The following is a 55237-nucleotide window of genomic DNA, read 5'->3' as shown; positions in this document are numbered from 1 at the left end:
CCCCGGGTAACCCTGGATCAATGGCGAACCCTGCAAGCGGTGGTCGACCACGGTGGTTTCGCCCAGGCGGCCGAGGCGCTGCACCGTTCGCAATCGTCGGTGAGTTACACCGTGGCGCGCATGCAGGAGCAGCTCGGTGTACCGCTGCTGCGCATCGATGGGCGCAAGGCCGTGCTGACCGAAGCCGGCGATGTGCTGCTGCGCCGCTCGCGGCAACTGGTGAAAAACGCCAGCCAGCTGGAAGACCTTGCCCACCATATGGAACAGGGCTGGGAAGCCGAGGTGCGTTTGGTTGTCGATGCCGCCTACCCCAACGCCCGCCTGGTGCGCGCCCTCACCGCTTTTATGCCGCAGAGCCGTGGCTGCCGGGTGCGCTTGCGTGAGGAGGTGCTGTCCGGGGTCGAAGAAGTGCTCAAGGACGGCATTGCCGACCTGGCCATCAGTGGCTTCAATATTCCCGGCTTTCTCGGTTCGGAAATGAGCGCGGTGGAGTTCGTCGCCGTCGCCCACCCTGAACATGCCCTGCACCGTTTGCAGCGGGAAATCAGCTTCCAGGATCTGGAATCGCAAATGCAGGTGGTGATTCGCGACTCCGGGCGTCAACAGCCCCGTGATGTCGGTTGGCTGGGTGCCGAGCAGCGCTGGACCGTCGGCAGCCTGGCCACCGCCGCCACCTTTGTCGCCAGTGGCCTGGGCTTCGCCTGGCTGCCCCGCCACCTGATCGAGCGCGAGCTGCGTGAAGGCTTGCTCAAGGAATTGCCCCTGGACCGCGGCGGCAGTCGTCACCCGACCTTCTTCCTCTATACCAACAAGGACAAACCCCTGGGCCCGGCCACCCAGATACTGATCGAGTTGATCCGCAACTTCGACGCCGCGCCCTTGGACGCACCGTTTGCCTCACCCGCCATGCACAGCTGACCACACCCTTGCCAGGAGGCACCCATGCCGTATTTCGATCACGATGAATGCCAACTGCACTACGAAGAGTACGGCACCGGCAAGCCCCTGATTCTGGTGCACGGCCTGGGTTCCAGCACCCTGGATTGGGAGTATCAGATTCCGCAGCTGAGCAAGCACTACCGGGTGATCAGCCTGGATGTGCGCGGTCACGGCCGCTCGGACAAACCGCGGGAGAAATACAGCATCGCCGGCTTTGCCGAGGACGTCGCGGCGCTGATCGAACACCTGAATCTGCCGCCGGTGCATCTGGTGGGCATCTCCATGGGCGGCATGATCGGCTTTCAGCTGGCGGTGGACTATCCGCAACTGCTGAAGAGCCTGACCATCGTCAACAGCGGCCCGGAAGTGAAGATCAAACGCCCCCGGGATGCCCTGATGGTGGCGCAGCGCTGGACGCTGTCGCGCCTGCTCAGCCTAAACGTAATCGGCAAGAAACTCGGTCGGCTGCTGTTTCCCAAGGCCGAACAGGTGGAACTGCGCCTGAAGGTGGAACGGCGCTGGCCGATGAACGACAAGCGCGCCTACCTGGCCAGCCTCGACGCCATCATCGGCTGGGGCGTGCGGGAACGACTGGCGCGCATCATCTGTCCTACGCTGGTGGTTACGGCCGACCATGACTACACCCCGGTGGCAGTCAAACAGGCCTATGTCGATGAGCTGCCCAACGCCCGCCTGCTGGTGGTCGAAGACTCCCGACATGCCACCCCCATGGATCAACCCGAGTTCTTCAATGCCCAGCTGTTGGCATTCCTGGCCGAAGTGGACGGTTAAACTCCACGGCCTTTAAACGATGCGCTGTACCCAACACCCCATACCCATAACAGGTCTACCTCCATGTTGAAAAAAGCCACCCTCTTCGCCTGCTCCGTACTCTTTGCTGGCCACTTGTTCGCTGCCGAGAACACCCATGTACTGATCACCACCAGCCTCGGCGATATCGAAGTCGAACTGGAAGATGGCAAGGCGCCGATCAGCACCGCCAACTTCCTTGCCTATGTCGATAAAGGCTTCTACAGCAAAACCATTTTTCACCGGGTAATCCCCGGCTTCATGATTCAGGGCGGCGGTTTTGATACCGACATGCGCCAGAAAAACACCCAATCGCCGATCAAGAACGAAGCCGACAACGGCCTGCACAACGTGCGTGGCACCCTGGCCATGGCCCGGACCGGCGTGGTGGATTCGGCCACCAGCCAGTTCTTTATCAACCAGAAAGACAACGCCTTCCTCGACCACGGTGGCCGCGACTTCGGCTACGCGGTATTCGGCAAGGTGGTAAAGGGCATGGATATCGTCGACAAGATTTCCCAGGTGCCCACCGGCAGCTATGCCGGCATGAGCGACGTGCCGAATACGCCGGTGCTGATTCTGGCCGCCAAGCGTCTGTAAACCAGACGGCCCATGGATGGGCCGTCGCGGTGTAAAGAGAGAGGACCGAGATGTTTCGCCGTTTTGAACAACTGATCGACATCTTCCGCCCCGCTCCCAGCGAAGCGCCACCCACCGATGTTTGGCGCTTCTACCTGTACTTTCTTCGCCAGGCCTGGCCCAGCTTCCTTGCCCTGATGGTGGTTGGTCTGATCGTCGCGCTGATCGAAGTGGCGCTGTTCAGTTTTCTCGGCGATATCGTCGATTGGGCGCAAAGCACGCCCTCTGCCGAATTCTTCCGCCAGCATGGCACCGCCCTGCTGTGGATGGGCGCTGTCACCCTGCTGCTGCGGCCACTGTTCAACGGTCTGCATGGCCTGTTGGTGCACCAGACCATCAGCCCCAGCCTGACCAACCTGATTCGCTGGCAAAACCACAGCTACGTGCTCAAGCAGAGCCTGGGGTTTTTCCAGAACGACTTCGCCGGGCGTATCGCCCAACGCATCATGCAAACCGGCAATTCCCTGCGCGACTCCGCCGTGCAAGCCGTGGACGCACTCTGGCATGTGCTTATCTACGCCATCAGCAGCCTGGTGCTGTTCGCCGAGGCCGATTGGCGTCTGATGCTGCCGCTGTTGGCATGGATCCTCTGCTATATCGGCTCGCTGGTGTACTTCGTGCCGCGGGTGAAGGAACGTTCGGTGATCGCCTCCGAATCGCGCTCGAAACTGATGGGGCGGATCGTCGACGGCTACACCAATATCGCCACCCTCAAGCTGTTCGCCCACACCAACTTCGAACAGAACTACGCCCGCGAGGCGCTCAAGGAACAGAACGAAACCACGCAGATGGCCGGCCGCGTCGTCACCTTGATGGACGTGGTGATCACCTCCATGAACGGCGCGCTGATCGCCGGCACCACGGGCCTGGCGCTATGGCTATGGAGTCAGGGCCTGATTACGGTCGGTGCCATTGCCCTGGCCACTGGCCTGGTGATCCGCCTGATCAATATGTCCGGCTGGATCATGTGGGTGGTCACCGGCATTTTCGAAAATATCGGCACCGTGCAGGACGGCATGCAGACCATCGCCCAGCCACGCAACGTGCTCGATATCGCCCAGGCCCCGCGCCTGCAGGTGCCGCAGGGCGCGGTGAGCATGCGCAATGTCAGCTTCCACTATGGCAAAGGCCGCGGAATCATCAGCGGCCTGGACTTGGAGATTCGCGCCGGCGAGAAGATCGGTCTGATCGGGCCATCGGGCGCGGGCAAGTCCACCCTGGTCAATCTGCTGCTACGCCTGTACGACCTGGAAGGCGGCGAGATTCTGATTGATGGCCAGAACATTGCCGAGGTCGCTCAGGAAACATTGCGCGAACGCATCGGCATGGTGACCCAGGACACTTCCCTGCTGCACCGCTCGATCCGCGACAACCTGCGCTATGGCAAACCCGACGCCAGCGACCAGGAGCTCTGGGAAGCACTGCGCAAGGCGCGGGCCAGCGAGTTTGTTCCCGACCTCTCCGATGCTCAGGGGCGCTTTGGTTTCGATGCCCATGTGGGCGAACGCGGGGTGAAGCTCTCCGGCGGCCAACGTCAGCGCATCGCCATTGCCCGGGTGTTGCTCAAGAACGCGCCGATTCTGATCCTCGACGAAGCCACTTCGGCGCTGGACTCGGAAGTGGAAGCGGCCATTCAGGAAAGCCTGGAAACCCTGATGCAAGGTAAAACGGTAATTGCCATCGCCCACCGCCTGTCCACCATCGCCCGCATGGATCGCCTGGTGGTGCTGGATAAAGGGCGGATTGCCGAAAGCGGCACACATGCCGAACTGCTGGCGCAAAAGGGCTTGTATGCGCGGCTGTGGCATCACCAGACGGGTGGGTTTGTCGGTATTGATTAAAGGCATCGCGGCTGAAGCCGCTTTTACAGCTCGCACACACCTGTAGGAGCGGCTTCAGCCGCGATGCTTTTTATTTGATCCAATCCACCGCAAAATTAGATAGCCTGCTAACAATATCAATATCAGTGATCTGCACTACAACCAGCATCGATTTCTCCCGCAACGCCGCAACTGGTCAGATAGCCACAGCAACCCGCTATCGAGGACCACCATCATGAAAACCGCTGCAATTGCCGCGTTTGCTCTGATCGCTACCGCGCCCTTCGCGTTTGCCCAGAGTGTCCAAGCCACCAATTCCAAAGCCGGCGCCGATATTCCTACCGTGCAATACGAATACGGGATGGAGCTGGATGTGAAAAAAGTCCTGTCGCTCACCGACGTATCCAACGTGGCCGGTGTAGTCCCCGTCACCATGGTTTACCAAGACAGCCAGGGCCGCGTGCAGAAAGTGAAATACCTGGAACTGGGCGGTGCCGATGACCACAGCTGATTGCCTCGCCACTGCTGGTCTTTGCCACTAAGCAAGACCAGCAGCGACAAGCAGCAGCTCAAGCACGGGTATTTCCGACGAAAGATAGCTTGCTTCCTATTGTAATTAACCATAGTCTCAAAGCGCGACAACTTGTCGCACCCCAAGCCGCAAGAGTGAAGAAAGCCCCAATCCAAGCCTTCAACGCCGTACGGAAGGTTTCAGTTGCCGCTTTCATTCGACCCCCCACCGTTGAGGAAAGACCATCATGAAAATTGCGTCACTGGTTACCGCCGTTCTCTCCGGGTTTGCCCCGAGCGTATTTGCCGACGACCTGAACCCCACTCCAGGTGCTGGCCTGCCCACTGAGAAGTACCACTACGGTATGAAGGTCGACGTGGCCAAGGTGCTGCACCGTACCGATAACTCCGGCAAAACCGGCGTCGTTCCCGTCATCGTGGTTTACGAAGATAGCCTGGGCGAAGTACACAAACTGAAGTACCAGGAATGGGGCGGCCGCGCGCAGAACAGCTGAGCGCTCGCCCCCGAAACGATGGGTGGAGGCAAAACCGAAACCCATCATTACAAGCCAGTATTCTCCTGCCTGAATGGCAAGAGGCTTCTCGCCTCCTCGGCATACGCCCGAATCCCCTCCCGCTCATCCTGCAGAAAATTCGCCACGGCCTCCCGTAGCCCCGGGTGACAGAGGTAATGCCAGGACTGAGTAATCACCGGTTCAAAACCACGAATCAGCTTGTGTTCGCCCTGGGCACCGGCATCAAAACGCTGCAACCCCTGGCTGATCGCATAGTCCATGCCCTGGTAAAAACAGGTCTCGAAATGCAGGCGATCAAACTCCGCCAGGCAACCCCAATAGCGCCCATACAAACTGTCGCCGCCCACCAGACTGAAGGCCATGGCCACTGGCCGTGAACCTTGAACGGCAAATACCACGCGAATCGCCTCGGGCATCCGTTCAGCCAGCAGGCTGAAAAAGCTGCGAGTGAGATAAGGCGCTTGCCCACGCACCGCATAGGTATTGGCGTAGCAGGCATAGACAAAATCCCACTCGACCTCGCTCAACTGCCCGCCTTCGCGCCAGTCGAAACCGATGCCCTGCCCCGCCACCTGCTCGCGCTCCTTGCGCATCTGCTTGCGTTTGCGTGAGGCCAATACATCGAGGAAGTCGGCAAAATCGCGGTAAGCGCGGTTGCGCCAATGGAACTGGCAGCCCAAACGTTGCAGCCAGTTTTCCCGGCCATCGAGCAGGGCATTAGCCAACTCGTCGGTGAAATTGATATGCAGGCTGGACAGCCCTTGAGCCGGCAAATCTTCGGTCAACTGATTGAGCAATTGCGACGCGCTGTCGGGTAAGCCCAACAGTCGCGGTCCGGTCACCGGCGAGAACGGCACAGCACCGAGCAGCTTGGGGTAATAACGGATGCCGGCACGCTGACAGGCGTCGGCCCAGCCATGGTCGAACACGTATTCGCCGTAGGAATGGCTCTTCAGATAGGCCGGCAACGCCGCCTGCAACTCGCCCTGCTCGCTCAGCCAGACCCGATGGGAAGCCCGCCAGCCGCTGCGGCCGCCGATGCTGCCGCTGTCTTCCAATGCAGACAGAAACGCGTGGCGCAGAAACGGCTGAGACTCCGGCAGCAGTGCATCCCAGGCCTGGGCAGAGATGGCGGACAAGGAGTCGAGAATTTGCACAGGCATTGGCGGGTCCACGGCGGGTTAGACGGCCGGGACATCATAACGGCAGGATCAAAAAGACGTCTGCCTCCCTTGCATTGATCCCACGCCATTCGAGATCGAGCGAGGCAAGGCAAAAACCGGTTTTCAAGCGCAGTGGGCTGGTGCCCATGAGCATTGAAAATCGGTTTTTAACGCCGCATCGCCGACGCGCAGCCGATCGATGCCGAACGAAATAAAAAAGCCCCGCACTGGGCGGGGCTAAGAAGGAGCAGAACCTTTGTTGCGTATTGCGTAGAGCTACAACTTAGAACGCGTACTGAGCGCGGACTACGAAGCCATCACCATCGTCATCACCGGTGCGCGAGGCAGCAGTGGTACCGGTGGCGTTGGTCACGCCATCAACCGACGCTTTCACGTAGGTGGCGCTGATTTTTACCGCTTCGTTGGCGTACCAGTTCACACCCAGGTTATGGACCTTGGCATCACGGTCGCCGGAGTCCAGGGTGACGGTTTGAGCAGGAGTACGGGTGCTGTCGTCGTCAACCGAGATGCTGTCGAAGCGGTAGAACACTTCCCATGCGCCGATCTGGTTGTTGGAAGGCTTGAGGGCGTCGAACTTGCCGAGTTTGTAGCCGCGGGCTTCACCGGTCAGGGTGTACGCCACTTGTACGTAGCCACCTTTGGCTTCGATGTCCTGGTACAGGACGTTGTTGGTGTCAGCTTTCAACTCACGGGTCATGTATTCACCCTGCAGGGAGAACGGACCCATTGCCCAGGCAGCTTCCAGACCCAGTGCGGTGTCGTTGTCGTACAGGCCAGTAGTGGTGTTGCTTTGGCCAGCGAACACTACGCGGTTGCCGTTAGTACCCGCATCGTTACCACCAGTAGTGGCTACGCCACGCATGCCCAGACGGCTGCGGAATTGTGCGTCAACAGCCGAATCGGAAACGTCACGGCGAGCGGCGCTGAAACCGAAGTGCAGCACGTTGCCAGCGTCGTGCAGCGGAGCGAACACGGCACGCAGGTTAGCCTGCTTGTTGCTGTCGCCATCGGTGTCGTTGTTGTCTTTGGCGAAGGCACCGGCAGACACATAGAACGAGTCGCTGAAGGTACTGGAAACCTGAGCGCCCATGCCGTTCTGATGGCTGTTGGCCCAATCGATGATGTCGTAGAAGGCGTTGCGCTCAGGAGCGGTTACCCACTTGGAGCTGGTGGCTTTTTCCAGACCGAACTCCGGGTCGAAACGACCTACCTTGATTACAGCCGGGTTGAAGCCGATGTAGCTGATGGAGGCTTCGTCGAAGTAGCCATCGTCTGCAGAACCGGAGTTGTGCGAGAAGTCATAGTTGATGTTGTACAGCCAGTCGCTGAACGCGATACCGGAGAACTCCAGGAATGCGCGACGGAAGTAAGCAGCGTCAGCGCTGTCGCCGTTCTTGGTGTAGATGCCATCGAACTGGCTGTAGTCAGCTTGCAGACGGCCGCCGATTTTGAAACCGAACGACTTGTCAGTAGTAGCCACTTCAAGGCCACCTTTAGTTTTTACAACGATGTCAGCGCCGTCAGTAGTAACGGTACCGGCGAAAGCCTGGGCGGAAATGGCCAGGGCCAGGGCGCTGGCGGCAATACCGGCGAAGTGCTTACGGATCATCGAAGAATTCCCCTATTGGTCTTTGAAATACACCCGAGCGGCTGGCTCGTTTGTGCTGGGGGGAATACTGGCGGGGGGTTATTTCAGCTCAGTTGCTTTTATATAAATGTTTTATGACAAAGGAACTTTTTTGCTCCGAATAAGAATAAGGCTGCAGACGCTCTAGCACGCTGATTACAGGCACTTTTCTGGCTCAAGGCCAGCACCCTGAATTTAGGTATTTTGCAAATCAGCGCTGTCACAAAGCGGGAACATGACAGCCGTAGGTCTGCCGGAAACCGGTCGAATTCAAGCCAATCGCTTACATGCTTGCGCGCAGATCGGGCTATCCATACGAGGAAAAAACGACAAAAAGCCGCGCCCTCAACCAATCTAATTATTCGATCTTGCAGCTGCACTTTTTGCGCTATTAACCGAAAACAAATCGATAGATCATGGCGTCCAACACCAGCGGCATCCCCCGCCTGGCTGGCGCTTCACCGCGTCGAACAGGCCCAACGAGCGCCATCTGGCTAACCTACGGAGGACACAAATCATGATCGAACGTCGACCTTTTGAGCAGATGGGTGGGGCCAACCACGGCTGGCTGAATGCTCGCCACCACTTCTCGTTTGCCGAGTACTACGACCCGAAACGGATGAACTGGGGCCCACTGCGGGTGTGGAACGATGACGAAATCGCGCCACAAAGCGGCTTCCCCCGTCACCCGCATCGGGATATGGAAATCATCACCTATGTCCGTGAAGGGGCTATTACCCACCAGGACAACTTGGGCAACCAGGGCCGCACCGAAGCCGGTGATGTGCAGGTGATGAGCGCCGGTACCGGGATCGCCCACAGCGAGTACAACCTCGAGGATGAAACCACCAAGATCTTCCAGATCTGGATTCAGCCCACCGAGTTCAACTCGCCACCGTCCTGGGGTGCCAAGCCGTTCCCGAAAGGCGAACGCGCCGGTGCCTTTGTGACCCTGGCCAGCGGTGATAAAGCCGATAGCGACGCCCTGCATATCCGTGCCGACGCCCGCTTGAGTGCTGCCACCCTGAAGGCCGGTCAGCAGACCGAGTACCGTCTGGGTAGCGACCGCAAGGCGTACTTGGTAGCGGCCAGCGGCGTGATCAGCGTCAATGGCGTGCAAGCCAATGCCCGTGATGGTGTGGCGGTCAGCGGTGAAGATGTGCTGGTCTTCAACGCCGTTGAAGATGCGGAAATCATCCTGGTGGATGTCGCTTGATTGCCAGTACCGCGCAGTACAAAAGCAGCCTTCGGGCTGCTTTTTTTTGCTTGAAAAAATCGCGGCTGAAGCCGCTCCTACAGAGTGTGCAAGTCTGTAGAAACGGCTTCAGCCGCGATCCCTGAAAATGACAAAAGCCATGTGCAGCCAGGCCATCTCAGGCTAGGCTACGGCTCTTTTTCCGCCGGAGCTGCCGCCATGAGCCAAGACATCGAAGCACGCCAGGAAACGGGCGACACCGCCCCCGCCGTAGAGCCCCTCACCAGTAGCGAAGCGCGGGTGCTGGGCTGTCTGGTGGAGAAACAGGCCACCACCCCGGAAAGCTACCCTCTGACCCTCAACGCCCTGGTGCTGGCCTGCAACCAGAAAACCAGCCGCGAGCCGGTGATGAACCTCACCCAGGGCCAGGTTGCCCAGGCCCTGCGCGCCCTGGAAGGGCGCAGCATGGCCCGCCTGGTGATGGGCAGCCGCGCCGATCGCTGGGAACAGCGCGTCGACAAAGCGCTGGAGCTGGTGCCAGCGCAAGTGATCCTGCTCAGTCTGCTGCTGTTACGCGGCCCGCAAACCCTCAACGAACTGCTAACCCGCAGCAGCCGCATGCACGATTTCGACGATACCGCGCAGTTGCAGCACCAACTGGAACGTTTGGCCAGCCGCGGCCTGGCGATCCAGATCCCGCGCCAGGCGGGGCAACGTGAAGACCGTTATATGCATCTGCTGGCCAGCCCCGAAGAACTGGCCGCCGCCGTTGCCAGCAGCGGTCGTAGCGAGCGCAACGACGCGAGCGCGCCGTCGCAAGCACGTATCGATGAACTGGAAGAGCGCGTGGCGCAATTGGAAGCGCGACTGGCCAAGCTGGAACAAGACCACGGCTGATTTTCCGGCCCGTAAAAGCATCGCGGCTGACCGGAGCGCCGGTCAGCCGCGATGGGCCAAGCCTGAAAACGAAAGCGCTGAGGTCAGTTTTCGTCTTTGTCCGGCATGCCATCCACTACGCCAGCGGTGTTATCCAGCAGGCTCTTGGTAGCGGTTTGCAGGAAAGCTTCCAGCTGTTTCTTCAGCTGCGGATCGATATCGCCCGGTACGCGGGTGGCGCTGGCCTTGGCACCCAGGGTGTAGTCGTACAGACGCGGCTCGAAGCCCTTGGGCTGAATCAGAATGCGCTCAGGCGTGACGATGGCCACGGTCTGCTCGCCACCCGACGGCTTGAACACGCCAATGCCATGGTCGCCTTCCGGCAGGGTCAGCAGGTCGCGGCCCCAGCACTGGTGACGCACCTGGCCACCCAGGCGACCCATGATGGTCGGCACGATATCGATCTGCGTACCGACGGTATGGCGCACCGCCCCGAACTTCTCCTGAATGCCCGGGCCGATCAGTAACAGCGGCACGTTGAAACGGAACAGGTCCATTTCGGTCAGCTGTTCGTCGCTGCCAAAGCCGTGGTCGCCGACTATGACAAACAGGGTGTCTTTGAAGTACGGCGCTTTGCGCGCTTTTTCGAAGAACTGGCCCAGCGCCCAATCCGAATAACGCATGGCGGTGAGGTGTTCGTCCGAGCTGCCCTGGCCGGTTACGCGCTGCACCGGCAAGTCGGCTGGCAAGGCATACGGGGTGTGGTTGGACAGGGTTTGCAGCAAGGCATAGAACGGCTTCTTGCCGAAGTTGGTTTCCAGCTCCTTGGCACCGCGGTCGAACATGTCCTGGTCGGACACACCCCAGGTCGGGTCCATAAAGACCGGATTGACGAAGTCTTCCCGGCCGATGAAGTTGGTCATGCCCTGGTTGCTGAAGAACCCGGACTGGTTGTCCCACTGGAAGTTGCCGTTGTAGACATACAGGTTGTCGAAGTCACGGGCATCGAGCAGCTGTGGCAAGCCGGAGAACTTGTGGTTGCCCTCGGGCATACGCATCAGGTACTCGAAGCTTGGCAGGTTAGGGAAGCACGCCATGGTGGCGAACATGCCCTGGTGGGTGTGGGTGCCGTTGGAGAAGAAGCGGTCAAACAGCACGCCTTCTTTGGCCAGTTTGTCGAACTCCGGGGTGATATTCAGCGGGCTGCCGAGGGCACCGACAAAGTGACCGGCAAAGCTTTCCATCAGAATCACCACCACGTTCTTCACACCCGGCAAGGTGCCGTCTTCTGGCGGCGTGAAGTCACGGCGGATGGCGGCCTTGTCGGCGTCGACCAATACGTCGTGCGGGGTGAGGATCATCTTGCGCACAATCTCCTGGGCATCGGCATCCGGCATGGTGGATTTCCAGGCGTTCTTGCGATGGGAGGAGAAGCTGGCGCTGGCCGCCGACACCAGGGTCAAGGTGCCATTGAGGCCCAACTGGTTGGCGAACATCGATTCGGTGGTGTAGGCATCGCCCCAGCGCAGGGGTGGGCCCTGGGTAAAGGTGCCACGGGCGGCCAGCACGGCCAGCACCAGGCAGACCACGAAGGCCACGCCACGCATCGGCCAGGAGGCACGGCTACGCGGGCTGGCACTGAACATCGCGGCTTCGCCACGGGAACGGCTGAGGCCATCGAGGCCCTTGAACAGTTTCCACAGCAACCAGGTGGCCACGGCCCAGGCCAGCAGGTAACGCCCCACCGGGAAACCGTTCCAGAGCATGCTCAGTACGGTTTTCGGATCTTCCTGGAAGTACTGGAACACCAGGCTGTTCAGGCGCTGGTGGAATTCACGGTAGAAATCCAGCTCGGTCAGGCCGAGGAACAGGGTGACGCTGGCAAAGAACGTCAGCCACACGCGCATCCAGCCGCGACGGGCCATGGCGGCGGGAATCAGGATCGTGACCAGCAGCGGCGCACAGGCATACACCACCACGCGCAGGTCGAAGCGCATGCCATTGAAAAAGGCTTCGGCAAAGGTGGCGAAGGTGTCCTCACCAATCAGCTCGCGGTTGTACACCAGCAGCGCCACACGCAACAGCGTGTACATCACCAGGAAGGTGACGGCGGTCAGGAAGGTGAAGACCAAGTGGCTTTTCAGCGTGGGCGTGCCACGCGGTGATGCGGAGGAACTGCTCAGGGCGTCCGATAGTGCCATGTTGTCCAAGACTCACTGGTTGGGCGTGCGAGAAAAATGGGTGACGAAGAATACTCCGCCGTCCCGCCAGAAGCGAAGCGCGGAATACTCAGCGAGCGAATGTGAAAATTTCGTTGAGAAAACCGGCTGTCTGGATCCGTAGGAACGGCTTCAGCCGCGATGCTTTTCAATCAAGAGCATCGCGGCTAAAGCCGCTCCTACAGGTCAGGCAAAGGAGACTCAGTCGTTGCTGGGCTTGCCGATGGCCTTGAGCACGTACTGCGGCAGAGCGAAGGCACCCAGGTGGACCTCGGGGTTGTAATAGCGGGTGACAATTCCACTGCCGGCGAAGCGCTGACGCAGGGTGTCCAGGGGGATAGTCCGCAGGCCGGCGTTGGTGGCACCCCAGGCGAAGGTCATGGCACCCCCGATATAGGTCGGCACCGCCGCCATATAGAAATGCCAGTCGGCGAACAGGCCATTCATGCGTCCGGCAGTGTTCTGAACACCATCGAGCTGCATAAACGGCGTGCCGTTCTGGGTCACCAGAATCCCGCCTTCATTCAGGCAGCGGCGGCAGGCCTGGTAGAAGTTTTCCGAGAACAGCACTTCCCCCGGCCCGATCGGGTCGGTGGAGTCGGAAATGATCACATCGAATTTTTCCTCGGTGCTGGCGACAAAACGCATGCCGTCATCAATCACCAGGTTCAGGCGCGGGTCGTCGTAGGCCCCCTTGGAGTGCTCAGGGAGGAACTCCTTGCACATGTCCACCACCGTGCCATCGATCTCGACCATGGTGATCTGCTCGACGCTGCGGTGTTTGCTCACTTCACGCAGCATGCCGCCGTCGCCGCCACCGATGATCAGCACCTTGCGCGCCGCGCCGTGGGCCAGGATCGGCACATGGGTGAGCATCTCGTGGTAGATGAACTCGTCGGCTTCGGTGGTTTGAATCACGCCGTCCAGGGCCATCACCCGGCCCATGCGCGGGTTCTCGAAAATCACCAGATGCTGGTGCTCGGTGCGCACTTCGTGCAGCAGTTTGTCCATGCGAAAACGTTGGCCATAGCCTTCGTAGAGGGTTTCCTGATAGTCGCTCATGGCGTTGCTCCTCTGCGCCGCGCCAGGGTACGGCGCGGAAAAAACGGTGGCTGGAACCCATCGGCCCCAGGCGAGGCGCGCATTCTACGTGGCCAACCATGACAGGTCGAACCTCGCAATTGCACAGCAAGTTTCGGCAAGACAGGCAGCCGCCCAAGTCGCTATCGTGACGCCCATGAACAACACCGCCCGCACTCGCCTCCTGCCCTATGTACCGCCGTGGAACTGGCAACAGTTTCATGACTACTTCGCCCTGCGCCGCCTGGCGGATATCGAGCGGGTGAGCCACGAGGGTTATCAACGCACCTTCCGTATCGGTGCCACCCAGGGCTGGTTCAGCCTGCGCCATCTGCCGCAGCTGGCGGCGCTGGAGCTGACGGTCAGCCCCGGGGCCATTGCGCGGCTGCCGCAGCTGGCAGCCCGCGTGGAGCGGATGTTCGATCTCAACACCGACACCACCGAGATCGCCCGACACCTTAGCCAGGACAGCCAACTGACGGCGCTGGTCGCCCGCTACCCGGGGCTGCGCATTCCCACCGCTTTCGATCCCTTCGAGCAGGCGGTGCGCGCCATCGTTGGCCAGCAAGTGACGGTAAAAGCCGCAGTAACCATTGTCGGGCGTCTGGTCACCCGCCTGGGTGAAGACTTGCTCGACGCCCCTGCAGATGGCCCCGGCAAACTCTTCCCTACCCCGCAGGCCATTGCCGAGGCCACTCTCGATGGCATCGGCATGCCCGGCAAACGCGTCGCGACCTTGCAGGGTTTCGCCCGTGCCTTTGCCGATGGCCGCCTGGCGCTGCATGCCGATGCCGGGGTGGAGGATCTGATCGAGCGCCTCTGCGCCCTGCCCGGTATCGGCCCGTGGACCGCGCAATATATTGCCCTGCGCGCCTTTGGCGTGGCCGACGCCTTTCCGGCCAGCGACCTGGGCCTGCTCAAAGCCAGACTCTGGGGCAGCGCCGGCATCAGCGCCCGCGCCCTCACCGCCCAGGCCGAAGCCTGGCGCCCGTGGCGCGCCTATGCCGCCATGTACCTGTGGCAAAGCTACGCCGAACCCGAGGAGTGACCAGATGCATTACCGCTACCACGACAGCCCCATCGGCCCGCTGCTGCTGGCCGGCGACGAGCAAGGTCTGCGCCTGCTGCATATGGATGGCGCGCAGCCCTGGCAACTGAACGAAAACTGGCAGGCGGCGGATGCCGAGCTGGATCAGGTGTGTCGGCAACTGGATGAATACTTCGCCGGCCAACGCCAGCACTTCGAGCTACGCCTGGCACCATTGGGCACGCCGTTTCAGCAGCAGGTGTGGCACGCGTTGCAGCAGATTCCGTTTGGTCGCACCTGCAGCTATGCCGAACTGGCCCAGCGCATCGAACGGCCCAAGGCGGTGCGCGCCGTGGGTACCGCCAATGGCGCCAATCCGCTTGCAGTGGTGATTCCTTGTCACCGGGTGATCGGCAGCAATGGCACCCTCACCGGTTATGCCGGCGGCCTGGAACGCAAGCAGCTGTTGCTGCAGCTGGAGGGTGCCTGGCTGCTTTAGGCAGCGCTAAAAAGGCTAGATCCGCACATTGCCGCGCGGCCCGGCGATGGCCCAGATGATCAAGCCCACGACTGGCAGCAACACAATCAGCAGTATCCACAGCACTTGCTTGCCGGTTTCCGCGCCGCTTTTCAGCACGTTGATGATCGCCCAGATATCCAGCGCCAGAATGATCAGGCCAATCAGGCCGTTGTAGCCGTAACCCATGGTGGAACTCCTCAGAATGGGATTGCCCTTCTAGGATAGTCGGCCGCTGCGTTGGTTCAGGGATCTTGTTCCGGCCCACGAGGTTACGAACACTGTTGCGCGCCGGGCCAGCCTATCGCTATCATGAGAACAGTTCTCACTTGAGAGCCAGCACTATTCACTGGCAGTGATCCGGGCATGTCTGCGGCCGAACCTCCTTTTCAACAAGCCATCCACGAGCTGTACAGCAACCATCATGGCTGGCTGTTCGGCTGGCTGCGAAAAAAGCTCGGCTGCTCGCACAATGCCGCCGACCTGGCGCATGACACCTTCGCCCGCATCCTCGCCTCCCGCGATGTGGTGGCCAGCATGCGCGAGCCTCGCGCCTATCTGAGTACCACGGCGCGGCGCCTGGTGATCGACAGGGCACGGCGCAAACAGATCGAAGATGCCTATCTGCAGGAGCTGGCGCTGACCGCCGAGACCCTGGCCGGTTTCCAGTCGCCGGAACAGATTCTTACCACCCTGGAAGCCCTGGAACAGATCGCCTTTGTCCTCGAAGAGCTGAGTGCCAACACGCGCCAGGCGTTTCTGCTGTATTTCCTCGACGGTCTGACCCAGGTGGAGATCGCTGCCCGCCTGGGCATTTCCGAACGTATGGTGCGCAAGTATTTGCTCAATGCCCTGCTGCATTGCGGCAATGCGCTGGACCTGTAGGCCGCGATGCCCGCCTCTATCAACGAACAGGCCGCCGACTGGCTGCTGCAACTCAACGAGGCCGATGCCAGCGAGCAATTGCGCGCCGATTTCGCGGCGTGGAAACACCAGGACCCCCGCCATGCCGCGGCAGCCGAACGGCTGCAGGGGTTTATTGGCCAAATGGCCGCCCTGCGCCCGCAGAAAGCCTCGGTGCACGCGGCGCTGGGAGCGGCCTATGCCAGTCGGCCGAAAACCTACCGCAACAAACGCGGTGCCAGTGCGCTGCTGTTGTTGCTGGCCGTATTGCCTGCCTGGCTGCTCTGGCGCAGCGGCACACCGGCCTATTGGCTGGCCGACCTGCACACTGCCCCCGGCCACTGGCAAACCCAGACCCTGGCCGATCAATCCGAGCTGACCCTGAACGGCAACAGCGCGGTGAATATCGCCTTCGACGGCGAGCGTCGGCATATCCAGTTGCTGCGCGGCGAAGTGCTGGTGGAGGTTGCCCATGATCCGGCGCGGCCGTTTATCGTCGAAACCGCACAGGGCCAGGTACGCGCCCTCGGCACCCGTTTTGTGGTCAAGCTGGAAAACCGCAGCACCCTGCTGACCATGCTCGAGTCGCGCACCGCCGTGAGCGCCAGCCAGTCGCCGGACAGCAAAGTGGTCGATGCCGGCCAACAGGCACGCATCGCCACCGGCCAGGTGCAACTGCTGGGCAAGGTCGATAGCGCAGGCTTCAACGATGCCTGGCAGCGTCACCAACTGCTGGTGGAAGACCGGCCGCTGAGCGAGGTGCTGGAGCAACTGGCCAACCAGCGCAGTGGTTTCCTCTACTACGACGCCAAGGCCCTGGGCGAGCTGCGGGTGTCCGCCGTACTGCCGCTGGATGACAGCGACCGTGCGCTGCAACTGATTGCCGAGGCCTTGCCGGTGACCATCAAACGCATCACCCCGTGGCTCGTGGTGGTGAAGCCGAAACCGTAGGGCGAATATCCGCATGGGGATATCCGCCCTACGGGTGCCCATCTCCAATATTTTCAAAACCCGGGTTCCGCATTGCCGTTCCTGCCCGTCAAGGAAGAAACCAACATGACAACAGGAACTGTCTTCGCCATGCCCATGAAGTCCCCCCGCTACGCGCTCGCACTGGCCGTGCACCTGGCCCTTGGCAGCACACTGCTCGCCGGTCTTGCGCAAAGCGCCAGCGCCGCCACCACCAGCCAGCACTACGCCATTGCCGCCGGCCCCTTGGGCACCGCGCTGAACCGCTTTGCCCAGCAGGCCGGGGTAGCGATTGTGTTTGATGCGCAACGCGTAGCGGGCCTAAGCAGTCCGGGCCTGAATGGCGACTACGGGGTTAACGAAGGCTTTGCCGCCTTGCTGCGCAATACCGGCTATGTGGCCCGCCAGAGCAGCAACGGTTTTGTGCTTGAGCCGGCACCGGCAGCGGGTGCCGCCCTGGAGCTGCAACCCACCTCGATCACGGGCGAAAGCCTGGGGGCCATCACCGAAGGCAGCGGTTCCTACACCACCGGTTCGACCACTACCGCCACCAAGCTGCCGCTGTCGATCCGCGAAACCCCACAGTCGGTCAGCGTGATTACCGAGCAACGCATGCGCGACCAGAACATGGTCAGCCTGGAAAATGTGATCGCCCAGGCACCGGGGGTGGAGTTCAAAAAGAAGGGCAACTCGTCCGACGATGAAGTGGGCATTTTTTCCCGTGGGCTGAAGATCGAGAACTTTCAGGTCGACGGCATTCCCACCGTGTTCGAGCCGGAAATGAAAAGCCAGGACAACGATATGGCGGTGTATGACCATGTCGAAATCGTCCGTGGTTCCACCGGCCTGCTCAGCGGCACCGGCAACCCGTCGGCCACCATCAATATGGTGCGCAAGCGCCCTACCCGCGACTTTCAGGCCTCGATCCAGGGCAGCGCCGGCTCCTGGGATAACTACCGCACCGAGATGGATGTATCCGGTCCACTCACCGAAACCGGCAATGTGCGCGGTCGCCTGGTGGGTGCCTACCAGACCGCCGACTCTTTTACCGACCGCCTGAGCACCGAACGCCAGGTGGCCTACGGCATCATCGAGGCCGACCTGAGCGAGCGCGACACGGTCAGCTTTGGCGTCGACTACCAGGTGAAAAAATGCGACGCCTGCGGCTACTTCGGTTTCCCGGCATTTTTCAGCAACGGCAACCGCACCGACTTCGAACGCTCCTATAACTCGGCGGCCGATTGGAGCTACGCCGACCGCCAGCGCACCTCGGTATTCACCACCTACGAACACCGCTTCGATAACGACTGGCTGGCCAAGGTGGCCTACACCAACACCCGCGACAAGAATGATGTGGAATACGGCTGGTTCAGCAGCGTGAACTACCCCAACCAGCAAACCGGTGCCGGCGCTTCGCTGTTTTTCGCCAAGTGGCCGAGCCGACCGGAACAGAACGCCATCGACGCCTATGCCACCGGCCCGTTCAGCCTGTTCGGCCGCGAGCATGAATTGATGGTGGGTGTGAGTGCCAACAAGTACACCGCCAACGTCGGCGCGTATCCGCTATGGAACGACTGGAGCGGCAGCGGCTGGAACCCGGCGATCCCGAACGTCTACAAGTGGCACGGCGACATTGCCCGGCCGCCCATGGCGCAAGAAGGCGATATCAAATACCAGCAGCGCAACACCGCGGCCTACTCCGCTGTGCGCCTGAAGCCGGTGGATGATCTGGCGGTGATCCTCGGCACCCGCCTGAGCTATTTCAAGCTCGACAAATCGGTGCAGTACGACTGGGACCCTGGCGTCGAATACGCACCTGAGGGCGGCCACCGCAAAGAAACCGGCGAAGTCACGCCTTACGCCGGGGTGGTCTACGACCTCGATGAGCACTACTCGGTGTACGCCAGCTACACCAAGATCTTCAAACCGCAGACCGCGCAGACCCTGGAAGGCAAGTTCGCCGACCCGGCCGAAGGCGACAGCTATGAAATCGGCAGCAAGGCTGCGTACTACGAAGGCAGGCTGAACCTCACCGCCGCGCTGTTTGAAACCAAGCTGGACAATTACCCGGCCGGCACCGATATCAACGACAACCTCGGCAACGAGTACGTCAACCCGACGAACATCAAGATCAAGGGTGCCGAACTGGAAGTGGCGGGCGAGATTCTGCCGGGTTGGCAGATGCAGGCCGGCTATAGCCATATCAACACCTACTACCCGCAAAATATGGACGTCAACGTCGGCTTCCCGAAAAACAGCGTGAAGCTGTTCAGCACCTACAACTTCCAGGGCGACCTCAATCGCCTGACCCTGGGCGGCGGTTTGCGTTGGGAAAGCGCCACCAGCTACGACAACAGCCAGGTAATCCCCGGCCGCACCCTAACGGCCAAGCAGGAAAGCTACGCGCTGGTGGATCTGCTGGCCCGCTACAAATTCGACGAACACTTCACCGGCACGCTCAACGTCGACAACATTTTCGACAAGGAGTACTACGCCAGCACCAGCGTTTACAGCGATCTGTATGGCGAGCCAAGAAGTGTGACGGCGACGTTGCGCTGGGAGTACTAAAAGCATCGCGGCTAAAGCCGCTCCTACGGAATGTGTAGGAGCGGCTTTAGCCGCGATTCCTGCAAAGCACAATCACGAAAGCTGCCGGCGCGGCCCCATCACGTACCAATTGAAAAAGCCCAACAGCGGGAAGAACAGCAAAAAGGTAAGCCACAAGCCCTTTATCTGCCGCCTGATCGGGCTGCCGACCACTTGGTACGCGGCCCACAGATGCAGCAGCACCAGCACCGCCAGGCCGGCATAGGCCCAGTAGCGGTAGCTGTCGTATTCAAGGTGCAGAAACATGGCGTTGCTCGATGCAGCGGGGACTCCTTAAAGAGCCCCGCAGGCGCGCAGTGGTTCCACTTTCTTGCTTTGCCGCCGGTCAGTAGGCGTTCAGGTCAATCAAGGCAAAACTGGCCAGGGTCTGATGCCCCGGCAATTCGCCGCCTTCCCGCGCCAGCCCGCAGGTCTGCAAACCAGCCTGCTGCGCTGCGTCCAGTTCTTCGACGATATCCGAGAGAAACAGCACTTCATGCGCCGCCACGCCAATGCTGGCAATGATGGTGCGGTAGGACTGCGCCTCGCGCTTGGGCCCGGAGGTGGTGTCGAAATAGCCGGAGAACAGCGGCGACAGATCACCGGCCACCGAGCAGCCGAAGATCAGCTGCTGCGCCTGGATCGAGCCGGAGGAATACACATACAGCGCGTAGCCCTCCTGTTTCCAGCGTTGCAACGCCTCCACCGCATCCGGGTAGACATGGCCCTTGAGCAACCCAGCCTTGTAACCCTCGGCCCAGACCATGCCCTGCAGCGCCTTGAGCGGGGTGGCCTTGCGGTCTTCGGCAATCCAGGCCAGAAGAATCTCGATCACTCGCAACACATCGGCCTGCGGCTCACCACTTTGCTCGCGCACGGCCGCTAACTGCTCGGCTACCTGGGGCTGCTGGGCATTGAGCAAAACGAACTCGGGCAGGTGCTCGGCGGCGAACGGGAACAACACATCGAAGACAAAGCTCACCGCGCTGGTGGTGCCTTCGATATCGGTGAGAATGGCTTTGATGGGCATAAATGGGTCCTTTCAAATTCGAAACAAATTTCGTCAGCCAACCCACCGTCATCCCAGCGCAGGCTGGGTTCCAGAGTGTGAGCGTCTACGAGAGAGATGGTGCATTCGCTGACCTCTTCGTCCCATTCACTATTCTGGGTCCCAGCCTTCGCGGCGGTCCGCCGATGCGGGATGACGGCGGCAAAGAACAAGATCGTGAAGGGTTCAATCTTCTAAACGAGGAAACTGGCTGGCGATATCTTCGCCGGTGAAATTCGCCACCCACCCTTCAGGGTTGTTGAACAGGCGAATGGCGATGAAGTGTGGGTGCTCGCCCATGTCGAACCAGTGGCGCGTGCCGGCGGGCACCGAGATCAGGTCGTTCTTTTCACAGAGCACGGCATACACGTAGTCATCGATATGCAGGGTGAACAAGCCACGGCCAGCCACAAAAAAACGCACCTCGTCCTCACCATGGCGGTGCTCGTCGAGGAACTTGGCGCGCAGTTCGGCTTTTTGCGGGTGGTCGGCGCTGAGACTGACGACGTCCACGGTCACGTAGCCACGCTCGGCCATCAGCTTGTCGATCTGCGGTTGGTAGGCGGCGATCACTTCGTCCTGGCTGGCACCCGGCGCAATCGGCGCCACGGCCTGCCAGCGCTCGAAACGCACGCCGACGGCGGCCAGGGTGCTGGTGATGTCTTCAAGGTGGTTAAGCACCTTGTTGGGGATCTCCGGGGTGGATACGGAAAAGACGCTGAGGCTGCTCATACAGTGGGTCTCCCTAGGGCGCGCATTTTCAGCTCGCACTCGAACAGAAATTCAAAGGCTTCGACCTGACGCAGGGCATCGCTCATCTGCGCGCCCCAGGTGTACAGGCCATGACCGCGAATCAGGTAACCGACGCAGTCGGGGTGCTGCTCGAGCCAGGGCTGGACCTTGGCAGCCAGGCGGGCGATGTCCTGATCATTGTCGAAAATCGGCACACACACCTGCGACTCATGGGTAGCGATACCGCTAAAGGCTTTCTGCAACTCGTAGTCTTCGAACACCAACTGGTTGGCAGCGGTGGCCCGCGACAACACCGTGGCATTCACCGAGTGGGTGTGCAGTACCGCACCGATATCGGCGCGCCATTGGTACAGCTGGGTATGCAGCAGGGTTTCCGCCGAGGGCTTTTTGCCCGCTTCCAGGCTGTTGCCGTTGAGGTCGGTGGCCAGCACATCGTCGCGACCCAGTTGGCCCTTGTGCTTGCCGGACACAGTCAGCAGCGCCTCGCTGGCCGATAGTCGCGCCGAATAGTTACTGCTGGTGGCCGGCGACCAGCCCCGGCCATAAAGAAAACGCCCTGCCGCGATGATCTCGTCGGCCAATTGTTCGCGGCTCATGCCCGCTCCTCGTTCAGATCTGCATGGTGCAACGGTGGCAATGCGTGGCTGCGGGCGTTGTCGCTTGGCAAACGCATAGCGATGATAACTGCTGCCGCCGTCGCCGCGATGCTGGCGATGGCGAAGGTCCAGGCCGGGCCCAGGCTGTTCCAGCTATAGCCGGCATACAGCGCGCCCAGGGCACCACCAATACCGGCCAGGGCGGCATACAACGCCTGGCCCTGGCCTTGTTGATTGGCACCGAAACTGCGCTGCACAAAATGGATGGCAGCGGCGTGAAAACTGCCGAAGGTGGCGGCGTGTAGCACCTGGGCCAGCACCAGCACCGGCAGGTGCTCGGCAAAATTGCCCAGCAACAGCCAACGCAGCGCCGCCAGGACAAAGCTGGCGGTCAGCACCTGGCGCAGGGAGAAGCGCTGCAGAATCCGCACCATCAGCAGAAACATCAGCACCTCGGCCACCACGCCGATGGCCCAGAGCTGGCCGATAAAATCACGGGCGTATCCAAGATCTTCCAGGTGCAGTGTCAGAAAGGTGTAGTACGGACCGTGGCTGAGCTGCATCAGGCCGACACACAGATAGAACGCCAACACCCCCGGCTGGCGCAGCTGCGCTAGAAAACCAGCACCAGCCACGTGGCTTTCGCGCATATAGGGCTGAGCATTGGGCACCCAGCAGCTACTGACGACGATGCCGGCCATGATCGCGATCAACGCCCAGGGATAGATATCCAGGCTCAACCATTCGAACAGCTTGCCCAGCCCCACCACGCAGACGATAAACCCGATGCTGCCCCACAGCCGGACCTGGCTGTAACGCGCCGCCTGCTCGCGCAGATGGGCCAGGGTGATCACCTCGAACTGCGGCAGCACCGCATGCCAGAAAAACGCATGCAGAGCCATGATCAACGCAAGCCACGCATAGCTCTGGCTGATAAAGATCAGGCTGAAACACAACAGGGTCGAGGCCGCACCAAAGCGCACGATGGCCAGGCGCTTGCCACTGCGATCGCCGAGCCAGCCCCACAGATTCGGGGCGACGCAACGCATCAGCATGGGAATCGCCACCAGCTCGCCGATGCGTGCCGGGGAAAAACCCAGGTGATGGAAGTACAGGCCGAGGAACGGTGCCGTCGCCCCGAGCAGGGCGAAGTAAAAGAAGTAAAAGCTGGATAAACGCCAGTACGGCAATGCGCTGGCCATGGCCTATCCGCCCCTGGCCACGCCGCGTGCGCCCCCGCTGGACGCTACGGCGAGGGGCAGGATCACAACTGGCCCAGTACCGGGGTGCTGACCTGCACGTCGGCATTCTGCGCGCGGTTGCGCAGCAGGTGGTCGAGCAACACGATGGCCATCATCGCCTCGGCGATTGGCGTGGCGCGAATGCCCACGCAGGGGTCGTGGCGGCCCTTGGTGATCACATCCTGCGGCTGCCCGGCGACGTCGATGGAACGGCCCGGGGTGGTGATGCTTGAGGTTGGCTTCAACGCCAGGTGAGCAATGATCGGCTGGCCGGAAGAAATGCCACCGAGAATGCCGCCAGCGTTATTGCTGAGGAAACCTGCCGGGGTCAGCTCGTCACGGTGCTCGGTGCCACGCTGGGCCACGCAGGCAAAGCCGGCACCGATTTCCACGCCTTTCACCGCGTTGATGCTCATCAACGCGTGGGCCAATTCGGCGTCCAGGCGGTCGAAGATCGGCTCGCCCAGACCCGGCATCACGCCGTCGGCCACCACGGTGATCTTCGCGCCGACCGAATCCTGATCGCGGCGCAGCTGGTCCATATAGGCTTCCAGCTCGGGCACCTTGCTCGGGTCGGGGCAGAAGAAGGCGTTGTCTTCGACGCTATCCCAGGTTTTGAACGGAATTTCGATCGGGCCCAGTTGGCTCATATAACCGCGTACCTGAATGCCGAAACCGCCCAGCACTTTCTTGGCGATGGCACCGGCTGCCACACGCATGGCGGTTTCACGCGCCGAGCTGCGGCCTCCGCCACGGTAGTCGCGGGTGCCGTATTTATGGTGATAGGTGTAGTCGGCATGGGCCGGGCGGAACAGATCCTTGATCGCCGAGTAGTCCTTGGACTTCTGGTCGGTGTTGCGGATCAGCAGGCCGATGGGGGTGCCGGTGGTCTTGCCTTCGAACACGCCGGAGAGAATTTCGACTTCGTCGGCTTCCTGGCGTTGGGTGGTATGGCGGCTGGTGCCGGGCTTGCGGCGATCCAGGTCGATCTGCAGGTCGGCTTCACTCAGTTCCAGGCCGGGTGGGCAACCGTCGACAATGGCTACCAGGGCCGGGCCATGGCTTTCGCCAGCGGTGGTGACAGTGAACAGCTTGCCGTAGGTATTGCCAGACATGCAGGGCGCTCCGCGAAAATCAGCCACGAACCGTCAATACAAAAAGACGGTTCCAAAACAGGGCGAGGAGTATACCTGCGCCACCCAGCCAGTTCATCCTCGAACCTTATTCCATCTACTGCGTCCAAACGCCTACCTCCTTATAAGTAGCCACCTTGATGCCGCGCGCGTTTGTCTTGCTGCTGTTCTGCCTGCTGCCTACCTTTGGCCAGGCGAAATCCTTCACCGTACTGCACCGGCCGATCAGCCTGGGCACCGCCAGCGGCGAGCTGTTCGGCACCCTGCTGCTGCCCAAAAGCGCCAGCCCGGTGCCGGTGGTATTGCTGATTGCCGGCTCCGGCCCCACCGACCGCAATGGCAACAACCCCGAAGGCGGCAATAACGACAGCCTCAAACTCGTGGCGCAAAGCCTGGCCAATCAGGGCATCGCCAGCCTGCGCTATGACAAACGCGGTATCGCCGCCAGCCGTCCCGCCACGCCTGATGAGCGCGACCTGAGCGTCGAAGGTTACGTACAGGACGCCGTCGACTGGAGCCGCAAGCTCAGGGCCGACCCGCGCTTTTCCACCCTGACTCTGGTCGGCCACAGCGAAGGCGCGCTGATCGCTACCCTGGCCGCGCCCACTGCCGGTGCCGATGCCGTGGTGTCGATTGCCGGCAGCGGGCGACCAATTGATCAGGTGTTGAAGGAGCAACTGCGCGAACGTCTGCCAGCGCCCCTGCTGCCGCAAAGCCTGTGGACCATCGACCAGCTCAAGGCTGGTCAGCCGGTGCCCCATGTGCCGGATGATCTGCAGGTGCTGTTTCGCCCCAGCGTGCAGCCGTACCTGATCTCGCTGTTTCGCCAGGACCCGGCCGCCGCCTTTGCCCAATTGCGGGTACCGGCGCTGATCGTCCAGGGCAGCAACGATATGCAGGTGACCCCGAGGGATGCTCAGGCCCTCAAGGCGGCCAAGCCGGATGCCGAGTTGCTGATGATCGAGGGCATGAACCATGTGCTGCGCATCGTCGCCAACGATGCCAAGTCGCAGCTGGCTTCCTACAATGATCCGCAGCGGCCGCTGGCCCGCGAGCTGAGCAGCCGCCTTGGAGCTTTTGTCCTGGCGGTAAAACGGCAATAAGTGATAGCACGGCGCCAGCCTAAAGCGCAGCGACAGATAGCCGATAGAAGCCATGACTAGTACGCTCGTACGCAAATGGCCCCGGACTACCTGCATGACCGACACCGAACCCACCGAACAGACTGCGCCGCCCGCCGAGGAAACCGCCCTCAGCGAAGTCAGCGAGGCCCTGCCCCATCCCTGGATTGCCTTGCCAGATGAGCAGTTTCGCCTGCTGCGTCTGGCACCGCTGCCCACCGACAGCTACACCGGCACCCGTCCTCTGCGTTTTGTGCAGATGGGCCGCCTGACCCGGCACAGTCCGGACCAGAGCTTTCTGCGCCTGAGCATCAGCCTGCCGGGGATCATGACCCGCAAAGGCGACAACGCGCTGGAAGTGTGGATCGACCACCGCCGCAAGGAAGTGCGCTTCGGCCCGGACAAGGGCCTGCATCTGGAACCGATCAACCGTGGCCTGGGCCGTTTTCTGTTGGCCCAGGGCATTGCCTGGGCGCAGCAGCGTTGCGCGCATTACACCGTGGAAGGTGGCGCGTTGGCGCTCAAGGATGTGCTTAGCGAAGACGCCCGCCTGCGCCGCGACCACTTCCTCAAGGCCCAGGGCTTCGACATCGACTACACCGACCCGCAGCAGGCCAAGGCTACCTACTCGGCACCGCGGGTCAGCGCCTTGCGCAGCGATTGGAACAAGGAAAAAGTGCAGAGCATCGAACTGCTGGACGCCGCCGCGATGCTCGAACAGGCCGACCACAACCTGCGCGAACAGGACAGCAAGATTCTCAAACAGCAGCAGCGCATCGACAGCCTGCGCCGCGAAGACGGCACGCAGCGCTTCACCATCGCCTGCCTGGTGGCGTTCTGCGTGTTTCAGGCGGGATTGTTTATCTGGATGGCGTCGCGGTAGCACTTACTCCCGGTAGGAGCGGCTTCAGCCGCTCCTACCGGGAGGCGTCAGACCTTCGAAGCAAACAACGCCTGATGCTCCCGGCACTGCGCTGCCGTCAGCAAGAACACGCCATGCCCGCCGTTCACAAAATTCAGCCAGGTGAAATCGACCTCCGGGTACAGCGCCTCGACGTGCACCTGGCTATTGCCCACTTCCACCACCAGCACGCCCCGCTCGCTCAAATGGTCGGCCGCTTCGGCCAGCATGCGCCGCACCAGGTCCAGACCATCGTCGCCGCAGGCCAGACCGAGCTCCGGTTCGTGGTGGTACTCGGCCGGCATATCGGCGAAGTCTTCGGCATCGACATAGGGCGGGTTGGACACGATCAGATCGAAGCGCTGGCCCGGCAGCCCGCTGAAACCGTCGCCCTGCACGGTAAATACGCGATCTTCCAGACTGTGCCGTTCGATATTCTGATTGGCCACCTCCAGCGCCTCGAACGACAGATCGGCGAGCAGCACTTCGGCTCCGTCGAATTCGTAGGCGCAGGCAATACCGATACAGCCCGACCCCGTGCACAGATCGAGGATGCGTGTAGGCGTGTTTGCCAACCAGGGGCTGAAACGTTGCTGAATCAACTCGGCAATCGGCGAGCGGGGAATCAGTACGCGCTCATCGACAATAAACGGCAGGCCACAGAACCAGGCTTCGCCCAGCAGATATGCGGTGGGAACGCGTTCTTCGATGCGCTGTTTAAGCAGGGTGTGCAGGTACTCGCGCTCGTCGTCTTCGAGACGGCAATCGAGGTAGGCATCGGCGATTTCCCAGGGCAAGTGCACTGCCCCCAGCACCAGCTGCCGCGCTTCGTCCCAGGCGTTGTCGGTGCCATGGCCGAAGAACAATTCTTCGGCATGAAAACGGCTGACGGCCCAGCGAATGTGGTCACGCAGGGTACGCAAACGAGAGGTCGAAACGGTCACAGCGGCATCTCCAAAGTCGAGGCCGGCAGTTTAGCCGAAGGTGCCCGGCGCTCGGTTGGTTTATTGCGCCCGGCTGCAGGCAGCGCAATTCGTGGCGTAGCACACGCGTACAAGTAAAAAGATTCACAGCCATCGTTTGTGGGGTGACAATGGCGCCATTCGCGTCTGTCAGGAGCCAAGACATGTCCCAACCGCAAACCTTACTCCAGCTCACCGGCCGCAGTTATGCGCCGGCCAGTTTGGGTAATGCCTGCCTGCTGATCATCGATGCGCAAGAGGAATACCGCAGTGGCGCCATGCCCCTGCCCGGCCTGGACGCCGCCATCGGCGAAATCGCCGCCCTGCTGGAAACCGCCCGCGCCAATGGCTCACCAATTGTCCACGTCAAACACCTGGGCGTACCGGGTGGTTTCCTCGACCCCCAGGGCCCGCGCGGTCGTTTCATGCCTGAGCTGGCACCGCTGCCAGGCGAAACCGTAGTGGAAAAACGCCTGCCCAATGCGTTCTCCGGTACCGACCTGCATGCCCGTCTGGAGGCCATCGGCCGCCTCGACCTGATCATCTGCGGCTTTATGACCCACTCCAGCATCAGCACCACAGTGCGGGCCTGCAAAGACTATGGTTACCGTTGCACCCTGGTGGACAGCGCCTGCGCCACCCGCGACCTGCCCTACGGCAATGGCGTGATCAGCGCCGCCGAAGTGCACCGCACCGAAATGGCCATCCTGGCGGACAACTTTGCCGCGCTGGTAAGCCATGCCAAGGCCTTGATCTGAAGCGCACATCGCATCATCAGCGGACCAATTGCCCGCCTCATATGCGGGCACGACTGAACCTCGGTGTTGAGCACCGGTCATACCGCCGACACCCTGAAAGGAAAGCGGAATGAAATTGTCAGATGGTTTCGATGCCCGACGCCTTCGCCCACGCGGTCCCGGGAGCTGGCGCTGGCGCTTCGCCGCCGCGCTTTCGGCGCTGTTCGCCATGCTCGGGATTCTGCTCGCCATGGCCGGTGCCGCTACCTTGTTCGGGCACCCGCCAGCCCTTGGCGGGCTGAATGACACCCCCACCAATGCCACGGTGATTCTGCTCTTCGGCCTGTTCCTGCTATGGCTCGGGGTGATCGCCTGGCGCCGCTGCCGTCGTCGTCTGCGCCGCCCCAGCGACCTGGCCCTGGCCCCGCATCTGATGAAGAAACACGACTAATCCCACCGTGAATGGCCACCGCTGAATGGGTAAACTAGGCCCCATTCGCGGAGACCTTCTTATGCAAGACGACGATTTTTCCCTATTCAAAGCCGAGTTGCGCGGCGTCAAACCCATCCAGCAGAACGACCGTGCCGACACCGGCAAACCCAAGACCGACCGCGCGCGCCTGCAGGCCTTGCGCCAGTCCGCGACCATTTCCGAAGGTGTGACCCGCGTCGACGGCCTGTCCGACCAGTTCGTTATCGATGTCGGTGCCGAAGATCCGCTGTACTGGGCCCGGGACGGTGTGCAGGAAGGCCAGATGCGCAAGCTCAAGCTCGGCCAGGTGAGTTTCGAAGGCAGCCTGGACCTGCACGGCATGAGCGTGGAAAAAGCCCGCGATACCCTGTGGGAGTTCTTGGCCGAAGCCAACAAGCTGGAAATCCGCTGCGTCCGCGTCACCCATGGCAAGGCCGTGCGCATGGACGGCAAGCGACCGATGATCAAAAGCCACGTCAACACCTGGTTGCGCCAGCATCAGGGCGTGCTCGGTTTCACCTCGTGCCTGGCCAAACACGGCGGCACTGGTGCCATTTATGTCCTGCTCAAACGCACCATGATGGATGGCCGCGACGAGTAACTGGCTTTATCCCTGAGCTTTCCTGGCGCGTTCCGCGCTTGCCAGCCGAGGTTTGCCGCCCTACCCTGCGTCTCTGCTTAATTTCCAAAGCCTTACAGGTAGATCCATGTCCCTGGAACAGAACTACACTGCGATCCTCAGCCAACTGGGTGAGGACGTATCCCGCGAAGGCCTGCTCGACACGCCCAAACGTGCCGCCAAAGCCATGCAGTACCTTTGCCGCGGTTATCAACAGACCCTGGAAGAAGTCACTAACGGCGCGCTGTTCAGCTCAGAAAGCAGCGAAATGGTGCTGGTCAAGAACATCGAGCTGTACTCGCTGTGCGAACACCACCTGCTGCCGTTTATTGGTAAAGCCCATGTGGCCTACATTCCAAGTGGCAAAGTGCTGGGCCTGTCGAAGGTCGCACGGATTGTCGACATGTACGCCCGCCGCCTGCAGATTCAAGAGAACCTCAGCCGCCAGATTGCCGAAGCCGTGCAACAGGTGACCGGTGCCCTGGGTGTTGCCGTGGTGATCGAAGCCCAGCATATGTGCATGATGATGCGCGGCGTCGAGAAGCAGAACTCATCGATGGTGACCTCGGTGATGCTCGGCGAATTCCGCGAAAACGCCGCCACCCGCAGCGAGTTTCTCAGCCTGATCAATTGATTGCTGCTGAACGAAAAAAACCGGCCTTTTGCCGGTTTTTTTTGTGCTTGGTAAAAGCATCGCGGCTAAAGCCGCTCCTACAGGATGGCGAAATCCGTAGAAGCGGCTTTAGCCGCGATGCTTTTCAGCTTAGGTCACAGATACCGACGATTTTTCCTACAAGAAGATTTGCCGTTGATCCAGGTCAGCCCCCGCCCCAGAGCCTCTCACTAGCCTTGGCCATCGTTCGTTCGCATTCGAGCAAGACGCTAAGGAAGCAGCATCATGGCCTATCTAGTCTGGCAGGAAGACCTCAACACCGGCATCCCGATCATCGACGACCAGCACAAGCGCATCGTCGCCATGATCAATCTGCTGATCCACGCCAACGAGAACAACCACAGCCGCGAGGAAGTCGGTGAAGTGCTCGGGGAACTGGTGGATTACACCCTGTCCCACTTCGCGTTCGAGGAAGCGCTGCTGGAGGAAGCCGGGTATGCCTTTACCCGTCCGCACAAGCGCGTGCATGAGATCTTCACCGTGCGCGTCAGCGAGTTCAACATGCGCTTCCAGGCGGGTGAGGACGTGACCCAGGAGCTGATCAACCTGCTGTCACGCTGGCTGTTCAACCATATTCGCAACGACGACAAGGCCTACGCGCAAACGGTGAAAAACAACATCAAGGCACTGGTGGACAACCAACAGGCCGGCGGCTGGTTTTCCCGTTCGTTCAAACGCTTTTTCGGCGAAGCCCACGCCTGACCGACGGTTGCGGCAAATGCGCCCAGGCCGAGGTCAGGGCGCACGCATTCAGGTAAGCTGCCGCCCTCGAATTTTCAGCCGCAGAGGGTGTTCCGGTGCTTATCAAAGCGTTGCGGGTTGGCTTGGGCCAGCTCATCGTGTTTATCGACTTCCTTACCCGCCCGCGCAAACAAAAGCGCGCCCCCGAGGCCCAGGCCCAAGTGGCACAAGCCACCACCAGCATGGCCCTGTACCAGTTCCACGCCTGCCCGTTCTGCGTACGCACCCGCCGCACCATGCACCGCCTGAACCTGCCCATCGCCCTGCGCGATGCCAAGAACAACGAAGAACATCGTCAGGCCCTGCTAAACCAGGGTGGCGCGATCAAGGTGCCGTGCCTGCGTATCGATGAAAACGGCGGCAGCACCTGGATGTATGAATCCAAGGCGATCATGCAGTACCTGGAAGACCGTTTCGCCAGCGTCTAAAACGCATCGCGGCTGAAGCCTCCCACAGCTTGTGCTTACCCGTAGGAGCAGCTTCAGCCGCGATGCATTTCAGCCAGCCGCTTAGCCAGGCTGTCCAGTTCGGGAATGGGCGTTTCAGGCAATGTGCGCAACACCGCCTGAGTCACACGCATCTGGCGGATAAACCGCCGGCAGTTGCTGCAGCTGGCCAGGTGCAGACGCACGGCGATGCGTTGACGCAAACGCAATTGCCCGTCGAGAAAATCACTGGAATTGGCCACCAGCTCCTTGCAACTCAGCAATGCCCTGTCTCCTCGAAATGCTCCAGGGTGGCAAACACCTTGAGCCGTGCGCGATGTAGTAAAACTCTGGCGTTAGAGAGCGAGATATCGAGAAGATTACAGATCTCCTCCAGCTCCAGCCCCTGCCGTTCGCGCAGGTTTAGCACGCTGCCTTGCAGCTCCGACAGACTGGCCAGAGTCTTTTCCAGGCACTCGCGCAGTTCCTCTTCCGTCAGCAAGGCGTCCGGCGAGTCCTGGTGCCAGGCGTGGGGTGCCAGCAGCCAGTGGCCGTCTTCGGCAAAACGTTGATCATCGATGCTGCCGTGGGGCGACGGGATATCGTCCAGTAGCACTTCGCGGCGGTTTTGCTTGAGGCGGCTTTTCGCGGTGTTGGCGGTGATGGTCAGCAGCCAGGTCTTCAGGCTTGAACGGCCCTGAAACCCAGCCAGGTTGCGCACCACCGCCAGCCAGGCGTCCTGCACCACTTCATCGGCATTGCGGCTGCCGACAATCGCATAGGCCACCGCGCGCATCGCCCCCTGATAGGTAACGACCAGCTCGCGGTAGGCCTGCTGCTCGCCGACCAGCAGGCGCGGCAGCAGCTCGCTGTCAGACGCGGGGCTCACCTGTCAGTGCTTGCGCAGAATCACGCTACCGATGGAGTAACCGGCGCCGAACGAGCTGAGTACACCCAGCGCGCCACTTGGCAGGTCGTCCTGGTTTTTGTGGAAGGCGATTACCGAGCCGGCGGAGCTGGTGTTGGCGTAGGTGTCGAGAATCACCGGGGCTTCGTCCGGCAGCGCGTCGCGGCCCAGCAGCTTTTTGGTGATCAGCAGATTCATGCTCAGGTTGGCCTGGTGCAGCCAGAAGCGCTTCACGTCCGAGACCTGAATGTCGTTGGCGGCCAGGTGCTCACCGACCAGCTCGGCCACCATTGGGCAGACATCGCGGAACACCTTGCGGCCTTCCTGCACAAACAGTTTGTCGCGGGCACCAACGCCCTCTTCCGCGGCGCGGTTGAGGAAGCCGAAGTTGTTGCGGATGTTGTTCGAGAACGAGGTCAGCAGCTTGGTGCCGACGATATCGAACTGATACTGGGAGGTGGCCAGATCGGCACGTTCCACCAACACGGCGGTAGCGGCGTCACCGAAGATAAAGTGGCTGTCGCGGTCGCGGAAGTTCAGGTGGCCGGTGCAGATTTCCGGGCTAATTACCAGAATCGCGCGGGCCTGGCCGAGCTGAATATTCTGGGTGGCAGCCTGAATGCCGAAGGTCGCTGAGGAACAGGCAACGTTCATGTCGTAAGCGAAACCGCTGATGCCCAGGGCTGCCTGAACTTCGATGGCCACCGCCGGGTAGGCGCGTTCCAGGTTGGAGCAGGCGACGATCACGCCATCGACATCCGCCGCCGTCTTGCCAGCGCGTTGCAGGGCCTGTTCGGCCGCCGCTACGCCCATCTGGCAAAGAATGCCCCACTCTTCGTTGGAGCGCTCTGGCAGGCGCGGGGTCATGCGTTGTGGATCGAGGATGCCTTCTTTGTTCATCACAAAGCGGCTTTTGATCCCGGAGGCTTTTTCGATAAAGGCGCTGCTGGATTCATTCAGCGCTTCGACCTCACCCTTCTCGATGGCAGCGGCATTGTCGGCGTTGAATTGCCGCACATAAGAATTGAAGGACTCCACCAGCTCATCGTTCGAAATGCTGTTTGCCGGGGTATACAGGCCGGTACCGCTGATGACGACGTTATACACGGTCGATCCTCTTGGAAGCTTAATTGATCGGAATGGCGGCTATTGTGCCCGAAAAGGGTGACAAATCCCCAGCGATACTGGCTGACGTTCGTCAGCGGCCAGAAGGCACGCACGTACCGATAGAATTCTCCCGACAGCGCCGCACGGAAAAAACCGGGCCACGGATTCACTCGAGCTGTTCACCATCGTCGAGAAAAACAGCCAAGAACCCCCTCTAGCACGCGAATTATTACCAAATCCGCAATAGATATTTACCCGCGTAAAACCTGCAACATTTGGTCACACCCCCTACTCTAAAAAGGCGCGTGGACTAGACGAACGCTGATAACGCCTTGCCGTTAATCCGCCCCAGGGGCCGCCACAGGCCACCTCTCGCAACCCGCTCAGCCCGTTTGGCCGTTGGCCGAACCCGCTCACAACCGTGAACTGACTACGCCCGGTGCCCGCTTTGTCGTAGCGGCGTATCTGGCATCAGGAGCCCTGCATGACCGAGCAATCCAAAGGCCTCACCCGGCGGCAACTGTTGAAAACCTCCGCCACCACCCTGGCTGCCGGTGCCGCCGCCAGCGCCCAGGCCGCCACCGTAATCGGCACGCCCAAGTGGCTACCCTTCGACCACAACGGCCCCCTGCACTACGACAGCCCCGGCTGGCAATTCTTCACCGCTGAGGAAGCCCTCGAGGTGGAAGCCATTGTCGAGCAACTGATTCCCGCCGATGAACTGAGCGTCAGCGGCAAAGACGCCGGTTGTGCAGTATTTATCGACCGTCAGCTGGTCAGCGACTACGGCGACTTCGGCCGCCTGTATATGCAAGGCCCCTTCACCCCCGGCACCCCGGCGCAAGCCGACCAGTCGCCGCTGGTACCCCGCGAGCGCTACCGCATCGGCCTGGCGGCGCTGAGCAAATATTGCCAGGCGAGCTTCCAGAAAAACTTCAGCGCCCTGCCACCCGAACAGCGCGACAAGGTGCTCACCGACCTGGAAAAAGGTGCCATCAGTCTGGAAGGCATCGAGGCCAAAGCCTTCTTCCAGCAGGTGCTGGACAACACCATGGAAGGTTTCTTCGCCGACCCCATCTACGGCGGCAACCGCGACATGGTGTCGTGGAAAATGATCGGCTTCCCCGGGGCCCGCTACGACTACCGCGATTACATCGGGCTGCATAACCAGAAGCTGAACCTGACGCCGATTTCCATCATCGGCAGCTCCGCCTGGAACAAGAAGGGTTAAACACACCATGGCTAAAAAATTACCTTCCACCGACGTCGTGGTTGTCGGGCTAGGCTGGGCTGGCTCGATCATCGCCAACGAACTGGCTGACACCGGTCTCAGCGTAATCGGCTTCGAACGCGGCCCCTGGCGCGACACCGCCACCGACTTCAACCTGGCTTCGGCCACCGACGAGCTGCGCTACAACCGCCGTCAGGAACTGATGCTGCGGACCAAACAGAACACCTGCACGATGCGCAATAAAGAGTCGGAAACCGCACTGCCAATGCGCGTGTGGGGTTCGTTCCACCCCGGTAATGGCACCGGCGGTGCCGGCAACCACTGGGCCGGTATCACCTTCCGCTTCCAGCCCACCGAATTTCGTCTGCACAGCTACCTGACCGAGCGCTACGGCAAGGAACTGCCAGCCGAGCTGACCCTGCAGGACTGGGGCACCACTTGGGAAGAAATGGAACCGCACTACGATGCCTTCGAGCGTCTGGCCGGCGTTTCCGGCAAGGCCGGTAACCTCAACGGCACCATCGTCGAGGGCGGCAACCCCTTCGAAGGCGCGCGTTCCAAGGAATACCCGAACCCGCCAACCGCACAAACCTACGCGCCGACGCTGTTTGCTGAAGCCGCGAAAAACCTCGGCTACAAGCCCTTCCCGGTGCCCTCGGCGCTGGCCTCCCAGGCCTATACCAACCAGCTTGGCGTGACCATGGGGCCCTGCACCTTCTGCGGTTTCTGCACCAACTACGGCTGCGGCAACTATTCCAAGGCCAGCGCCATCGTCAACGTGCTGCCGGCGCTGATCCGCAAGCCCAACTTCACCGCCAAGACCAACTCCGAAGTGCTCAAAGTCACCATGGACAGCACCGGCACCCGCGCCACCGGCATCATTTATGTCGACTCCAGCGGCCAGGAATGGGAACAACCGGCAGAGATCGTGGTGGTGGCCGCGTTCATCTTCGAGAACGTGCGGTTGATGCTGCTCTCCGGCGTCGGCGAGCCCTACAACCCGATCACCAACACCGGCACCACCGGGCGCAACTACGCGTACCAGACCGCCAACAGCGTGAAGATGTTTTTCAACGACAAGAACTTCAACCCCTTTATCGGTGGCGGTGCCATCGGCATGGGTATCGACGAGTTCAACAATGACAACTTCGACCACTCCGGTTTGGGCTTTGTCGGGGGCGGCAGCACCCGGGTAACGCCGATTGGCGCGGCACCCATCGACTCGCGCTCGACCCCGCCGGGCACCCCGGCCTGGGGTGCGAAGTGGAAAAAAGCCACGGTGGACAACTACCTTTCCACCATGTCCATCGGCTGCGAAGCCAGCAGCTACTCCACGCGCAACAACTACCTGTCGCTGGACCCCAACTACACAGACCCCCACGGCCGTCCGCTACTGCGCATCACCTTCGACTTCCCCGAGAACGATCTGAAGATGGCGCAGTACGTCACCAATAAAGTGGTGGAAATCGCCAAGACCATGAATCCGCGCGAGATGGTCCCGGCACCGCGCAAAGGCCCGTGGGCGAACACCTCGTACCAGTCCTCGCACATCGTCGGCGGTTTCATCATGGGTGCCGATCCGAAGAACAGCTCGGTGAACAAACACCTGCAGGTGTGGGGCGTGCCCAATCTGTTTGTGGTCGGCTCTTCGGCCTTCCCGCAAAACCCCGGCTACAACCCCACGGGCACCGTCGGTGCGCTGGCGTTCAAGGCGGCGGATGCGATTAAACGGCTTTATCTGCAGCGCCCAGGGGAGATGATCAGCGTATGAAAACTCTCCTCTCGATAAGTGCCTGTGCCCTGTTCGGTCTGACCCTTCAGGCCGCCCATGCCGGCACCGGTGCCGACTCCTACAACCTGGTGGAAAAAGGCCGCTACCTGGCCATGGTCGGCGACTGCACTGCCTGCCATACCGTCCCCGGCAAAGCGCCGTTTTCCGGAGGCGTGGCGATTGAAACGCCGTTCGGCAAACTGGTCGGTGCAAATATCACCCCCGACCCGGATACCGGCCTTGGACACTGGACCTTCGATGACTTCCAGAAGGTCATGTCCGAAGGCCACAGCAAGGGTGGCAAGCGCCTGTATGGCGCCATGCCTTTTACCGCCTACACCAAGGTGCGCCGCGAGGACAACCTGGCGATCTGGGCTTATCTGCAAACCCTGGAGCCGGTCAACAACCCGGTGGAAACCAACCAGCTGCCCTTCCCCTTCAACGTGCGCACCAGCCTGATCGGCTGGAACATGCTGAATTTCAGCCAGGGCGAATTCGTAGCCAATGCCGAGAAAAGCCCGCAATGGAACCGTGGCGCTTATCTGGTGGAAGGTCTGGGTCACTGCGGCACCTGCCACACCCCGAAAAACCTGATTGGCGGCGACAAAAACGGCAACTTCCTCGCCGGTGCCAACCTGCAAGGCTGGAGCGCGCCGGATATCACGGCCAACGCCCATAGCGGCATCGGCCAGTGGAGCAATGAGGACATCGTGCAATACCTGAAAACCGGCACCAACCGCTTCGACATCGCCTCCGGACCGATGGCCGAAGCCGTGGAAAACTCCACCCAGCACTGGAAAGACGAAGACCTGCTGGCGGTTGCCGTGTACCTCAAGGATGGCCAGGCACCGGCGCAAGCCCCACAACCCCTGGCGGTCGATACGCCAGCGATGGTGGCTGGCAAAGCGATCTACGCCGACCGCTGTTCCGCCTGCCATGTCGGTAACGGTGAGGGGGTGAAAACCCTGTTCCCGAAACTGGCTGCTGCACCGCTGGTGAACAGCACCGACCCGACCTCGCTGATTCGCGTGGTACTGGCCGGCAGCCGCGCCGGTGGCACCGAAGCGGCACCTACCGCGCCGGCCATGCCATCGTTCGCCTGGAACCTCAGCGACGAAAACATTGCCGACGTACTCACCTATGTGCGCAACACCTGGGGCAATGCGGCACCGGCGGTGACGGCGGGGGAAGTCAGCAATTTGCGTGAGGATCTGCGCCCGTAAAGCCACCACGGTCGCCGTGGGAGGGGCTTCAGCCGCGAGCTTTTGGTCTTAAAGCATCGCGGCTAAAGCCCCTCCCACAGGGTTCCGTGCAGGGGTCTATAAGCTTCATCACGCTGCTGGATAGTGCTTGAGCCGCCCCTCACCCCGCGCCACCCTCCTGACACCCCTCAGGAGAGCACCATGAGCGACTACCACACCCTCACCCGCCACGACAGCAACGGCGTGGCCACCATCGAGTTCGACCACCCGCCCATCAACCTGATGGACCGCGAGGTGATAGTCGACCTGCTGAAACTGGCCAAGAGTCTGGAAGCCGACACCACCACCCGCGTGGTGCTGTTTCGCAGTGCCAACCCAGCCTTTTTCATCGCCCACTTCGACCTCGGCAGCCAATTAAACCAGCCTGCACCGCCGCCCTTGCCGGAAGGTCAGGCCAGCCTGCTCAGCGCGCTGTTCACCCGTTTGAGCAAACTGCCGCAAGTGACCATTGGCGAGCTGCGTGGCCGCGCCCGTGGCGCTGGCAGCGAGTTCCTGCTGGCCCTGGATATGCGTTTTGCCTCAAAGGAAAACGCCGTGCTCGGCCAGCCGGAAGTGGCCGTCGGCTTGCTGCCCGGTGCCGGCGGCACCGTGCGCCTGGCGCAAATGGTTGGCCGCGGGCGGGCGTTGGAAATCTGTCTGGGTGGGGCCGACTTCGACGCCGACACGGCCGAGCGTTATGGCTGGATCAACCGAGCTATCCCGGACGCCGACCTCAGCGCCCATTGCCAAGCCCTGGCCCAGCGGATTGCCAGCTTTCCAGCAGCGGGCATTGCCCATATCAAGGCAGTGGTCGATCAGGTGTCTGCTGCGCCTGCTGGTGCACTCGTGGAGGAGTCGCAGCGTTTTGTCGGCGATATGAACGCCCCTGCCACCCTGGAGCGGGTGCAGTGGCTGATGGATAACGGCGGGCAAGTGGATGGCGAGATGGAGCGGGCGCTGGGGGCGAACCTGGCGAAGTTTCCAGCGCCGTTGTAAGCCTGAACAGCGATCCAGGCTAAAGCCTCTCCCATGGGACGCTGACTCTCTGTGGGAGGGGCTTGAGCCGCGAGCTTTCAAGATCAAAAAGCAGCGCGGCTAAAGCCCCCCAACAAAAAGCAAAGTCAGCCTTTCAGGCGCTTGAGCAACCGCGCCTGCAACTGCTCCAGCTCTGCCGGATCGGCCTTTTTGCTGGCATGCACCCCCAGCCCCTCGCCAGCAAAGCGCGGCACGATATGCATATGGAGATGGAAGACCGTCTGTCCGGCCGGCGCGCCATTGAACTGGGCGACCTGCACGCCGGCCGGCTCCAACTCGTCGACTATCACCCGGGTAAGTTTCTGCACCACCGCCATCACCTTGGCCAGGGCATCGGTATCCACTTCCAGGATATTGCGCGCCGCCGAGCGTTTCGGGATCACCAGACTATGGCCGAAGGACTGCGGAAACACGTCGAGAAAGGCCAGTACGTCATCGTCTTCATAGAGCTTGTAGCAAGGAGCCTCGCCACGAATGATCTGGGCAAAAATATTCTGGCTGTCGTAGTCGCCGTGCAGGCTCATCGGGGTTCTCCTTAGCGCTGGAATGGAGGTTGAACCATACCGGCTATGCCCATCCGATGAAAACCCCGACTAATTTGCAAAATTGCGAGCCGCTGGGCATACCGCCGGTTGCGCCGCGGCAAGCTTTACGGAAGAATCCCGGCCCTTCGCAAACCTGGCGGTCCTACCCTGGCCCACCAGTCATGGCGGCCCTACCAATAATAAACAGCACCGCGACCCGCACTTGCCCCGGCAAGTGACAATGCCTGTCGCCCATCGCTGAACACATTCCAGACACACGCGTCTCCCGCTCCGGCCACAAGCCTGAGGCGGGTTCTTTGGCTTGGCAGAATTTAAGGAAAAAAGCATGTTCAAGTATTTGTCCCTGGCCCTTGCAGCCCTGATGCTGGCGGCCAGCTCGTCCATGGCGGCGGCCGAGGATGCTCCCATCGTCATCAAGTTTTCCCACGTATCGGCGGAAAGCACCCCCAAGGGCCAGGGTGCCCTGCTGTTCAAGAAGCTGGTGGAAGAGCGTCTGGCCGGCAAGGTGAAGGTTGAGGTGTACGCCAACTCGGCACTCTTTGGCGACGGCGAAGAACTGGCCGCCCTGGCCGATGGCCGCGTGCAGATGCTGGCACCGTCGCTGTCCAAGTTCGACAAATACACCAAGCGCCTGCAAGTGTTCGACCTGCCGTTCCTGTTCAACGACCAGGCCGCTGTCGACCGTTTCCTCAAGCGCGAAAAAAGCCGTGAACTGCTGCGCTCGATGAACAGCAGCAATATCTACGGCCTGGGCTTCTGGACCAACGGCATGAAGCAGCTGTCGGCCAACAAGCCTCTGCGTACCCCGGAAGATGCCAAGGGCCTGGCCTTCCGTATTCAGGCCTCCAGCGTGCTGGAAGCGCAGTTCGCCGCACTGGGCGCGACCACGGTGAAACTGCCGTTTGCGGAAACCTACAAGGCGCTGGAAAGCGGCACCGTACAGGGCACGGAAAACCCCTGGTCGAACTTTGTTTCGCAGAAATTCGAGAAGGTGCAGCCGTACGTGACCATCACCAACCATGGCGTGCTCAGCTATATGGTGGTGACCAACAGTAAATTCTGGACCAGCATCCCGTTCCAGATCCGCACCGAGCTGGAATCTATTCTGGACGAAGTGACCCTGTCGGTTAACCAGACCGCCGAGGCCAACAACCAGCGTGATTACGAGCAGCTGGTAGCCGGCGGCAAAGCCAAGATCATCACCCTCACCCCGGCCGAACAAGCCGCCTGGCGCGAAGCGATGCTGCCGGTGTGGAAGCAGTTTGAAGGTGAGATTGGTGCCGACGTGTTGCATGCGGCGCGCGCGGTAAACCGCAAGTAACCACGCTCCATAGCCAATCAACGCCGCCCGTAGGAGCGGCTTTAGCCGCGATTGCAGTGTTAAGCCCTACACCGAAATCGCGGCTGAAGCCGCTCCTACAAGGCAGGGTCGCCGTTAGCCGTCTACGGCGCTCCACTGCTTGTTCAGACGCTTATCGGAAACCGCCATCCGGGTGCCGAGTTGCTGGGCGAACAGCGACACGCGGTACTCTTCCAGCATCCAGCGATACAGCACCAGCTCTGGGTCACGCTTGCCTTCCTGGGCATGTTTGCTGGCACGGGCCTGGTACTGCGCCCAGAGTCCGGCCAACTCGCCACTCCATACCCGGTCCTTCTGCAGCTGCGCGCCAAGCTTGTCGAAGCGCTGCTCGATGGCCTTGAGGTAACGCGGCACTTCCTTTAGCCATTCGGCTGGCGTTTCCCGCACAAACCCTGGGTAGACCAGGTTGCCCAGCTGCGCCTTGATGTCATTGAGGGCCACGGCCTGGGCCAGGTCGATCTTGCCCTTGAAGCGTTTTTGCAGGCCGTGCCAGAGCTTGAGAATTTCCAGGGTCAGGCGCGCCAGGCGCTCGGCATGTTCGGTCCAGGCACCGCGCTTTTTCTCGGCCAGGGCCAGCAGGCCGACACCGTCGCGCGGCAGCGGGTCTTCGCCTTCCAGAATGCAGCTATCCAGGCTGGCCAGCAGAATATCTTCTACCAGCGCCTCGACCCGCCCCAGGTCGCGGTGCAGCAGGCCGAGATCGGTCAGGCCCGGCAGTTTGCCCCGCAGGAATTTGGCTGGCTCGTTCAGCTGTTGCAACAGCAAGCGTTGCAAAGCGCGACGGTGCTGGAACTCAGCCTCGGCAGCGGTGGCGAAGCGACCTTCCTTGACCGTACCGCTCTCTTCCACCAGCGCCGGGTATACCGTCATCGACAGGCCTGCGATGTTTTGCTGGGTGGTCTGCGCCACTGGCGCGAACACTTTGGCTTCCACCGGTTTCTGTTGCTTGTCGGTTTTCACCATGGCCAGGGCAGCCTGGCTGGCTTCGGCAAAACGTGCGGTCTGCTCGGCCAGGTCACGGCCTTCACCGAGCAGTTTGCCCTCGGCGTCGACCACTTCCAGGTTCATCTTCAGGTGGTTTTCCACCTGCTGTTCGGCCTCAGCCCAGGCTTCTTCGCTCACCCGCACGCCGGTCATGCGCTGCAACTCACTGCCCAGCGCCTGCACCAGCGAGCCTTGGCCGAAGGCAATCCGCGCCAGGGCGGCTTTGACAAAGTCCGGCACCGGCACAAAGTTCTTGCGCAGGGCCTTGGGCAGTTCGCGAACCAGGGCGATGCACTTGGCCTCCAGCAAGCCGGGCACAAGCCATTGCAGGCGCTCGGCCGGAATCTGCGGCAGCAGCGGTGCCGGTACCCGCAAGGTAACGCCGTCACGGGGATGGTTGGGTTCGAAATGGTAGGTCAGCGGCAGACGCAGATCGCCCAATTGCAGCTGGTCCGGGTACTGCGCTTTGGTCACTTCCGTGGCATCGCGGGCCAGGATGTCTTCCTCGCGCATGATCAGCAGTTGGGGGTTTTTCGCGCTTTCGGTTTTGTACCAGCTGTCGAAGGTGGCGGTCTGGTAGATGTCCGCCGGCAGGCGCGCATCGTAGAAGCCGAACAGGGTTTCTTCATCAGCCAGGATGTCGCGGCGGCGGGCCTTGGCTTCCAGTTCGTCGAACAGTTCCAGCAGCTCGGCGTTGGCCTTCAAGCACTTGGCTCGTGACTGAATTTCACCGCGCACCAGGCCTTCGCGGATAAACAGTTCGCGCGCCACCGCCGGTTCAATCGGGCCGAAATGCACCGGGCGGCGGCCGACCACGATCATGCCGTACAGGGTGATCTGCTCAAAGGCCACCACTTGCCCGCGCTTCTTTTCCCAGTGCGGTTCAAAGTGGTTTTTCTTGATCAGGTGGCCGGCCAGCGGCTCGATCCAGTCCGGCTCGATCTTGGCCACCTGGCGGGCGAACAACTTGGTGGTTTCCATCAGCTCGGCGGCCATCACCCACTGCGGCTTCTTGCGACCGATCACGCTGGAAGGGTGAATCCAGAAACGCCGCTGGCGGGCCCCCAGGTAGTCGCCGTCTTCGGTTTTCTGCCCGATCTGGCTGAGCAGGCCACAGAGAATCGCCTTGTGCACCGCGGCGTAATCTTTGGCGCGCTGGGCGGCCTCGAGAGTTTCCACATTTTTCGCTGGTTGGGCAGCGGCAGCTGCGGTGGGTTTTGCCTCGGCCGTGCTCTCGCGCTGCGGGGTCAGTTTCAACTCGCGAGTGATCAGCACCAGCTGACGGTGAGCATCACGCCATTCGCGCAGACGCAGGTAGTTGAGGAAGTTTTTCCGGCACCAGTTGCGCAGCGGGTTGGAGCCCAGCTCCTGGCGTTTTTCCTCGAAACCGCGCCACAGATTGATCAGCGCGGCGAAGTCGGAGTCGACGTCCTTCCACTGCGCATGGGCCTGGTCGGCGGCCTGCTGGCGATCCATCGGCCGCTCGCGCGGGTCTTGCACCGAGAGGGCACTGGCGACGATCAGAATCTCATCCAGGCTGCCCAGCTTGGCCGCCTCCAGCACCATACGGCCCAGGCGCGGGTCGATGGGCAGCCGCGCCAGTTGCCGGCCAATCGGCGTCAGCTGGCTTTCGCGGTTAACCGCTGACAGCTCTTGCAGCAGGTTGAAACCGTCGCTGATCGCCTTGCCATCCGGCGGCTCGATAAAGGGAAAGGCGTCGGTCTCGCCGAGGCGCAGATGGAGCATCTGCAGAATCACCGCCGCCAGGTTGGTGCGCAGAATTTCCGGATCGGTAAAGGCCGGGCGCGCGAGGAAATCCTCCTCGCTGTACAGACGCACGCAGATCCCCGGCTCAACCCGCCCGCAGCGGCCTTTGCGCTGGTTGGCGCTGGCCTGGGACACCGCCTCGATGGGCAGACGTTGCACCTTGGCGCGGTAGCTGTAACGGCTGATGCGTGCGGTGCCGCTGTCGATCACATAACGAATGCCGGGCACGGTCAGCGAGGTTTCCGCGACGTTGGTGGCCAGCACGATCTTGCGCCCGGCCATGGGCGCGAAAATCTTCTGCTGCTCGGCCGGAGTCAGGCGCGCATACAGCGGCAGCACCTCGGTAAAACGCAGATTGGCCTTGCGCAGCAGGTCGGCGCAGTCGCGGATCTCGCGCTCACCGGGCAGGAACACCAGCACATCGCCAGGACGCTTGCCTTCGCTGCGCTCAAAGGCCTCGATCTCCTCCAGCGTGGCGAGAATGCCCTGATCGACACTGAGGTCGTCCACCAGGCTTTCGCCCTCCTCGTCCACCTCGGATACCAGCGGCCGGTACCAGGTTTCCACCGGGAAGGTGCGCCCGGACACTTCCACAATCGGCGCGTTATCGAAGTGCTTGGAAAAGCGCTCAAGGTCGATGGTCGCCGAGGTGATGATCACCTTCAGGTCCGGCCGGCGTGGCAACAGGGTTTTCAGATAGCCGAGGAGAAAATCGATATTCAGGCTGCGTTCGTGGGCTTCATCGACGATCAGCGTGTCGTACTTTTCCAGGTAACGGTCGTGCTGGGTTTCGGCCAGCAGAATGCCGTCGGTCATCAGCTTGATCAGCGAGCTGTCTTTGCTCTGATCCTCAAAACGCACCTGATAACCGACCAGCTCGCCCAACGGCGTGCCGATCTCTTCCGCCACCCGCGTCGCCACACTGCGCGCCGCCAAACGTCGTGGCTGGGTGTGGCCGATCAGACCGTGCAAACCACGGCCAATTTCCAGGCAGATTTTCGGCAGCTGAGTGGTTTTCCCCGAACCGGTTTCACCGGCAATGATCAGCACCTGATGCTTGGCCAGCGCCGCCTTGATTTCATCGCGCTTGGCGGCAATCGGCAGGCTGTCGTCATAGCGCATCAGCGGCACGCTCAGACGCCGCGCCTCGACCTTGGCGCAACTCTGCTGGAAGCGTTCCAGCCACTGCGCCAGCTTGGCCTCATCGGCGTGGCCGGCCTTGCGCAACTCATGCAATTGCCGACGCAGGCGATGGCGGTCGGCGACCAGGGCCTGGTCGAGGTTTTTCAGCAAGGCATCGGAGGTGGGCGTGGCGTTGGTCATTGGCGGGGGGGCAACAATCAAAAAGGCGGGGGCGGATTGTCGCAGATTTTCGCCGCGCCATGCGCCGCCGCTAGCTCCCGGCGCTTGTTGAGCGGCCCGCCGCAGCAGGCTAGGTGCCGCTCCTCCGCCAGGGCATCACGGATGCAGGCGATTCAACCCTGGCGGAATGCCGCTGCTATCGGTTTGCTTCCAGGGCCCATTGGCATAAGTGGCCCAGGTCCAACCGTTATCCCAGCGGTAATAGGTGCGCTCGCGGTAGTAAAGGTTGGGCACATTATCCAGCACATAAACGCCCAGCTGCGTGTCCCAGTAGCTGTTCACCCCTGGTGGCGGGGCAAAGTGCGGATGGGCTTTCATGCGGGTACTGGCCGGTGCCTGGGTCGGCAGCGGCGCACTCTTGGGTTGCTGGGTGGATTTCGACGGGGTGGTGGCCGGCGGGATGCTGTTGGGCGGCACGGGAATCGGCTGCGGACTGGGTTGCTGCATCGGCGTGGTACAGCCGGTCAAAGCCACAATCATCAGCGCTGCTGCGCCTCGTGCCCAAGTCATCATGGTGTTTGTCCGTCCGCCGAATCGATGGTCAGCTGTTGCTGATCCTTGCTGCTACTGGCCAGAGGCTGACTGCGACCAATCCACTCGCCCGCCTTGGCATTGCCTGCCCGCGAGATGCGAGCCTGGAGTATGACCTGAGGGAAGTTGGAGAGTTTCAGTTGCGGCATCATCGCGTCGCTATCGGCCAGGCTGACCTCGGCGGGCAGGTCGGCAACCGTCATGCGTTTCACCGCCAGCGGCATCGGTGGCCCGGAAGCGGCACGGGCGAAGACGAACACGCTGTCACCCGGCTGCACCTTGGCCTGGACTTGCGGTGCCAGTTGCACCCGCACTTTCAATACCCTGCCGGTTTCGGCGACAGCGGCCGGCTGTTGCGCGGTTTGCTGGTCCGCCGGCAAGTTGCTGCGGGCCCGCTCGATCCCACCCTCGATGGCGGCGCGCGATGGATCGTCGGCCGGCATCAGAGCCACCAGGCGGCCCCAGTAGTTGACGGCATCCTGGAAGCGTTTGTCTTCGAACGCGGCAATACCCAGCAAACCCAGGCTGGTGACTTCGTCCGGGTTGGTTTTCAACGCTTCGTCGGTCAGGGCCTGCAGATCTGCGGACCATTTCTTGTCGTTGGCAAAGTAGCGGGCCTGGGCCAATTGGCCGAGCAGCTCGGGCTGGCGTCCGGCGATGCCGATGGCGCGCTCGAAGGCAGTGGCGCCATCGCTCGGGCGCTCCTGGCTCATATAGGCACGGCCCAGGTAATACCAGGCTTCGGCGGAGTCCGGCTGGGCTTTTACCGCTTGCTCCAGGCGCGCGGTCATTTCTTCGATGGTGCGCGGCGGCTGGGTGGAATCCTGGGCCAGTTCGACCTTGTCCAGCGCGCCCCAATGCCAGTACATGCCCAGCGCCAATACCGGCACCAACAAGGCGGCGGCCAGTGGCACCCACTTGCCGAGCTTGGAGGTGCGCGTCTGATCGGTGCCTTCGGTATCGGCCAGCAGTTCCCGCGCCGCTTCGGCCTGAGCGGTTTGCAACTGCTCGGCGCTGAGGGTGCCGGCCTGGTGTTGAGCGGTCAGCTCCGCCACGCGTTCCTGGTACAGGGCCACGTTCAGGGCGGTGCGGTCTTCTTCGCGCTGGGCACGGCGGCCACGCACTACGGGAATCAACAGAAATGCCAAGGCCACCAGCAACAGCAGGCCGGCAGAAAGCCAGAATTCGATCATTGGGAAGTTTTGTCCGCAGGCACAGAATTGAATTGCTCGGTAGAAGATTGATCAGCCTTGAGCAGCGCGTCCAGACGCGCCTGCTCGTCGCCCGACAGGCCAGTGTCGGGACCGGTCAATGTTTTGCGCCGACGCAGGGCAATCACCACCATCACCAGAAAGCCGGTGCCCAGCGCCGCTGCCGGGCCGTACCAGAGCAGCAAGGTGCGGGCGGTAACGGCTGGCTTGTAGCGCACGAACTCGCCGTAGCGGTCGACCATAAAGTCGACGATCTGCTCGTTGCTCTTACCTTCGCCGAGCATGCGGTAGATCTCTTTGCGCAGGTCGGCAGCAATCGGCGCGTTGGAGTCGGCGATGTCCTGGTTCTGGCACTTGGGGCAACGCAGTTCCAGGGTAAGCTGGCGAAAACGCTCGCGCTCGGCTTCGTTGGCAAATTCATAGGTGTCGATGGCGGCCTGGGCCACGCCTGCCAGGCTCAAACCCAAGGCTACCGCGGCAAGCCAGCGCTTCATTGGCCCGCCTCGTCGACCAGTTCCTGGTACTTGCTGGCCAACTGCTCACGCCAGACCACTTCGTCGATCACGCCAACGAACTTGTGGCGGATGATGCCCTTGCTATCGATCAGAAAGGTTTCCGGCGCACCGTATACCCCGAGGTTCAACCCCAGGCTGCCCTCGGCGTCATTGATATTCAGCTGGTAGGGGTTATGGAATTCCTTCAGCCATTTCTGCGCGGCGGCGTTGTCATCCTTGTAGTTGACCCCGTATACCCGCACGCCTTGCTGGGCCAGTTTGTTCAGCACCGGGTGCTCGACCCGGCAGGAAATGCACCAGGTCGCCCATACGTTAAGCAGTGCCGGTTTGCCCAGCAGGTCGGCGCGACTCAGGGTTTTCTGCCCTTCCACAGCCGGCAACGAGAACTCCGGCACCGGTTTGCCGATGAGTGCCGAGGGCAGCTCGGACGGGTCAAGGAACAGGCCGCGATAGAGAAACACCGCACCCACCAGAAAAACCACCAACGGCAGCAGCAACAACGCCCGCTTCATGCCTCTGCTCCACTCAGGCCCAAGGCTTCACGCACTCGGGTTTTGACTTTGACCCGGTAGCGCCGATCCAGCGCTGCCAGCAGACCACCGAAACCGGTGAGCAAACCGCCGAACCAGATCCAGCGTACAAAAGGTTTGACGTGAATGCGCACAGCCCAGGCGCCGTTATCCAGTGGCTCGCCGAGGGCGATATAGATGTCGCGGGTAAAACCGGCATCGATCCCGGCTTCGGTCATCACCGATTGCTGCACGGTATACAGACGTTTTTCCGGGTGTAGCACGGCCACTTCCTGGCCGTCTTCGATCACTCGTACGGTGCCACGGTCGGAGGTGAAGTTGGGGCCCTGGAAGTGTTCGGCGCCGTCGAAAATAAAGTGGTAGCCGCCCAGGTCGGTGGACTCACCGCGCTCCATACGCATATCGCGCTGGGCGCTGTTCTGGCTGGACAGCACCACGCCGAGGGCGCACACAGCGATACCCAGGTGCGCGAGCTGCATACCCCAGTAGCTGCGGGTCAGCTTGCCCAAGCCCTTGAGCAGACCGGTGTTGCGGGTTTTATCCAGCAGGTCGCGCACGCCGGCCAGCAGCACCCAGGCCGCCAGCAGGCAGACAGCAAGCACCGCCCAGTTGAAGTCGCCAAGCACCATCGAGGCCACGCCACCAATCACCACGCTGGCGATCAGCACCGGGCTGAGCATGCCCAGCAGCCATTTTACCGGGGTGTCTTTCCAGCGCACGATCACGCCGACCGCCATCACCACCATCAGCAGGCTCATCAGCGGCACGAACAGCGCGTTGAAGTACGGCGGGCCAACCGACAGCTTGGCTCCGGTCAGGGCATCGAGCACCAGCGGGTAGAGGGTGCCGAGCAGAATCATCGAGGCGGCCACCACCAACACCAGGTTATTCCCCAGCAAGAGCATTTCCCGCGACCAGGGGGCGAAACCCACCTGGCTTTTCACCACTGGCGCACGCAGGGCGAACAGGGTCAGCGAACCGCCGACCACCACCAGCAGGAAGGCCAGAATAAACACCCCGCGCTCGGGATCCGAGGCGAAGGCGTGAACCGAGGTCAGCACCCCGGAACGAACCAGAAAGGTGCCGAGCAAACTCAGGGAAAACGCGGCGATGGCCAGCAGCACGGTCCAGCTTTTGAACACCCCGCGCTTTTCCGTAACCGCCAGGGAGTGGATCAGCGCCGTGCCCACCAGCCAGGGCATGAACGAGGCGTTTTCCACCGGGTCCCAGAACCACCAGCCGCCCCAGCCGAGTTCGTAGTAGGCCCACCAGGAGCCGAGGGTGATGCCGATGCCCAGGAAGGCCCAGGCAACGATGGTCCATGGCCGCGACCAGCGCGCCCAGGCCGCATCCAGACGACCACCGAGCAAGGCGGCGATGGCGAAAGAGAAGGCCACCGAGAACCCGACATAACCCATGTACAGCATCGGCGGATGCACGATCAGGCCGATGTCCTGCAGCAGCGGGTTAAGGTCACGACCGTCCACCGGGCTTTGCGGCAGCAAGCGCGCGAAGGGGTTGGAGGTGATGATCAGAAACAGCAGAAAGCCGATGCTGATCATGCCCATCACGCCCAGCACACGGGCCAGCATCACTTGCGGCAGCTGACGGGAGAACACCGATACGGCGAAGGTCCAGCCACCGAGGATCAGCGCCCAGAGCAGCAACGAGCCTTCGTGGGCACCCCATACGGCGCTGAATTTGTAGTACCAGGGCAAGGCGCTATTGGAGTTATTGGCGACATAGGCGACCGAGAAATCGTCGGTCATAAAGGCCCAGGTCAGGCAACCGAAGGCCAACAGCAGAAAGCTGAATTGCCCCCAGGCGGCTGGCTGGGCCAGGCCCATCCACTGACGATCACCGCGCCAGGCGCCGATCATCGGCAAGGTGGCCTGCACCAGCGCCATGCACAGGGCGAGGATCATCGCCAGGTGGCCGATTTCCGGAACGATCAGAGCGGCCATCATGGTTGTTTCTCCGCGCTGGCCGGGGCATACGCCGCGCCATCCTGAGGAGCGGACTGGCCGCTGTCTTTGAGGGCCTTGGTGACTTCCGGCGGCATATATTTTTCGTCGTGCTTGGCCAGCACTTCATCGGCGATCAGCACGCCATCGGCATTCAGCTTGCCAAGGGCGACGATACCCTGCCCTTCGCGGAACAGGTCCGGGAGGATGCCGCGATAACGAATGGTCACGCTCTTGGCGAAGTCGGTGACTACGAACTGCACGTCCAGGGAGTCGCCGCTGCGTACCAGCGAGCCCTTCTCCACCATGCCACCGGCGCGGATGCGGGTGTCATGGGGCACTTCGCCGTTGGCGATCTGGGTGGGGGTGTAGAACAGGTTGATATTCTGCTGCAGGGCGCTGAGTGCCAGGCCCACGGCAAGGCCAACGCCGGCGACGATGGCAAGAATGATCAACAGGCGTTTTTTACGCAGCGGGTTCACTTCTGACTCTCCCGGCGCAAACGACGCGCCTCTTCTTGCAGATAACGACGACGCGCCACAATCGGCAGCGCGACGTTGAGTGCCAACACCGCCAGGCTGATGCCGTAAGCGGTCCAGACATACAGACCATGGTGACCCATGGCGAGGAAATCACTGAAGGAGGCAAAACTCATCGCAGGCCTCCCTGTTCAATCTGCTTCGCCACTTCTTCTTTCACCCAACTGGCGCGCGCTTCGCGCTTGAGCACTTCCAGGCGCATGCGCATCAGCAGCACGGCAGCAAAAAAGCAGTAGAAACCCAGCACCATAAGCAGCAGCGGCAGCCACATTTCCGCCGGCATGGCCGGGCGTTCGGTGATCTTGAAGGTGGCACCCTGGTGCAGGGTGTTCCACCACTCCACTGAATATTTGATGATCGGAATATTCACCACGCCCACCAGCGCCAGCACCGCACAGGCCTTGGCGGCGCTGTCCCGGTTGCTGATGGCGTTGCCCAGGGCAATTACGCCGAAGTACAGGAACAGCAGAATCAGCATCGAAGTCAGGCGCGCGTCCCATACCCACCACGAACCCCAGGTCGGCTTGCCCCAGATGGCACCGGTAAGCAGCGCGATGGCGGTCATCCAGGCACCGATAGGCGCTGCCGATTGCAGTGCGACGTCGGCGATTTTCATCTTCCAAACCAGCCCCACCAGACCGGCTACCGCCAGCAGCACATAGCAGGACTGCGCCAGCATGGCCGCCGGTACGTGGATATAGATGATGCGGAAGCTATTGCCCTGCTGGTAATCCGGTGGCGCAAAGGCCAGGCCCCAGACCAGGCCGGTGGCGATCAGCAGCACAGCCGCCACGCTCAACCAGGGCAGCCAGCGGCCGCTGATCTGGTAGAACCATTTGGGCGAGCCCCATTTGTGAAACCATGTCCAATTCATCAGGGTAACCACGTCATTTTTATTCGCCGACGCTAATGGCCAGGCCTGCGGCGGTCGCAAAAGGTGTCAGGGTAATGGCCAGGGCCGTAAGGCTGGCCATCCACAGCAAGTAACCGACCACTGGTAACCCCTGCAACGAGGCTTGCAGCGCCCCACTACCCAGAATCAGCACGGGGATATACAGCGGCAGAATCAGCAGCGCCAACAACAGGCCGCCACGTTTGAGGCCGACGGTCAGCGCCGCCCCCACTGCGCCCAACAGGCTGAGCACGGGGGTTCCCAAGAGCAAAGTGAGCAATAAAACCGGAATGCACTGACCCGGCAGGCCGAGCATCAGAGCCAGCAGCGGCGCCAGCAACACCAGGGCCAAGCCGGAAAACAGCCAGTGTGCCAGCACCTTGGCCAATACCAGAAGAGCCAGGGGGTGCGACGAAAGGACCCACTGCTCTAACGAACCGTCTTCGAAATCACTGCGAAACAGGCCGTCTAGCGAGAGCAATACCGCCAATAATGCGGCTACCCAGATCAGCCCCGGCGACAAGGTTTGCAACAGTTGGCTTTCCGGGCCCACCGCCAGCGGGAACAGGGCGATCACGATGGCGAAAAACACCAGCGGGTTGGCCAGCTCGGCCGGGCGGCGGAACAACAGCCGCGCCTCGCGGGCGACCAGCAAGGTAAATACGTTACTCATGATTGGCGCTGCCCCAGGTCCAGTTCGCGGTAACCGGCGGGGGTGTGGGCCAGTGCGTGGTGGGTGGTCAATACCACCATGCCGCCCTGCTCGCAGTGCCAAGCCAGGTGCGCTTCCAACTGGGCCACGCCGGTTTTATCCAGCGCCGTGAAAGGCTCATCGAGAATCCACAGTGGCGGCGGCTCGAGGTACAACCGCGCCAGAGCCACCCGGCGCTGCTGGCCGGCGGACAGGGTATGACAGGGAACGTCTTCAAAACCGCGCAGACCAACCTGCTCCAGCGCCTGCCAGATGGCGTCGCGGCTGGCCGGTTGGTGCAAGGCGCACAGCCAGCTGAGGTTTTCTTCAGCGGTAAGGAGGCCCTTGATGCCCGCTGCGTGGCCAAGCCACAGCAGGTTGCGCGCCAGCTCGTGGCGTTGCCTGGCCAGCGGCTGGCCATTGAGCAACACTTCGCCGGCGGTGGGTTGCATCAGCCCGGCCAACAGACGCAGCAGGCTGGTCTTGCCGCTGCCGTTGGGGCCGCTGATCTGCAGCATTTCCCCGGCGGCCAGGCGCAGCTCCAGGCGCTCGAAGAGCATGCGCCAGTCCCGCTCGCAGGCGAGCGCCACAGCTTCGAGTAAGGGGCTATTCAAGGATAGGCTGACCTTCGGGCTAGGGGCCGGACGGAAAATCCGGGTCGGCAGGTTGTTGCCCTGCATTTGCTATCAAGTCCAGGCAAGCTTGGCCGCTATACTCAGGCAAGCCAAACAGCACGGCCGACCCGGACGGGGCGGCATTATACATGTCATGCCCGCCCCTCGAAGCTGGCTTTTTCGACAGGTTGTAAACCGCCGATGAGCGAAATCAGTAGCACTCGCCCACTCCCCCCGGTCACCCCGACCACGCGGCCGAACACCTCGGTGACCGATGCAGCGGTGAAACTGCTGCAGCCGCTGGGCGATCTGCTGGCAGTAGGCGACAGCACCACGGCGGAAGTGGTGAGCGTCAAAGACCTCGCGCAGAACTTTCAGCAGGTGCTGCTCAAAGTCACGCTCAACGGCGGTCAGCAGGCCACCCTACAAGCCACCACCCATCAGCCTCTGGTACAGGGCAGCACAGTAGCGGTCACGGCCCTCTCCGACACCCGCCTGGCAGTGCTGATGCAGGTGGCGGCCGGCGGCGACCCGCTGACCAGCCTGGACGGCGAGGTGATGCCCCCCGGCACGGTGATTCAGGGCAAGATCGAATCCAGCCAGGCATTTGTGCAGCCACAAACCCTGCAAGTGCTCAACAAGGTGCTGGTCAGCTTGCTCAATACGCCCCTGGCCGGCAGCAAGCTGGCCCTGGAAACCCCGCTGAACCTGCCAGTTGGCAGCCTGCTCACGGCCCAGGTGCAAAGCAATCAATCCCTTACTTTTCTGCCCCTGAGCGGCCGTCTCGACCAGTTGGAGCTGGGGCAACAACTGGCCAGTCAGCAAAGTCGCCAGGGCTCCCTGGAGGGGCTGCTGAAATCCCTGCAGGGCCTGAGCGGCAAGGACGGCGTGCCAGATGGTGTGCGCGGTGCCATCGACAAACTGCTCGGCTCACTGCCCGATAGCGCCCAGCTCGGCGACTCGAAGGGGCTGTCCCAGGCCTTGGAGAAAAGCGGCATGTTTCTCGAAGCCAAACTGTTGAGCGGTAACGCCGCCGGTTTGCCGCAGGACATGAAGGCCAACCTGCTGCGCCTGATCGCACAAATACTCCCGGCCTTGCCCAGCGGCACTGCCGTCAACCCGAACACCATCGGTGCCAACCTCGGCCAGGCGCTCCCGGTATTTCTCCGCAACGCCCTCGGTGCCCTCGGGCAGACCGGGCTCAAGCAGCAAGGCCTGACCTTTCCCCTGCCGAGCAAACTGCAGCAGGAGATGGAAAATGAAGGCGACCTGGAAAGTTTGCTCAAGCTCGCCGCCGCAGCGGTATCGCGCCTGCAAACCCACCAGTTGTCGAGCCTGGCACAAAGCCAACTGACCCCGGAAGGCAACCTGCTGACCACCTGGCAGATGGAAATCCCCATGCGCAACCAGCAGGACCTGGTACCGCTGCAGCTGAAAATGCAGCGCGAGGAGGCGCAGGAGGAAAAAAACGGCGGCAAAGGTGGCAAGAAAGGCCAGCAGCAAGAGCCGGTCTGGCGCATCGAACTGGCCTTCGACATCGCTCCGCTGGGCCCGCTGCAGGTGCAAGCGCAACTGGCCCGAGGCAGCCTGACCAGTCAGCTGTGGGCCGAGAAAGCCAGCACCGTACAGCTGATCGACACCGAATTGGGCACCCTGCGCGAGCGCCTCACGGCGGCCGGGCTGAATGTCGGCGAGCTGGAGTGTCAGCAAGGCATCCCGCCGCAAGGCCCGCGCACCACCCTCGAACAACGCTGGATCGACGAAAAAGCATGAAACGCCAAGCCCCCCGCCAGGCCATTGCCCTCAACTACGACGGCAAGAGCGCGCCCAACCTCACCGCCAAAGGCGACGATGAACTGGCCGAAGCGATTCTGGCGATTGCCCGCGAATATGAAGTACCAATCTACGAAAACGCCGAGCTGGTACGCCTGCTGGCGCGAATGGAATTGGGCGACGCGATACCGGAAGAGCTGTACAAAAGCATCGCCGAGATCATCGCCTTTGCCTGGTATCTGAAAGGTAAGTGCCCGGAAGGCTTTACCCCGGATGAAGGTGGCGAGAAGGATGTAACCCCGCATACCCCGCAGCCGCTGCTGGACTGAACCGCCTTCCCTGTAGGAGCGGCTTCAGCCGCGATGTTTTTTCAACAGCAAGAGCATCGCGGCTAAAACCGCTCCTACGAGAGCGCCGACGAGACGAAACTCAGCGCTTGGCTTGATTGAGCTTGCTGACCAGCTCGGCTTCGGCGCGACTGAGGCCGCAGGATTGGGTCAGGTCTTCAACGCTGGCGCCCAAGCCGACCAAACGCGCCGCCTGGGTGAAGGACAGATTGCTCGGATCGCGCTGCTCGATCTGACTGAGCTTGTCCGGAATCGGTGCCAGGGTGCGGCGCAGTTCGTACAACTCTTCGCCCATGCGGATACTGCCGGTGAGGTAGGTATCCAGACGTTTTTTCAGTTCCTTGATCGCCTGATCGCGCAGGGCGTCGCGCTGCGTCTGGTGCTCGAATTGACGAACGAACTCGCGCTGTCGCCCCGCCAGCCAGATGCAGGTGCCGCCCAGCGTGACGCAGGCCAGGGCCAGCACCAACAGCGCGATGTCGAGCATGGGTCAGATGCTCTCCAGTTCGGACCATTCTTCTTCGGACATCATCTTGTCCAGCTCAACCAGAATCAGCAGCTCGCCGTTCTTGTTGCAGACGCCCTGAATGAACTTGGCCGATTCGTCGTTGCCGACGTTGGGCGCGGTTTCCACCTCCGATTGGCGCAGGTAAACCACTTCCGCCACGCTGTCGACCATGATGCCAACCACTTGCTTGTCGGCTTCGATAATGACGATACGGGTGTTGTCGGTCACCGAACCGGAGTCCAGACCGAAACGCTGACGGGTGTCGATTACCGTCACCACGTTGCCGCGCAGATTGATGATACCCAGCACATAGCTAGGGGCACCCGGCACCGGAGCGATCTCGGTGTAGCGCAGGACTTCCTGCACCTGCATCACGTTAATGCCGTAGGTTTCGTTATCCAGGCGGAAAGTCACCCACTGCAGAATGGGATCTTCGGAACCTTGTGCGGACGTTTTCTTCATATCCCTAGCCTCATCAATGCCGCTTGCGCGGCGTACGGGTGTTACCCGCCGTTTACCTTAAAGCCCCGCACTGGCGGGGCTGTTCAATCATCACAGCGTCAGTGCACGCGACCGTCACTGCTCAAGCGCTTGGCTGCGCCGCTGGCGATAAGCTCGGCCAGTACGGCCACATCCACCAATGCGCACATATGTTCGATCACCGTGCCAGCCAACCACGGCCGCTGGCTACGCTGACTGCGCCACTTGACCTCTTTGGGGTCCAGGCGAATCGACCGACTGACTTGATGCACCGCCAGCCCCCATTCGTAGCCTTGCACGGAAATCACATACTGCAAGCCCTGGCGGAAATCATCGCGGTAGCGATCAGGCATCACCCAGCGCGCAGTGTCCAGCACTCGCAGGTTGCCGGCTTGGCACGGGAGGATACCGAGGAACCAGTCCGGCTGACCAAACAGCGGCGTCAGCTCCTGCCCCACCAGCGGATAAATCGA

At 61.5% G+C, this 55237-nt stretch carries 58 protein-coding genes (2 of these 58 only partly in view); 28 read left to right on the top strand and 30 right to left on the bottom strand.

Going from position 1 to position 55237, the window contains the following annotated elements; all coding sequences use genetic code 11:
• From ACVW0Y_RS08535 to ACVW0Y_RS08510, 6 genes are all read left to right on the top strand, one after another.
• On the top strand, positions 1-918 hold the 3' portion of the coding sequence (locus ACVW0Y_RS08535) for a LysR family transcriptional regulator (protein WP_457437524.1). Its footprint begins 9 nt before the window's first position; only the last 918 of its 927 coding nucleotides appear in the window; its start codon lies beyond the left edge, outside the window; the stop codon is at positions 916-918.
• 24 nt (positions 919-942) lie between these two features.
• Positions 943-1731, top strand: a complete 789-nt coding sequence (locus ACVW0Y_RS08530) for an alpha/beta fold hydrolase (RefSeq protein ID WP_457437523.1) — start codon at positions 943-945, stop codon at positions 1729-1731.
• A 63-nt stretch (positions 1732-1794) separates the two neighbouring features.
• Positions 1795-2349, top strand: coding sequence for a peptidylprolyl isomerase (locus ACVW0Y_RS08525; RefSeq protein ID WP_457437521.1), 555 nt, complete (start codon positions 1795-1797; stop codon positions 2347-2349).
• Positions 2350-2399: 50 nt separating this feature from the next.
• Positions 2400-4229, top strand: coding sequence for an ABC transporter ATP-binding protein (locus ACVW0Y_RS08520; RefSeq protein ID WP_457437519.1), 1830 nt, complete (start codon positions 2400-2402; stop codon positions 4227-4229).
• Between the two features lie 214 nt (positions 4230-4443).
• Complete coding sequence (locus tag ACVW0Y_RS08515) at positions 4444-4719, top strand: DUF2790 domain-containing protein (protein WP_457437518.1); 276 nt, start codon at positions 4444-4446, stop codon at positions 4717-4719.
• Positions 4720-4966: 247 nt separating this feature from the next.
• Positions 4967-5233: a DUF2790 domain-containing protein gene (locus tag ACVW0Y_RS08510; protein WP_108097539.1), complete on the top strand. Its 267-nt coding sequence runs from the start codon at positions 4967-4969 to the stop codon at positions 5231-5233.
• A gap of 47 nt (positions 5234-5280) precedes the next feature.
• Here the strand turns inward: ACVW0Y_RS08510 and ACVW0Y_RS08505 are convergent, their stop codons facing one another.
• Together ACVW0Y_RS08505 and ACVW0Y_RS08500 are read right to left on the bottom strand one after the other, a co-directional pair.
• Positions 5281-6417 (bottom strand): GNAT family N-acetyltransferase, encoded by a 1137-nt coding sequence (locus ACVW0Y_RS08505; protein WP_457437515.1) that lies wholly within the window; start codon positions 6415-6417, stop codon positions 5281-5283.
• 283 nt (positions 6418-6700) lie between these two features.
• Positions 6701-8047, bottom strand: coding sequence for an OprO/OprP family phosphate-selective porin (locus ACVW0Y_RS08500; RefSeq protein WP_457437514.1), 1347 nt, complete (start codon positions 8045-8047; stop codon positions 6701-6703).
• 535 nt (positions 8048-8582) lie between these two features.
• Between ACVW0Y_RS08500 and ACVW0Y_RS08495 the strand changes: the two genes are divergently transcribed.
• Both ACVW0Y_RS08495 and ACVW0Y_RS08490 read left to right on the top strand, forming a co-directional pair.
• Positions 8583-9281 carry a pirin family protein gene (locus tag ACVW0Y_RS08495; RefSeq protein WP_457437513.1) on the top strand — a complete coding sequence of 233 codons (699 nt, stop codon included), beginning with the start codon at positions 8583-8585 and terminating at the stop codon, positions 9279-9281.
• A gap of 198 nt (positions 9282-9479) precedes the next feature.
• Complete coding sequence (locus ACVW0Y_RS08490; protein WP_457437511.1) at positions 9480-10157, top strand: YceH family protein; 678 nt, start codon at positions 9480-9482, stop codon at positions 10155-10157.
• A gap of 83 nt (positions 10158-10240) precedes the next feature.
• On the opposite strand, the gene ACVW0Y_RS08485 is transcribed toward ACVW0Y_RS08490, so the two are convergent.
• On the bottom strand, positions 10241-12337 hold the full coding sequence (locus tag ACVW0Y_RS08485) for an LTA synthase family protein (protein WP_457437510.1): 2097 nt from the start codon (positions 12335-12337) through the stop codon (positions 10241-10243).
• A gap of 219 nt (positions 12338-12556) precedes the next feature.
• On the bottom strand, positions 12557-13417 hold the full coding sequence (gene speE, locus ACVW0Y_RS08480) for a polyamine aminopropyltransferase (RefSeq protein ID WP_457437508.1): 861 nt from the start codon (positions 13415-13417) through the stop codon (positions 12557-12559).
• A 175-nt stretch (positions 13418-13592) separates the two neighbouring features.
• Here speE and ACVW0Y_RS08475 point away from each other — a divergent pair, with 175 nt between their 5' ends.
• Positions 13593-14483 carry a DNA-3-methyladenine glycosylase family protein gene (locus ACVW0Y_RS08475; protein WP_457437506.1) on the top strand — a complete coding sequence of 297 codons (891 nt, stop codon included), beginning with the start codon at positions 13593-13595 and terminating at the stop codon, positions 14481-14483.
• A gap of 4 nt (positions 14484-14487) precedes the next feature.
• Positions 14488-14961 carry a methylated-DNA--[protein]-cysteine S-methyltransferase gene (locus tag ACVW0Y_RS08470; protein ID WP_457437504.1) on the top strand — a complete coding sequence of 158 codons (474 nt, stop codon included), beginning with the start codon at positions 14488-14490 and terminating at the stop codon, positions 14959-14961.
• 15 nt (positions 14962-14976) lie between these two features.
• Here ACVW0Y_RS08470 and ACVW0Y_RS08465 read toward each other — a convergent pair whose 3' ends face one another.
• Entirely contained in the window at positions 14977-15168 is a 192-nt protein-coding gene (locus tag ACVW0Y_RS08465; RefSeq protein WP_457437503.1) for a PLDc N-terminal domain-containing protein, read from the bottom strand.
• Positions 15169-15345: 177 nt separating this feature from the next.
• Between ACVW0Y_RS08465 and ACVW0Y_RS08460 the strand changes: the two genes are divergently transcribed.
• The 3 genes from ACVW0Y_RS08460 to ACVW0Y_RS08450 all read left to right on the top strand — a co-directional run bounded on the left by ACVW0Y_RS08460 (position 15346) and on the right by ACVW0Y_RS08450 (position 19419).
• Positions 15346-15864, top strand: coding sequence for a sigma-70 family RNA polymerase sigma factor (locus tag ACVW0Y_RS08460; protein WP_457437501.1), 519 nt, complete (start codon positions 15346-15348; stop codon positions 15862-15864).
• A 6-nt stretch (positions 15865-15870) separates the two neighbouring features.
• Positions 15871-16833 carry a FecR family protein gene (locus tag ACVW0Y_RS08455; protein WP_457437499.1) on the top strand — a complete coding sequence of 321 codons (963 nt, stop codon included), beginning with the start codon at positions 15871-15873 and terminating at the stop codon, positions 16831-16833.
• 105 nt (positions 16834-16938) lie between these two features.
• Positions 16939-19419, top strand: a complete 2481-nt coding sequence (locus ACVW0Y_RS08450; protein WP_457437498.1) for a TonB-dependent siderophore receptor — start codon at positions 16939-16941, stop codon at positions 19417-19419.
• A gap of 72 nt (positions 19420-19491) precedes the next feature.
• Here the strand turns inward: ACVW0Y_RS08450 and ACVW0Y_RS08445 are convergent, their stop codons facing one another.
• From ACVW0Y_RS08445 to aroC, 6 genes are all read right to left on the bottom strand, one after another.
• Positions 19492-19704: a hypothetical protein gene (locus tag ACVW0Y_RS08445; protein WP_457437496.1), complete on the bottom strand. Its 213-nt coding sequence runs from the start codon at positions 19702-19704 to the stop codon at positions 19492-19494.
• Between the two features lie 79 nt (positions 19705-19783).
• Entirely contained in the window at positions 19784-20467 is a 684-nt protein-coding gene (mtnC, locus tag ACVW0Y_RS08440; RefSeq protein ID WP_457437495.1) for an acireductone synthase, read from the bottom strand.
• A 204-nt stretch (positions 20468-20671) separates the two neighbouring features.
• A complete protein-coding gene (locus ACVW0Y_RS08435; RefSeq protein ID WP_457437493.1) occupies positions 20672-21217 on the bottom strand; it encodes a 1,2-dihydroxy-3-keto-5-methylthiopentene dioxygenase in 546 nt (181 codons plus the stop codon).
• The gene (locus ACVW0Y_RS08430) at positions 21214-21834 is read right to left on the bottom strand and encodes a methylthioribulose 1-phosphate dehydratase (protein ID WP_457437492.1); all 621 of its coding nucleotides are present in this window, start codon (positions 21832-21834) and stop codon (positions 21214-21216) included. The genes ACVW0Y_RS08435 and ACVW0Y_RS08430 overlap by 4 nt, the downstream gene beginning before the upstream one ends.
• A complete protein-coding gene (locus ACVW0Y_RS08425; RefSeq protein ID WP_457437491.1) occupies positions 21831-23036 on the bottom strand; it encodes an MFS transporter in 1206 nt (401 codons plus the stop codon). The genes ACVW0Y_RS08430 and ACVW0Y_RS08425 overlap by 4 nt, the downstream gene beginning before the upstream one ends.
• Positions 23037-23098: 62 nt before the next feature.
• Positions 23099-24190, bottom strand: a complete 1092-nt coding sequence (gene aroC / locus ACVW0Y_RS08420) for a chorismate synthase (protein WP_457437489.1) — start codon at positions 24188-24190, stop codon at positions 23099-23101.
• A 158-nt stretch (positions 24191-24348) separates the two neighbouring features.
• Between aroC and ACVW0Y_RS08415 the strand changes: the two genes are divergently transcribed.
• Both ACVW0Y_RS08415 and ACVW0Y_RS08410 read left to right on the top strand, forming a co-directional pair.
• Positions 24349-25311 carry an alpha/beta hydrolase gene (locus ACVW0Y_RS08415; RefSeq protein WP_457437487.1) on the top strand — a complete coding sequence of 321 codons (963 nt, stop codon included), beginning with the start codon at positions 24349-24351 and terminating at the stop codon, positions 25309-25311.
• A 94-nt stretch (positions 25312-25405) separates the two neighbouring features.
• On the top strand, positions 25406-26212 hold the full coding sequence (locus ACVW0Y_RS08410) for a hypothetical protein (RefSeq protein ID WP_457437486.1): 807 nt from the start codon (positions 25406-25408) through the stop codon (positions 26210-26212).
• 47 nt (positions 26213-26259) lie between these two features.
• Here ACVW0Y_RS08410 and prmB read toward each other — a convergent pair whose 3' ends face one another.
• Positions 26260-27174 carry a 50S ribosomal protein L3 N(5)-glutamine methyltransferase gene (gene prmB, locus ACVW0Y_RS08405; protein WP_457437485.1) on the bottom strand — a complete coding sequence of 305 codons (915 nt, stop codon included), beginning with the start codon at positions 27172-27174 and terminating at the stop codon, positions 26260-26262.
• A 182-nt stretch (positions 27175-27356) separates the two neighbouring features.
• Between prmB and ACVW0Y_RS08400 the strand changes: the two genes are divergently transcribed.
• The 6 genes from ACVW0Y_RS08400 to ACVW0Y_RS08375 all read left to right on the top strand — a co-directional run bounded on the left by ACVW0Y_RS08400 (position 27357) and on the right by ACVW0Y_RS08375 (position 30862).
• Positions 27357-27950 (top strand): cysteine hydrolase family protein, encoded by a 594-nt coding sequence (locus ACVW0Y_RS08400; protein ID WP_457437484.1) that lies wholly within the window; start codon positions 27357-27359, stop codon positions 27948-27950.
• Positions 27951-28059: 109 nt separating this feature from the next.
• Positions 28060-28380: a hypothetical protein gene (locus ACVW0Y_RS08395; RefSeq protein ID WP_457437483.1), complete on the top strand. Its 321-nt coding sequence runs from the start codon at positions 28060-28062 to the stop codon at positions 28378-28380.
• Positions 28381-28441: 61 nt separating this feature from the next.
• A complete protein-coding gene (locus ACVW0Y_RS08390; RefSeq protein ID WP_457437481.1) occupies positions 28442-29002 on the top strand; it encodes a Smr/MutS family protein in 561 nt (186 codons plus the stop codon).
• A 106-nt stretch (positions 29003-29108) separates the two neighbouring features.
• On the top strand, positions 29109-29654 hold the full coding sequence (gene folE / locus ACVW0Y_RS08385; protein WP_457437480.1) for a GTP cyclohydrolase I FolE: 546 nt from the start codon (positions 29109-29111) through the stop codon (positions 29652-29654).
• A gap of 264 nt (positions 29655-29918) precedes the next feature.
• The gene (locus tag ACVW0Y_RS08380; RefSeq protein WP_457437479.1) at positions 29919-30395 is read left to right on the top strand and encodes a bacteriohemerythrin; all 477 of its coding nucleotides are present in this window, start codon (positions 29919-29921) and stop codon (positions 30393-30395) included.
• A 95-nt stretch (positions 30396-30490) separates the two neighbouring features.
• On the top strand, positions 30491-30862 hold the full coding sequence (locus ACVW0Y_RS08375) for a glutathione S-transferase N-terminal domain-containing protein (RefSeq protein ID WP_457437478.1): 372 nt from the start codon (positions 30491-30493) through the stop codon (positions 30860-30862).
• Between the two features lie 53 nt (positions 30863-30915).
• Here the strand turns inward: ACVW0Y_RS08375 and ACVW0Y_RS08370 are convergent, their stop codons facing one another.
• Genes ACVW0Y_RS08370 through ACVW0Y_RS08360 form a run of 3 tightly spaced genes read right to left on the bottom strand, consistent with a single transcriptional unit; the run spans position 30916 to position 32873 of the window.
• Entirely contained in the window at positions 30916-31143 is a 228-nt protein-coding gene (locus tag ACVW0Y_RS08370) for an anti-sigma factor family protein (RefSeq protein ID WP_457437476.1), read from the bottom strand.
• Complete coding sequence (locus ACVW0Y_RS08365; protein WP_457437475.1) at positions 31137-31748, bottom strand: RNA polymerase sigma factor; 612 nt, start codon at positions 31746-31748, stop codon at positions 31137-31139. The genes ACVW0Y_RS08370 and ACVW0Y_RS08365 overlap by 7 nt, the downstream gene beginning before the upstream one ends.
• 3 nt (positions 31749-31751) lie before the next feature.
• Complete coding sequence (locus ACVW0Y_RS08360; RefSeq protein ID WP_457437474.1) at positions 31752-32873, bottom strand: beta-ketoacyl-ACP synthase III; 1122 nt, start codon at positions 32871-32873, stop codon at positions 31752-31754.
• Positions 32874-33357: 484 nt separating this feature from the next.
• On the opposite strand from ACVW0Y_RS08360, the gene ACVW0Y_RS08355 reads away from it, so the two are divergent.
• The 4 genes from ACVW0Y_RS08355 to ACVW0Y_RS08340 all read left to right on the top strand — a co-directional run bounded on the left by ACVW0Y_RS08355 (position 33358) and on the right by ACVW0Y_RS08340 (position 38112).
• Positions 33358-34104: a gluconate 2-dehydrogenase subunit 3 family protein gene (locus ACVW0Y_RS08355; protein WP_457437473.1), complete on the top strand. Its 747-nt coding sequence runs from the start codon at positions 33358-33360 to the stop codon at positions 34102-34104.
• Positions 34105-34111: 7 nt separating this feature from the next.
• Complete coding sequence (locus ACVW0Y_RS08350; protein WP_457437471.1) at positions 34112-35875, top strand: GMC family oxidoreductase; 1764 nt, start codon at positions 34112-34114, stop codon at positions 35873-35875.
• Positions 35872-37098 carry a c-type cytochrome gene (locus ACVW0Y_RS08345; RefSeq protein WP_457437470.1) on the top strand — a complete coding sequence of 409 codons (1227 nt, stop codon included), beginning with the start codon at positions 35872-35874 and terminating at the stop codon, positions 37096-37098. The genes ACVW0Y_RS08350 and ACVW0Y_RS08345 overlap by 4 nt, the downstream gene beginning before the upstream one ends.
• Before the next feature lie 180 nt (positions 37099-37278).
• A complete protein-coding gene (locus ACVW0Y_RS08340) occupies positions 37279-38112 on the top strand; it encodes an enoyl-CoA hydratase/isomerase family protein (RefSeq protein WP_457437469.1) in 834 nt (277 codons plus the stop codon).
• A 125-nt stretch (positions 38113-38237) separates the two neighbouring features.
• Here the strand turns inward: ACVW0Y_RS08340 and ACVW0Y_RS08335 are convergent, their stop codons facing one another.
• Positions 38238-38675: an HIT family protein gene (locus ACVW0Y_RS08335; RefSeq protein WP_457437467.1), complete on the bottom strand. Its 438-nt coding sequence runs from the start codon at positions 38673-38675 to the stop codon at positions 38238-38240.
• A 346-nt stretch (positions 38676-39021) separates the two neighbouring features.
• Between ACVW0Y_RS08335 and ACVW0Y_RS08330 the strand changes: the two genes are divergently transcribed.
• Positions 39022-40017, top strand: a complete 996-nt coding sequence (locus tag ACVW0Y_RS08330) for a TRAP transporter substrate-binding protein (protein ID WP_457437466.1) — start codon at positions 39022-39024, stop codon at positions 40015-40017.
• A gap of 114 nt (positions 40018-40131) precedes the next feature.
• Here the strand turns inward: ACVW0Y_RS08330 and hrpA are convergent, their stop codons facing one another.
• The 11 genes from hrpA to ccmA form a co-directional block, all read right to left on the bottom strand.
• The gene (gene hrpA / locus ACVW0Y_RS08325) at positions 40132-44130 is read right to left on the bottom strand and encodes an ATP-dependent RNA helicase HrpA (RefSeq protein ID WP_457437465.1); all 3999 of its coding nucleotides are present in this window, start codon (positions 44128-44130) and stop codon (positions 40132-40134) included.
• 135 nt (positions 44131-44265) lie between these two features.
• Positions 44266-44649, bottom strand: coding sequence for a hypothetical protein (locus tag ACVW0Y_RS08320; RefSeq protein ID WP_457437464.1), 384 nt, complete (start codon positions 44647-44649; stop codon positions 44266-44268).
• A gap of 29 nt (positions 44650-44678) precedes the next feature.
• Positions 44679-45893, bottom strand: coding sequence for a c-type cytochrome biogenesis protein CcmI (gene ccmI, locus ACVW0Y_RS08315; RefSeq protein ID WP_457437462.1), 1215 nt, complete (start codon positions 45891-45893; stop codon positions 44679-44681).
• A complete protein-coding gene (locus ACVW0Y_RS08310; protein WP_457437461.1) occupies positions 45890-46405 on the bottom strand; it encodes a cytochrome c-type biogenesis protein in 516 nt (171 codons plus the stop codon). Before ACVW0Y_RS08310 ends, ccmI begins: the two co-directional genes overlap by 4 nt.
• Entirely contained in the window at positions 46402-46938 is a 537-nt protein-coding gene (locus tag ACVW0Y_RS08305; protein ID WP_457437460.1) for a DsbE family thiol:disulfide interchange protein, read from the bottom strand. Before ACVW0Y_RS08305 ends, ACVW0Y_RS08310 begins: the two co-directional genes overlap by 4 nt.
• On the bottom strand, positions 46935-48908 hold the full coding sequence (locus ACVW0Y_RS08300) for a heme lyase CcmF/NrfE family subunit (RefSeq protein WP_457437588.1): 1974 nt from the start codon (positions 48906-48908) through the stop codon (positions 46935-46937). Before ACVW0Y_RS08300 ends, ACVW0Y_RS08305 begins: the two co-directional genes overlap by 4 nt.
• An 11-nt stretch (positions 48909-48919) precedes the next feature.
• Positions 48920-49402, bottom strand: coding sequence for a cytochrome c maturation protein CcmE (gene ccmE / locus ACVW0Y_RS08295; RefSeq protein WP_457437458.1), 483 nt, complete (start codon positions 49400-49402; stop codon positions 48920-48922).
• Positions 49399-49575: a heme exporter protein CcmD gene (gene ccmD / locus ACVW0Y_RS08290; RefSeq protein WP_457437457.1), complete on the bottom strand. Its 177-nt coding sequence runs from the start codon at positions 49573-49575 to the stop codon at positions 49399-49401. The genes ccmE and ccmD overlap by 4 nt, the downstream gene beginning before the upstream one ends.
• Positions 49572-50336, bottom strand: coding sequence for a heme ABC transporter permease (locus ACVW0Y_RS08285; protein ID WP_457437587.1), 765 nt, complete (start codon positions 50334-50336; stop codon positions 49572-49574). Before ACVW0Y_RS08285 ends, ccmD begins: the two co-directional genes overlap by 4 nt.
• A gap of 16 nt (positions 50337-50352) precedes the next feature.
• Entirely contained in the window at positions 50353-51024 is a 672-nt protein-coding gene (ccmB, locus tag ACVW0Y_RS08280) for a heme exporter protein CcmB (RefSeq protein WP_457437456.1), read from the bottom strand.
• A complete protein-coding gene (ccmA, locus tag ACVW0Y_RS08275) occupies positions 51021-51656 on the bottom strand; it encodes a cytochrome c biogenesis heme-transporting ATPase CcmA (protein WP_457437455.1) in 636 nt (211 codons plus the stop codon). The genes ccmB and ccmA overlap by 4 nt, the downstream gene beginning before the upstream one ends.
• 201 nt (positions 51657-51857) lie before the next feature.
• Between ccmA and fliK the strand changes: the two genes are divergently transcribed.
• Both fliK and ACVW0Y_RS08265 read left to right on the top strand, forming a co-directional pair.
• The gene (gene fliK / locus ACVW0Y_RS08270; protein WP_457437454.1) at positions 51858-53429 is read left to right on the top strand and encodes a flagellar hook-length control protein FliK; all 1572 of its coding nucleotides are present in this window, start codon (positions 51858-51860) and stop codon (positions 53427-53429) included.
• The gene (locus ACVW0Y_RS08265; RefSeq protein ID WP_457437453.1) at positions 53426-53758 is read left to right on the top strand and encodes an EscU/YscU/HrcU family type III secretion system export apparatus switch protein; all 333 of its coding nucleotides are present in this window, start codon (positions 53426-53428) and stop codon (positions 53756-53758) included. Before fliK ends, ACVW0Y_RS08265 begins: the two co-directional genes overlap by 4 nt.
• 100 nt (positions 53759-53858) lie before the next feature.
• Here ACVW0Y_RS08265 and ACVW0Y_RS08260 read toward each other — a convergent pair whose 3' ends face one another.
• From ACVW0Y_RS08260 to ACVW0Y_RS08250, 3 genes are all read right to left on the bottom strand, one after another.
• A complete protein-coding gene (locus ACVW0Y_RS08260; RefSeq protein WP_457437451.1) occupies positions 53859-54263 on the bottom strand; it encodes a DUF2802 domain-containing protein in 405 nt (134 codons plus the stop codon).
• 3 nt (positions 54264-54266) lie between these two features.
• On the bottom strand, positions 54267-54746 hold the full coding sequence (locus ACVW0Y_RS08255; RefSeq protein ID WP_122451109.1) for a chemotaxis protein CheW: 480 nt from the start codon (positions 54744-54746) through the stop codon (positions 54267-54269).
• A gap of 98 nt (positions 54747-54844) precedes the next feature.
• Positions 54845-55237, bottom strand: the 3' portion of a protein-coding gene (locus ACVW0Y_RS08250; RefSeq protein ID WP_457437450.1) for a CheW domain-containing protein. Its footprint extends 633 nt past the window's final position; only the last 393 of its 1026 coding nucleotides appear in the window; the start codon falls outside the window, past its right edge; the stop codon is at positions 54845-54847.

The sequence above is a fragment of the Pseudomonas sp. TE3786 genome (assembly GCF_054057335.1).
The sequence above is the reverse complement of the archived record's forward strand: the minus strand, read 5'-3'. Positions and strand labels throughout refer to the sequence as shown.

Bases quoted from the DNA above. Each gene is read 5' to 3' on its own strand.
- ACVW0Y_RS08530 (WP_457437523.1), top strand. From the start codon at position 943: ATGCCGTATTTCGATCACGATGAATGCCAACTGCACTACGAAGAGTAC.
- ACVW0Y_RS08525 (WP_457437521.1), top strand. From the start codon at position 1,795: ATGTTGAAAAAAGCCACCCTCTTCGCCTGCTCCGTACTCTTTGCTGGC.
- ACVW0Y_RS08520 (WP_457437519.1), top strand. From the start codon at position 2,400: ATGTTTCGCCGTTTTGAACAACTGATCGACATCTTCCGCCCCGCTCCC.
- ACVW0Y_RS08515 (WP_457437518.1), top strand. From the start codon at position 4,444: ATGAAAACCGCTGCAATTGCCGCGTTTGCTCTGATCGCTACCGCGCCC.
- ACVW0Y_RS08510 (WP_108097539.1), top strand. From the start codon at position 4,967: ATGAAAATTGCGTCACTGGTTACCGCCGTTCTCTCCGGGTTTGCCCCG.
- ACVW0Y_RS08505 (WP_457437515.1), bottom strand. From the start codon at position 6,417: ATGCCTGTGCAAATTCTCGACTCCTTGTCCGCCATCTCTGCCCAGGCC.
- ACVW0Y_RS08500 (WP_457437514.1), bottom strand. From the start codon at position 8,047: ATGATCCGTAAGCACTTCGCCGGTATTGCCGCCAGCGCCCTGGCCCTG.
- ACVW0Y_RS08495 (WP_457437513.1), top strand. From the start codon at position 8,583: ATGATCGAACGTCGACCTTTTGAGCAGATGGGTGGGGCCAACCACGGC.
- ACVW0Y_RS08490 (WP_457437511.1), top strand. From the start codon at position 9,480: ATGAGCCAAGACATCGAAGCACGCCAGGAAACGGGCGACACCGCCCCC.
- ACVW0Y_RS08485 (WP_457437510.1), bottom strand. From the start codon at position 12,337: ATGGCACTATCGGACGCCCTGAGCAGTTCCTCCGCATCACCGCGTGGC.
- speE (WP_457437508.1), bottom strand. From the start codon at position 13,417: ATGAGCGACTATCAGGAAACCCTCTACGAAGGCTATGGCCAACGTTTT.
- ACVW0Y_RS08475 (WP_457437506.1), top strand. From the start codon at position 13,593: ATGAACAACACCGCCCGCACTCGCCTCCTGCCCTATGTACCGCCGTGG.
- ACVW0Y_RS08470 (WP_457437504.1), top strand. From the start codon at position 14,488: ATGCATTACCGCTACCACGACAGCCCCATCGGCCCGCTGCTGCTGGCC.
- ACVW0Y_RS08465 (WP_457437503.1), bottom strand. From the start codon at position 15,168: ATGGGTTACGGCTACAACGGCCTGATTGGCCTGATCATTCTGGCGCTG.
- ACVW0Y_RS08460 (WP_457437501.1), top strand. From the start codon at position 15,346: ATGTCTGCGGCCGAACCTCCTTTTCAACAAGCCATCCACGAGCTGTAC.
- ACVW0Y_RS08455 (WP_457437499.1), top strand. From the start codon at position 15,871: ATGCCCGCCTCTATCAACGAACAGGCCGCCGACTGGCTGCTGCAACTC.
- ACVW0Y_RS08450 (WP_457437498.1), top strand. From the start codon at position 16,939: ATGACAACAGGAACTGTCTTCGCCATGCCCATGAAGTCCCCCCGCTAC.
- ACVW0Y_RS08445 (WP_457437496.1), bottom strand. From the start codon at position 19,704: ATGTTTCTGCACCTTGAATACGACAGCTACCGCTACTGGGCCTATGCC.
- mtnC (WP_457437495.1), bottom strand. From the start codon at position 20,467: ATGCCCATCAAAGCCATTCTCACCGATATCGAAGGCACCACCAGCGCG.
- ACVW0Y_RS08435 (WP_457437493.1), bottom strand. From the start codon at position 21,217: ATGAGCAGCCTCAGCGTCTTTTCCGTATCCACCCCGGAGATCCCCAAC.
- ACVW0Y_RS08430 (WP_457437492.1), bottom strand. From the start codon at position 21,834: ATGAGCCGCGAACAATTGGCCGACGAGATCATCGCGGCAGGGCGTTTT.
- ACVW0Y_RS08425 (WP_457437491.1), bottom strand. From the start codon at position 23,036: ATGGCCAGCGCATTGCCGTACTGGCGTTTATCCAGCTTTTACTTCTTT.
- aroC (WP_457437489.1), bottom strand. From the start codon at position 24,190: ATGTCTGGCAATACCTACGGCAAGCTGTTCACTGTCACCACCGCTGGC.
- ACVW0Y_RS08415 (WP_457437487.1), top strand. From the start codon at position 24,349: ATGCCGCGCGCGTTTGTCTTGCTGCTGTTCTGCCTGCTGCCTACCTTT.
- ACVW0Y_RS08410 (WP_457437486.1), top strand. From the start codon at position 25,406: ATGACCGACACCGAACCCACCGAACAGACTGCGCCGCCCGCCGAGGAA.
- ACVW0Y_RS08400 (WP_457437484.1), top strand. From the start codon at position 27,357: ATGTCCCAACCGCAAACCTTACTCCAGCTCACCGGCCGCAGTTATGCG.
- ACVW0Y_RS08395 (WP_457437483.1), top strand. From the start codon at position 28,060: ATGAAATTGTCAGATGGTTTCGATGCCCGACGCCTTCGCCCACGCGGT.
- ACVW0Y_RS08390 (WP_457437481.1), top strand. From the start codon at position 28,442: ATGCAAGACGACGATTTTTCCCTATTCAAAGCCGAGTTGCGCGGCGTC.
- folE (WP_457437480.1), top strand. From the start codon at position 29,109: ATGTCCCTGGAACAGAACTACACTGCGATCCTCAGCCAACTGGGTGAG.
- ACVW0Y_RS08380 (WP_457437479.1), top strand. From the start codon at position 29,919: ATGGCCTATCTAGTCTGGCAGGAAGACCTCAACACCGGCATCCCGATC.
- ACVW0Y_RS08355 (WP_457437473.1), top strand. From the start codon at position 33,358: ATGACCGAGCAATCCAAAGGCCTCACCCGGCGGCAACTGTTGAAAACC.
- ACVW0Y_RS08350 (WP_457437471.1), top strand. From the start codon at position 34,112: ATGGCTAAAAAATTACCTTCCACCGACGTCGTGGTTGTCGGGCTAGGC.
- ACVW0Y_RS08345 (WP_457437470.1), top strand. From the start codon at position 35,872: ATGAAAACTCTCCTCTCGATAAGTGCCTGTGCCCTGTTCGGTCTGACC.
- ACVW0Y_RS08340 (WP_457437469.1), top strand. From the start codon at position 37,279: ATGAGCGACTACCACACCCTCACCCGCCACGACAGCAACGGCGTGGCC.
- ACVW0Y_RS08335 (WP_457437467.1), bottom strand. From the start codon at position 38,675: ATGAGCCTGCACGGCGACTACGACAGCCAGAATATTTTTGCCCAGATC.
- ACVW0Y_RS08330 (WP_457437466.1), top strand. From the start codon at position 39,022: ATGTTCAAGTATTTGTCCCTGGCCCTTGCAGCCCTGATGCTGGCGGCC.
- hrpA (WP_457437465.1), bottom strand. From the start codon at position 44,130: ATGACCAACGCCACGCCCACCTCCGATGCCTTGCTGAAAAACCTCGAC.
- ACVW0Y_RS08320 (WP_457437464.1), bottom strand. From the start codon at position 44,649: ATGATTGTGGCTTTGACCGGCTGTACCACGCCGATGCAGCAACCCAGT.
- ccmI (WP_457437462.1), bottom strand. From the start codon at position 45,893: ATGATCGAATTCTGGCTTTCTGCCGGCCTGCTGTTGCTGGTGGCCTTG.
- ACVW0Y_RS08310 (WP_457437461.1), bottom strand. From the start codon at position 46,405: ATGAAGCGCTGGCTTGCCGCGGTAGCCTTGGGTTTGAGCCTGGCAGGC.
- ACVW0Y_RS08305 (WP_457437460.1), bottom strand. From the start codon at position 46,938: ATGAAGCGGGCGTTGTTGCTGCTGCCGTTGGTGGTTTTTCTGGTGGGT.
- ccmD (WP_457437457.1), bottom strand. From the start codon at position 49,575: ATGAGTTTTGCCTCCTTCAGTGATTTCCTCGCCATGGGTCACCATGGT.
- ccmB (WP_457437456.1), bottom strand. From the start codon at position 51,024: ATGAGTAACGTATTTACCTTGCTGGTCGCCCGCGAGGCGCGGCTGTTG.
- fliK (WP_457437454.1), top strand. From the start codon at position 51,858: ATGAGCGAAATCAGTAGCACTCGCCCACTCCCCCCGGTCACCCCGACC.
- ACVW0Y_RS08265 (WP_457437453.1), top strand. From the start codon at position 53,426: ATGAAACGCCAAGCCCCCCGCCAGGCCATTGCCCTCAACTACGACGGC.
- ACVW0Y_RS08260 (WP_457437451.1), bottom strand. From the start codon at position 54,263: ATGCTCGACATCGCGCTGTTGGTGCTGGCCCTGGCCTGCGTCACGCTG.
- ACVW0Y_RS08255 (WP_122451109.1), bottom strand. From the start codon at position 54,746: ATGAAGAAAACGTCCGCACAAGGTTCCGAAGATCCCATTCTGCAGTGG.